Consider the following 57,091-nt stretch of genomic DNA (forward strand, 5'->3'; position numbering starts at 1 on the left):
GCGCGGCGCGGGTCGCCGCGGCGAAGTAGGAGGCCACCGCGTCCGGATCGTAGGTGGCGTGCTCCGCGTCCTCGTCCAACGGCACGCTCCACCAGACCTCCTGCGGCGTCGTGTCGATCTCGGCGCTGCCCCCGAGCTCACGGACCATCCCCAGGACCGCGCGGGTCACCTCGCCCACCGGACGGTCGGGCGTCAGCGAGGCGCGGCGGCTTCGGCCGTCGCTGTGCTCGACCAGCGCCTCGTGGGTCCGAAGGTCGAGCGCCACGACCAACGCCCCTGAGCCGTCGGGCGCGGGCAGCGGCAGCGTCTCCCAGCCCCGCGCCGTCAACCGCAGTGCGGCGTGCTGCAGCTGCGGCTCGGGGGGCGCGAGCGCCACGGCGAGCTTGCCGAGGACCTGCGTGTGACCGTGCAGCGTGTCACACGTCGCGCTCCATTGCTCGTAGTCGAGCGACGGCCACTTGTCACTCATGTCCCGCTCCCTCTGTGGTGTCACCGCCGGGCCCGCCGCCTGGCGGGCCCGCGGCGATACAGCCGCCGGCGGCTACAGCAGGATGCGCCGGTGCCTGGTCGGCTGGGGTGGGATGTGGGCTCTGGCCAGTTCGTGGATGGCGCGCGAGGCCCCTGTCCGCCTGGCCATGACGAAGGCCTCGCGGGCGGCCTGGACGCACCGCTCGCGCTCGTGGGCTTCGGCGTAGGCATGCGCCATCCGGGCCAGCGCGTAGGCGGCGGCGTACGTCGTCGGTCCCTCCGACGACTGCAGTTCCAGGATCTCGATGGCGCCCTGGGCGCGGCCGAGATCGACGAGACAGCCCACGCACAGGGCGTTGTGCGCCTCTACTGAGCAGTCGAAGTGGTACGGCGTGTCGTCTTCCGGTTCCGCGAGGGACTGGGCGGACTCCTCCAGCCGGCGAAGGCAGGTGTCCAGGTCCCCGGCGAGCGCATGGCCCTGCGCCTCGTGATGCCGTGCCAGCGCGTCCATCCGCGGCGGGAGGTGGCCGCGTTCACGGGCGGCCACAGCCATGTCGACGAGGTGATCGGGATTGGCCTCCGCGTCGGCCAGCCCGGCGCGCTGAGCGAGCGTGTAGGCCTCGAGCAGCATGTCGGCCGCTTCGCGAGCATCGCGGATGGCCTCATTCGACCATGCCAGCGCCTCGCCCGGGTCGCCGTTCTCGTGGTGCATGCGGCTGATGAGTTCCGCGTTCTCCGCGGCGAGCAGCAGGAGCGCGTGCCTGACCGGCGGATTGGCGTCGCGGTGGAACTCCTCGATCCCGGCGAAGATCGGCCGGAGGTGGTTGATCTGGTCAGAGGGCCGCAGATCGGCCCGGTTGTAGGCGTCGACGATAGCCCTGAAATAGCCGACCGTGCCGTCGTCGGCCCGCTTGGGCTCCTCGATCGCCCGGCCCGTGCGCTCCTCCTCCTCGGCCGAGAACATGCCCGGCCGCAAGGGAATACCGGTCAGATAGTGCCACAGCGTGGTCCCGGTGGCGTCCCCGACGAACAGCTCCTTCTCGTCCGTGCCGAAGGCTTTGCACAGCAGTTCCGTGTACCTCTCGTCGGGGCGCTGCTCGCCGGACTCCCAGAGCTGGATCATCCGGACGCGCATCCCCTGTGCGGGCAGCCGGTCACGCTCGGTCTCGTCGGCCACCTCGGCCAGCCGTCTGGCCAGCTCTTCCTGACTCCACATCCGCCCGCGCCGCAGAACCTGCAGCCGTGCGGCCCAAACCGGAACATCGATGTCAACCATTGGCGACCCCCCTCGCCCGAGCGACTATCGACCATACTGTGCTTATTGTCCATATTGTCGCTTTTCGTGGCTACCCCGCAGCCCCGAATCGCAACCGCACCGGCGATGACGATCCAGGGCCGCGATTCCCACGCACGTCACGACAAGGTCGCCTTTGGGTAATGCGCCCCCTCACAGCTCGATGGTGTACGTGGTGCGGGTCGCGAGCAGGCGGTTGTCACGGTAGAACCAGCACTTGGCCTTGTAGTGGTCCCCGTTGGTCCCACGGATGTGCGGTGTCAGGAACAGGATCGCGTTGTCCTGGGACTTGCTGTAGATCCCGTGCTCGTGCCACCGAGGGAACGGGTACCCATGACGGTGCAGGGGCCGGCACTTGATCGCGTAGAGGCCGCGCGCGCAGCCGACCGCGCCCGCGCCGATCTGGTAGCTGTGGTTGCTGCGCCGCCAGATGTTGGCGACCATCCGGCAGGCCGAAGCGCTCGAGGCCTGCTCCGCGACGGCGGTGTGGGCGGGCGCGATGGTGGTGGCGCCGGCGGGCGCCGTCACGGTGCCGAGGGTGACCGCTGCGCCCAGGGCGGTCAAGGTGCCGACGACTCGGTTCATGGTGCCTCCTCGTCTTGGGATGCGGATGCTCCGCTCTCGAGGTTCGCGGCGCCCGCCATGCCTTGAACAGGCTCGGACGTTGCGCATTAATGGCTGCAACGACCGCAACAATCCCCGACGCCTGGCGGAGGACGCGGTGGCACGCGGTGGACGTAGAGATCGCCCGATCGATCGGCACTCGGGTCCGTTGGCCGGATTCGTCGACGACCTGCGGCGCCTGCGGGGCGCGATGTCGTTGCAGGAGGTCGGCAGCCGCATGGGATACCACTCCAGCACCGTGTCGAGGCGGCTGAACCCGGACGAGCTGCCTCCCCTGGACTTCGTCAGGGCCTACGTCACGGCCTGCGGAGCCGATCCCGGCCCGTGGGAGGAACGGTGGCGGAAGATCCCTGGCCAGCCTCCCGACAGGCCGGTACGCCACCGGAGGAGACGCTGGGTCGTCATCGGCGCGGTGGCGGCGGTCGCGATCGCGGTCCTGGTGGCCGCGGCGTTACGGCTGTACGGCTCTGCCGCACCCGCCGTCTCGGTCGCGACCACCAGCCCCGCTCCCCCGAAGTCCGGCGCGGGCTTCTCCTGGAAGATCACCCGGATGGTCTCCGGCCTGACCTCACGCACCTGGTCCCAGGCAGCCTCGGGGAACATCGAGATCTGGGCCAACCTGGGCTGCCCGGGGAACGCGATCTCGTACTGGATCGCGCTGCGGCCGCACGGCGAGACGGTCAGGTTCTCGTGCGGATCCTGGCAGCATCACCGGTGGGCGGAGGTCGCGGCCGGAAGCCACCATTTCGAGGTGTGGAAGGAAGGCGACGGCCTGGCCTTGAGCGGTGAAGGGGTGCTCGCCTCCAGCACGCTCATCGTCGAACAGCCCAAGGTCTCCCCCTCGGGCTGAGCCTCAGGTTGCGGTCGCTGTCACGAGGGAGAGCGACAGGTCGGCCACCGGCCGTACGGCGAAGCCTTCCGTCCCCCGGTACACCGACCCGGCGATGTAGCGGGCGGTGTTGGACGCGACGACCCGGCCCTGGCCGTTGATCAGGAAGGCCTGCCCGGGGAGTTCCCGCAGCACGGGCACCACGGCGGTGCCGAACCGGCGCACGAACACGTCGGCGGCGGCCACCCCGATGAAGGCCCCGTCGAGCGTCACCGGGACGGAGAAGGTGAGGCTGTACTCGTCGGTGCACAGGTAGTCGACGTACGGCCCGCAGATGGTGCGTTCCACACCCGACTGGGGACCGGTGTACCACTCCCAGTGGGTGTAGTCGTAGAACGCGCTGCTCGACGGGTCGAGGTCGCGCAGGAGCTGCACCGGCGCCCCCGACGGGTTCTCCTGCCACCACTCCAGATACCAGGGGGCGTCGGTCAGCAGGCCGGGGGCGGCGATGAAGCCGATCCCGACGATGAGCGCGCCGAAGCGGCTGGTCAGCAGCGGGCGCAGCGCGGCCAGGTCGGCCCTGCGCAGGTCGCGCCCGCCCTGCCGGACGGCGCGCGCCTGGGCCAGGGTGGCCTCGCGGACCTCGCGGAGCGCGGCGAAGACCTCCTCCGCGGTGTCGCGCACCCGGGTGACCGCCTCGCCGACGAGATCCTGTCCGGCGGCGGGCGGCTGCGTGTCCAATCTGGTGATCATCGCCTTACTCCTGGAGCCCCAGCCGGAGCTCTATGAGGTGGTCTGTGGCGTCGAGCACGTGCCGCTCGGCGAGGGCTCTGGCCAGGTCGCCGTCGCCCTGCTCGATCGCCTCGGCGATGGCGCGGTGCTGCGCGGCTATCCCATACTGCCCGCCGAGGTCGTCGTGCGAAAGCCACAGCAAGGGTCCGATGTCAGCCTGTAACCGGATCTCCTCCTGGGTGAGCCGGGCCGACTGCGAGGCCGCCGCGACCTCGATGTGGAAGCGCCCGTCCAGCCGCCGCAGCCGCGCGCTCGGCTCCGCCGCCGCCATCTCCTCGAGCGAGCGCCACAGCGGCGCGAGGTCGGAGGGCAGCGACCGCTGGGCGGCGAGCCGTGCCGCCGCCCCGGCTATCGCCGCGTAGTGGTCACCCAGGTCGCGCAGCTCGTCGACGGCGAAGGAGCGCAGTCGCGCGGTGACGTCGAGCTCGGCGGGAACCCGCACGAAGCTGCCTCCGGCGCGGCCCCGCCTGGTCTCGACGAGCCCCTGCTGGCGCAGGGCCATGAGCGCCTCGCGCAACGTCACGGTCGAGACGCCGAACAACCCCGCGAGTTCGCTCTCGCTGGGGAGCTGCTCGCCGTCGGACAGGACGCCGAGTTCGATGGCGTCGGCCAGCCGGCGCACCACCACGTCCACCCTGGCGGTGCTGTCGACCGGCGCGAAGACCGCGAGGCGCGCGACGTTCACGGCCACTCCTCCGGCGCGATCATGCTGCCCCCTGCTCGTTGGTAACCGTCTACACAGTGATACCGGATCGAGTCTTTACATAAAACATTTAACCTCATATGTTTTCCGCCATGCCAGACCAAGGACTGACCACCGACCTCGCCGTCCGCCTGCGCGGGTTGCGGAAGAGCTTCGGCAACGTGCACGCGGTGACGGGGGTGGACCTCGACATCGCTGACGGCGAGTTCTTCGCGATGCTCGGGCCGTCCGGCTCCGGCAAGACCACCGTGCTGCGGATGATCGCGGGTTTCGAGTCACCCAGCGACGGCGCCGTCGAGCTCGGCGGGCGGGACGTCACCCGGCTCGCGCCGTTCGAGCGGGACGTCAACACGGTCTTCCAGGACTACGCCCTGTTCCCGCACATGTCCGTGCAGGAGAACGTCGAGTACGGCCTGCGGGTGAAGCGGGTGGCCAAGCACGAGCGGCGCGAGCGGGCGATGGAGGCGTTGAAGTCCGTCCGCCTGGAGGGCTTCGGCGGGCGCCGCCCCGCCCAGCTGTCCGGCGGACAGCGCCAGCGGGTCGCGCTCGCCCGCGCCCTGGTCAACCGGCCGCGAGTGCTGCTGCTCGACGAGCCGCTCGGCGCGCTCGACCTCAAGCTGCGCGAGGAGATGCAGGTCGAGCTGAAGGCGATCCAGCGCGAGGTCGGCATCACGTTCCTGTTCGTCACCCACGACCAGGAGGAGGCGCTCACCATGAGCGACCGGGTCGCGGTGTTCAACGAGGGCAGGATCGAGCAGGTCGGCACCCCCGCCGAGATCTACGAACGGCCCGCGACGGCGTTCGTGGCCGCCTTCGTCGGCACCTCCAACCTCATCTCGGGCCCGGCCGCGCAGGTCGTGCTCGGCAAGCAGGGCACGTTCAGCGTCCGGCCGGAGAAGCTCAGGGTGGTCGCCGCCGACGGCGGCCAGGGAGCCGACCTCACGCCCGACGAGCACAGCGCCGCGGGCACCGTCTCCGAGGTCGTGTACGCGGGCCCCGCGACCCGGTTCGTCGTCGACCTCGACGCGGGCGGCCGCCTCATCGCCCTCCAGCAGAACCTGGAGGTCTCCTCCATGGACGTGATGGCCATGCGCGGCAACCGGGTGCGGCTGGTCTGGCACCGCCGCCACGAGTTCGCGATCGAAACAGCATGAACCTGAGAAAGAGAGACAGCATGCGGTCCACACTCGTCAAGCGCGCCCTGGTCGCCACGGCGGCGCTGGCGTTCGCCACCGCCTGCGGAGGCGGCACCACGAGCGGCACGGCCAAGGCACCCGGCCAGAGCGGTTTCACCCCGCCCAAGCTGGAGGCGCCGAAGTCGCTCGGCGCCGGCGAGGGCCAGGTCAACCTGGTCGCCTGGGCCGGTTACGCCGAGGACGGCTCCAACGACCCCAAGGTCGACTGGGTGCACCCCTTCGAGAAGGCGACCGGCTGCAAGGTCAACACCAAGACCGCCGGCACCTCGGACGAGATGGTCAACCTGATGAAGACCGGCGAGTACGACGCCGTGTCGGCCTCCGGCGACGCCTCCCTGCGCCTGATCGCCTCCGGCACGGTCGCGCCGGTCAACACCGACCTCGTCCCTAACTACAAGGACGTGTTCGACGGCCTCAAGCTCAAGCCGTGGAACTCCGTCAACGGCGTCGCCTACGGCGTGCCGCACGGCCGGGGCGCGAACCTGCTGATGTGGCGGACCGACAAGGTGACCCAGGCCCCCGACTCGTGGGGCGCGGTCTTCGACCCTGCCTCGCCGTACAAGGGGAAGGTGACCGCCTACGACTCGCCGATCTACATCGCGGACGCGGCCCTGTACCTGATGTCGGCCAAGCCCGAGCTCGGCATCAAGAACCCGTACGCGCTGGACGACAAGCAGTTCCAGGCGGCCGTCGACCTGCTGAAGCAGCAGAAGCAGCTGGTCGGTGAGTACTGGTCCGACTACACCAAGGAGATCCAGTCCTTCAAGAGCGGCGACACGCTCCTCGGCACCACCTGGCAGGTCATCGCCAACCTGGCCAAGTCGGAGAAGGCCCCGGTCGAGGTGACCCTGCCGAAGGAGGGCGCGACCGGCTGGTCGGACACCTGGATGGTGGCGGCCAAGGCACAGCACCCGAACTGCGCGTACAAGTGGCTCGACTGGATCGTCTCCCCGTCGGCGAACGCCCAGGTGGCCGAGTGGTTCGGCGAGGCTCCCGCCAACGCCAAGGCGTGCGCGCAGACCGCGGACAAGACGTTCTGCGACACCTTCCACGCCACGGACGAGAGCTACTTCTCCAAGGTCCACTTCTGGACCACGCCGATCGCCCAGTGCCTCGACGGCCGCACGGACGTCAAGTGCACGGACTATTCGGCATGGACGCGCGCCTGGACCGAGATCAAGGGCTGATCCGGGCCGATGACCACGACTTCGGTTGCCGCCGTCAGGACGGGGCCTCGGCACCGCCTGGCGGCGCTCCTGCACCGGCGCGCGGGCGTGCGGCTCTCGCTGCTGCTGTCCGCGCCGCTCGCCTGGCTGGGGCTGGCCTACCTGGGAGCGCTCGCGGCGCTCTTCGTGACCGCGTTCTGGACGACCGACACCTTCACCGGTGACCTCGTCAGGACCTTCACCTGGGCCAACTTCCAGGACCTGGTCAGCAGCGAGATCTACCGGACGATCACGCTGCGCTCGCTCGGCGTGGCGGTCGCGGTGACCCTCATCGACCTGGTCGTCGCCTTCCCGATGGCGTTCGCGATGGCCAAGCTCGCCTCGCCCAGGGCCCAGCGCTGGCTGGTCATCATGGTGCTCACCCCGCTGTGGGCCTCCTACCTGGTCAAGGCGTACGCCTGGCGGGTGATGCTGTCGTCGGACGGCATCCTGGGCTGGGGATACGGCCTGACCGCCACCATCGCCACGCTGTCCTACCTGTGGCTGCCGTACATGATCCTGCCGATCTACGCGGGCCTCGAGCGGCTGCCGAACTCGCTGCTCGACGCGGCCGGCGACCTCGGCGCGCGGGGCTGGCGGACGTTCCGTACGGTCGTCTGGCCGCTCAGCTTCCCCGCCGTCGTGGCCGGGTCGATCTTCACGTTCTCGCTGTCGCTCGGCGACTACATCACCGTGAAGATCGTCGGGGGCAAGTCCCAGCTCATCGGCAACGTCGTCTACGACAACATCGGCGCCGCCAACAACCTGCCCTTCGCCGCCGCCGTCGCGACCGTACCGGTCGTGATCATGCTGGTCTACCTGGCGGCGGTCCGCCGTACGGGAGCTCTGGAGAACCTGTGAACTTCTCTCGTACGGCTCGCGCCATGCTGTGGGCGGCGCTGGCGGGCGGCCTCGGCGTCATCTACCTGCCCCTGGCCGTCGTCGTGCTCAACTCGTTCAACTCCGACAGGACCTTCGGCTGGCCGCCGCCGAGCTTCACCTTCCGCTGGTGGAGCGCGGCGTGGAGCTCCTCTGGGGTGCGTGACGCGCTGTGGGTCTCGGTGCAGGCCGGGCTCGGCGCGACCACCATCGCGCTGCTGCTCGGGACGATGGCGGCCTTCGCCGTGCAGCGTTACCGGTTCTTCGGCAGGGACCAGGTCTCCCTGCTGATCGTGCTGCCGATCGCGCTGCCGGGCATCGTCACCGGCATCGCGCTCAGCAACACCTTCCACTCCGTGCTGGGCCTGCCGCTCGGCCTGTTCACCGTGATCGTGGGCCACGCCACGTTCTGCGTGGTGACGGTCTACAACAACGTGCTGGCCCGGCTGCGGCGGATGGGGACGAACGTGGAGGAGGCCTCGGCCGACCTGGGGGCGGACACGTTCACCACGTTCCGGCACGTGACGTTCCCGATGATGCGCTCGGCGCTGCTCGCCGGTGGCCTGCTGGCGTTCGCGCTGTCCTTCGACGAGATCATCGTGACGACGTTCACCGCGGGCGCGGGGGTCAGGACCCTGCCCATCTGGATCTTCGAGAACCTGTTCCGCCCCAACCAGGCACCCGTGGTCAACGTGGTCGCGGCGGCGCTGATCCTGCTGTCCGTGGTCCCGATCTACCTGGCCCAGCGACTGTCGGGCGAACCGCGCTGAGCGACGCGCCCGCCGTACAGGAGGTCAGCGGTTGGGGTCGCGAGGGATGACCTGGCCCGTGATGGGCGTGTCCTGGTCGTCGCGGATCACCTCGCCGTGCACGACCTGGCCGTCCGGCTCCGCGCGGCCCTGGAAGGGGTCGGCGAACATGCCGGCGTAGGGCGAGGACGCGGCCAGGCGCCTGACGCGCCGGTCGAAGAACCAGGCGCCCAGGCGGCGCATGAGCGGCCGGGTGAACGGCAGGACGCAGGCGAAGCCGGCGATGTCGGTGAGGAAACCGGGAGTCAGCAGGAGCGCGCCGCCGACCAGGATCAGGCCGCCGTCGGCCAGTTCCCTGTCGGGCATCCGCCCGGACTGCAGCGCCTCCTGCAGCGCCCGCCAAGCCCGGCGGCCCTCACGCCGCACCAGCCACGCCCCGAGCAGGCTGTCGGCGATCAGCAACGCCACTGTGGTCCAGCCGCCGATGACCGAGCCGACCTGGATCAGGACCCAGATCTCCAGCACAGGCACGACGAGGAAGGCCAGGAAGAGCAGCACCCGCATCGTTTCTCATCTCCCACAAGCATGTCTACGCATGGGTCAACGCCCGCGGAGCCCGATGCGTTCCTAATGCCGCCGTAGTCGTCGCGGCAAACCTGTGAGCCCCCACAGGGTGACCCGCCACAGCGCCTCGGACACCACCCGCCCGCTCATCTTGCTGGAGCCGATGGTCCGCTCGACGAAGGTGATCGGTACCTCGGTCACGCGCAGCCCGTCGCGCGCCGTGCGCAGGGTCAGGTCGACCTGGAAGCAGTAGCCCTGCGAATCCACGTCCGACAGCCCGATCTTCTCCAGCGTGGCCGCCCGGTAGGCGCGGAAACCGGCGGTGGCGTCGCGCACGGGCAGCCCGAGCATGAGCCGCACGTAGACGTTGGCGCCGCGGGACAGGAACTCGCGCCTGGCCGGCCAGTCGACCACCTTGCCGCCCGGCACCCAGCGCGAGCCGATGGCCAGGTCGGCGCCGTCGGCGACCGCCTCGAGCAGCTTGGGCAGCTCCTCGGGCTGGTGCGAGCCGTCGGCGTCCATCTCGACCAGCACGTCGTAGCCCTCGGCCAGCCCCCACCGGAACCCGGCGATGTAGGCGGCGCCCAGCCCCTGCTTGCCGGGCCGGTGCAGCACGTGGATGTGGTCGTCGGCGGCGGCCAGCTCGTCGGCGACCGCCCCCGTGCCGTCGGGGCTGTTGTCGTCGGCGACCAGCAGGTGCGCCTCGGGCACGGCGGCGCGGATCCGTTCGGCGATCAACGGCAGGTTGTCGCGCTCGTTGTAGGTCGGAACCACCACGAGTACCCGGCCGGTCGTCTCCATGCTCAGTCAGTCCTCATCCGGTCGTCCCCCACCCCGCCGGCAGGGCGCCGACCGCGCCGCCAGGCGTAACCGGCGGCCACCACACCCAGCAGCGCCAGCGCCCACTCCGGCCACGGGCCCAGCCTGGTGGCGATCGTCGTCTGCGTGCGCACGGGAACCTTGACCACGTTCATGTCGGCGACCCGCTCGCGCGTCTGCCAGGCGACCTTGCCCTCCGGCGTCACGTAGGCCGAGATGCCGGTCGTGGCGGCGGTCACCACGGCGCGGTTGTGCTCGACGGCGCGCAGCTGCGACATGGCCAGCTGCTGCGGCGGCAGGTTCGACAGCGCGTAGCTGGCGTTGTTGGTCTGCACCACCAGCGGCGTGCCCCCGGCCTTCACCGTCTCGCGCACGGTCGCGTCGTAGGCCACCTCGTAGCAGTTCACCGCGCCGATCGTGACCGGCCCCATGCGCAGGTTGCCCGGCTTGTCGCCCGGCACCGACTGCCGGCCGACCAGGTTGGCCCGCTCCCAGAACTTGAGCACGAGGTCCTTGAACGGGGTGTACTCCCCGAAAGGCACGAGGTTCTGCTTGTCGTAGTACGCGCCGGGCCCGGTCTTCGGGTCCCACACCAGGCTGCGGGTGGCGCGGTTGGCGTCGCCGATCGCCACCACGGCGCCGACCAGCGTGGGCACGCCGACCTGCTTGACCGACTGGTCGATCGTGGCGCGCGCGAACTCGTCCCGGTAGGGGTCGATGTCGGTGGAGTTCTCCGGCAGCACGACCAGGTCGGGTGCGATGAACTTGCCATCCTGTACGGCTTGCGCCAGCCGTTCGGTCTCCTTGGCGTGGTTCTTCAGCACGACGGCGGGTTCGTCGCCAAAGGCGTACATGCCCTTGCCCGGCACGTTCCCCTGGACGATGCCCACGTTGACCGTCCTGCTCTCGCCGCCGGGCCTGGGGATGGCCACGGTGAGAACGGGTACGGCCAGCGCCACGGCGACCGGCACCGCCTTCCTGGCGAGCCCCGCCTCCCGCTGGAGCACCGCGCAGGCCAGCAGGGCACCGCACAGCACGACCGCGAAGGAGACCAGCGGCGCCCCGCCCAGCGCGGCGTACTCGGTGAACAGCGACTGGCCCTGGCTGAAGGCCAGCCGCGCCCACGGGAAGCCGCCGATGGGGACCAGGCTGCGCGCCCACTCCATCGCCACCCACAGGCAGGCGAACCACAGCGGCCACCACCGCAGCCTGAACACCAGCGCCGCCAGCGCCGCCATCGCGGCGTAGAACAGGCTCTCGACGCCGACCAGCATGACCCACACGTCGTCGCCGATGGAGCGCACCCAGGCCAGCGTCGGCGTCAGGAACACCACGGCGGCCACGTATCCCAGCCAGGCGGCCCTGCGCGGGCGCGTGCCGTACAGCGAGCCCGCGATCAGCGTGATCCCCAGCGGCGCGCACACCCACCACCCGAGCGGCGGGAAGGCCAGGTAGAGCACCACCCCGCCGACGGCGGCGGCCAGCACCCGCAGCGCGAGCACCCACCGCCCCTGGCCGGGAGATGCGCCGTTCTCGGCAGCGGTGGCGGAGTCCGAGGGCGTGCTTGTGGCGAGTGGGTCGGGGGTGGGCGATAGGCCCGTCTTGTCCTGCACCACGCCGGGGTCTCCTCGCGAGTCGCGCACCGTCTCACGGCAACGCTACCGCCCCGCGGCCCCAGTCCGGACAGGCGACGACCGCCCGCAGGCAAAGATCGCGACACCGGCAGGGTGGCCTCGCGGCTGACGGTAGCCGCGCGACCACCCGGCGCTTGTTGGTGGTCCTCCCACGGGAGCGGGAAGAGGGCCCGGAAACCCTTCGGACCGGACCCGTCTCGTCGGCGGCGAGCGCGGAATTCCGTTGTCTACTGGGCTCCCGGGCCCGTCCCGGGTCCAACCCCCCGCCCGGTTGGGGTGCCCCGACTCGACGGACCGACGGCCCTGCACCTGGCTGTGTGGACAGGACCCGTCTACAAGAAAACGGGCAATGTCACGGACGCAGGATCCGACGATGTCAGAGACGGCCAACCGGCCAAGTCCCGTGCTGGACTGCGCAGCAAACTACCGACTCCAACTCAGATGTCAACCGTGTCCCGATCAGCGGAAACATCAAGTTTCCGCAGGTGGGACATGCGCGACCTATTGGATCAATGCCCATTAGTCGCCATTGAGGGGCACGTGGCGCAACCCATGCAGCGCCGGTGCCAGCGGCCGGGAATGGACCACTCCGAGCCGCTGCGTGGCGCGGGTCAGCGCCACGTAGAGGTCGCTGAGCCCGCGCGGCGACTGCCCGGCGATGAGGTCGGGCTCGGCCACGATCACCGAGTCGAACTCCAGCCCCTTGGCGTCGGTCACGCCCATCACCGCGACCGGCGCGTCCAGCGCGGCGCTCGACACGCCGCGGTCTCCCCCGCCCGCGCCTACCACGACCGTGCCCTCCACCGTCGCGGCGACCCTGGCCCCGAGGTCGGAAAGCAGCGCGTCGGGGACCACGACGGCCACCTTGCCGCCCTCGCCCACCTCGGCCTTGACCAGCTCGGGCAGCGCCTCCAGCGGCGCCTCCCACGGCTCGAACCCGGCCTCGCGCACCGAGGTGGGCGCCTCGAGGGCAGGGTCGATGGACGACAGCACGCGGGCCGCCACCGCCATCAGCTCGACCGGCGTGCGGTAGTTGACGGTCAGCGACGCCTCGCGCCACCGCCCGGCCACGTAGGGGTCCATGACGGCGTGCCAGGAGGGCGCGCCGGCCGCCGAGCCGGTCTGCGCGATGTCGCCGACGATCGTCATCGACCGGGTCGGGATGCGCCGCATCACCGCCCGCCAGGCCATCGCCGACAGCTCCTGCGCCTCGTCCACGATGACGTGCCCGTAGGCCCAGGTGCGGTCGGCCGCGGCACGCTCCGCCGTGGTCAGGTAGGGGCCCTCGCCGCGCTGCCGCTCGGCCAGGCGCTCGGCCTCCATGACGTCCGACAGGCCGGTGAGCTCGAGCACCTCGCGGGCGTAGGCCAGCTCGGCCTCGCGCTGGAGCTCCTCGGACTGCCTGGCGGCGGCCAGCTCCTCCTCCGCCTGCGCGGCGCTGGCCCGCAGCACGTGCTCGTCGATCTCGCCGAGCAGGTCGGCCGCCTCGTCCAGCAGCGGCACGTCCGACTCGGTCCACTCGCCGCGCTCCCGCAGCAGCAACGCGCGCTCCCTGGCCGACAGCAGGTCCCCCGCGGCCGCGCCCAGGCGCTCGGCCGAGCCGTACAGGCCCAGCAGCAGGCCCTGCGGGGTGAGGTAGGGCCACAGGCGGTTGAGCGCGCTCTTGACACCGGGCTCGGTACGCAGGTCCTCGCGCAGGTCGGCCAGCTCGTCGTCGTCGATCAGGCCGCGGCCGAGCTTCTTGGCGGCCTGCCTGGCCAGCGCGTTGAGGATCGAACGGACGAAGACGGCGCGCGCCTGGTTGTGCGGGCGGCGCGCGCGCACGGCCTTGTTCCTTGCCGACTCCAGCATGGCCCGCTCGATGGTGAGGGAGTAGCGGCCGAGCCTGAGCTCGATGGGTTTGCGCGGCACACGCTGCCTGTCGCGTACGGCTCGCGCCAGCACGTCGGCCATCCGCAGGTCACCCTTGACCGCCGCCACCTCGGCCCGCTCGCGGGCGGTGGCCGTCACGCCGGGGAACAGCTCGCCCACGGTGGACAGCAGCACGTCGGTCTCGCCGAGCGAGGGCAGGACCTGCTCGATGTAGCGCAGGAAGGTCAGGTTGGGGCCCAGGATGAGCACGCCGCGGCGCTCGAGCCGCTCGCGGTGGGTGTAGAGCAGGTAGGCGGCCCGGTGCAGGGCGACGACGGTCTTGCCGGTGCCGGGACCGCCCTGCACGACCAGCACGCCGTTGAGGTCGGCCCGGATGACCTTGTCCTGTTCGGCCTGGATGGTGGCGACGATGTCGCGCATGCGGCCCGTGCGCCGCTCGTCCAGGGCGGCGAGCAGCGCGGCCTCGCCGTTGAGGGTGGCGCGGTCGTCGTCGCTGAGAGAGTCCAGGTCGAGCAGGTCGTCGTCGACGCCGACCACATTCCTGCCCTTGGTCTGCAGGTGGCGCCGGCGGGTGACGCCCATCGGCGCGGCCGGGGTGGCCCGGTAGAAGGGCTGGGCAACGGGCGCGCGCCAGTCGATCAGCAGCCGCTCCTGCTCGTCGTCGGTCAGCCCGAGCTTGCCTATGTAGAGGCGGCCCTCGTCGACGTGGTCGAGCCTGCCGAAGGCCAGGCCGCGCTCGACCGCCCACAGGCGGGCCAGCCGGGTGGCGTACATCTCGGCGAAGGTGTCGCGCTCGGACCTGTTCTGCATGGTGCCGATCGCGCCGGTGGCCAGGACCTCCTTCAGCTGGCGCTGGGTACGCTCACGCAGGACGTCGAGCCTGTCGTAGAGGCGGGTGACGTAGTCCTGCTCTTTCGTGAGCTCCGTTTGACGAGTTGCTGTCGGACCATTACTGTGATTAATGGGACACTCCGGGCCATTCTGTCTCTTGTTACGACAAACGACGACATTAGCACGCCTGTTGAGGCACTCCCATCATTCCTTTCCCTGCTTACGGTCACGTATTGGTTTCGCCTCTTGACCGGAGACTCCTCCACTCCGTACGTTCGCATCAAGTTAGGAAACTTTCCTAACTTCGGTCGAAGGAGTCATCGTGAGCAGTCCGGTTCCAGGAACCCCCAGTCTGCTACGCGCGATCAATGATCGCGCGGCGCTGCAGGCACTCCTGGAGCGCGGTCCGCTCACCCGGCCCGAGATCGGTACGCTGACAGGTCTGTCCAAGCCCACAGCATCCCAGTTGCTGTCGCGGTTGCAAGAGGCGGGACTCGTGGTGCTCGACGGCATCCGCGAGGGCCTGCCCGGGCGCACCGCCGAGGTGTACCGGATCAACCCGGCCGCCGCCTACGTGGCCGCGCTGGACGTCACACCCGACCGGATCGAGGCCCGCATCGCCGACATCACCGGCGCGATCGTCGGCGAGCACACGCTGCCCACCTCCCGCAGGCCGGGCGGCGAGCTGGTCGAGCGGCTGCGGGCCGCCATCGAGGGCGCCCAGCCGCCGGACAAGCTGCGCCGCGTCGTCATCGGCGTGCAGGCCGCCATCGACCCCTCCACCGGCCGGCTCGGCTACGCCACCGCCAAGGACATGCCGGGCTGGCACATCGCCGACGTGGTGCCGACGCTGAGCAGCGGCCTGGACGTGCCGGTGGACGTGGAGAACAACGTCAACCTGGTGGCGCTGGCCGAGCAGGCGCACGGCGCCGCCAGGGGCCACCAGGACTTCGTGCTGCTGTGGGCCGATGAGGGCATCGGCTCGGCCATCGTGCTCGGCGGTCGCATGCACAGGGGCGCGACCGGCGGCGCGGGCGAGGTGGGCTACATGCCCACGCCGGGCGCCCCGACCGCCAGGGAAGCCGGCCGGTACGCCAACCACGGCTACCAGGCTCTGACCGGCGGCCCCGCCGTACTCAAGCTGCTGCGCTCCTACGGGGTGCGCGGGCAGGACTTCCGCCAGGCGATCGCGAACGCGGTGCGCGCGGCGGAGGAGGGCACGGGTCACAAGGCCGACGACGCGCGGGCGGGGCTGCGCGACATCGCGGCCAGGGTCGCGGTCGGCCTGGCCGCCATGACCTCGGTGATCGACCCGGGCCTGATCGTGCTGACCGGCGGCGTGGTGCTGTCCGGCGGCGAGACCCTGCGCGAGCTGGTCGAACACGAGCTGCACGCGCTGACCATCGCGCGGCCACAGCTGCGTCTTTCCACTGTCGAAGGCAACCCCGTTCTCGCGGGCGCGCTCGACCTCGCCCTGGACACCGTCCGCGACGAGCTCTTCAGCTCCACGGTCCCCACGCCTTGAAGAGGAGGCACCCCCCGTGCGTTTCGTTCCTTTGGCAGCCGCCGGGATAGCTGTCCTGGCACTGGCCGCCTGTACCGCGGGCAAGGAGGCTGGTCCCTCCCTCGGTTCGCAGCCCAAAGCCTCCAACACGGCGCCTTCGGCGCTGCCCGCCGCCACGATCGAGCTGTGGCACGGCTTCTCCGCCGACTCGGAGGTCAAGGCCTTCACCGACGCCATCGCCGGTTTCAACCAGAAGTACCCGCAGATCAAGGTCAAGATGGTCAAGGGGGTGCAGGACGAGCAGATCACCCAGGCGGTGCGCGGCGGGCACCCGCCGGACGTGGCCTCCTCCTTCACCACCGACTCGGTCGCGACGTGGTGCAAGTCCGGCGTGTTCCAGGACCTCACCCCGGTGATCAAGCAGGACGGGATCGACCTGTCGGTCTTCCCGAAGGTCGTCACCGACTACACCCAGTTCGATGGCAAGCGGTGCGTGATGCCGCTGCTGACCGACGCCTACGGCCTCTACTACAACAAGGCCCTGATGAAGGGCAACCAGCCGCCCAAGACGCTGTCGGAGCTGACCAAGCTGGCCAAGGAGCTGACGGTCAGGAACCCCGACGGCTCGATCAAGGTGGCCGGGTTCATCCCCAGCGGTCAGTACTACGAGAACACCGCCGGTCACTGGAGCGCCATGGTCGGCGCCAAGTGGACCAACCCTGACGGCACCTCGGCCATCGGCTCCGACCCCGCCTGGAAGACGCTGCTGAACTGGCAGAAGGACCTCATCGACTGGTACGGCTACGCCAACCTGGAGAAGTTCCGCAAGTCGCTGGGTGAGGAGTTCTCGGCCAAGAACCCCTTCTACGAGAACAAGGTCGCCATGGCCATCGACGGCGAGTGGCGGGTGGCGATGCTGGCCAACGAGGCGCCGAAGATCGAATACGGCACCGCGCCGATGCCGGTGGCCGACGACAAGCCCGACCTGTACGGCAGCGGCTTCACCGCCGGCACCGTGATCGGCGTGCCGAAGGGCGCCAAGAATCCCGAGGCCGCCTGGGCGCTGGTGAAGTACCTGAGCACCGACACCGGCGCGCTGGTCACGCTGTCGAACGCGATCCGGAACGTGCCGACGACCACGGCCTCGCTGCAGTCGCCTGACCTGAAGAAGGACGAGCACTTCCAGACCTTCCTCGACGTCTTCGCCAACCCGCAGACCTCGACGATCCCCGCCCACGTCAACAGCCCCTTCAACCAGGAGGCGCTGCAGGGCTTCATCACCTCGTGGGAGAAGGGTTCGGTCAAGGACCTGGACGCCGGGCTCAAGGGCGTGGACAAGCTGATCAACGACAAGCTCAAGCTGTCGGGCGGCTGATCCGATGCTCGCGCGCCTGCGGCCGCTGCTGTGGATGGCGCCCTGGCTGGTGGGTTTCTCGGTGTTCTTCGCCTACCCGCTGGTGGCCACCGTCTACTTCTCCTTCTTCAACTACGACCTGTTCACGCTGAAGTTCAACGGCCTGGACAACTGGCGGTACTTCTTCCAGGACGAACGCGCCTGGATCGCCATGAAGAACACCGCCTGGCTGGTGGTGGTCATGGTGCCGGCGACGGTGCTGTTCGCGCTCGGCATCGCCCAGCTGCTGACCAAGCTGAAGGCCGGCGTCGGGTTCTTCAGGACGCTGTTCTACCTGCCCTCGCTCGTGCCGGTCACGGCCGGCACGGTGGCCTTCGTCTACCTGCTGAACCCGTCGACGGGGCCGGTCAACAACCTGCTCGCCAAGATCGGCATCAGCGGGCCCGACTGGTTCGGCGACAAGGACTGGTCCAAGCCCGGTCTGACGCTGCTGGCCATGTGGAGCTGCACCAACCTGATGGTGATCTTCCTGGCCGCGCTGCTCGACGTGCCCAGGCACCTGTACGAGGCGGCCGCCATCGACGGGGCCGGGGCGTGGCGGCAGTTCCGCAGCATCACGCTGCCCACGATCAGGCCGGTGCTGATGTTCACCGCGGTGACCGGGGTGATCTACACCCTGCAGTACTTCACCCAGGCGATGATCGCGGCGCGGGTGGCCTCGGGCGTCACCGACGCCCCCGGCTCCACGTTCACCCCCGGGTATCCGGAGATGTCCACGCTGACGCTGCCGCAGTGGCTGTTCCAGGCGGGCTTCCGCGACTACGCGATGGGGTACGCGAGCGTGCTCGCGCTGGTGCTGTTCGCCGTGTCGATGGTGTTCACGCTGATCCTGCTGCGGCAGTTCCGCGGCTTCGAGGAGGTGAGCTCATGAGCGCGACAATGGTTGCTACGCCGAAGCGCGCCGCGGTCCACGCCTCGAAGGTACGGCGGAGCCGTACCAGGAAGGTGCTGTACTGGATCGCCACGCACGCGCTGGCCGTGGCGCTGGCGATCGCCTTCGTCGGGCCCGTGGTGTTCGTGCTGTTCACCGCCGTGATGAGCGACAACCAGACGCTGACCGACGAGCTGATCCCGCGCACGTGGAACTGGGGCAACTTCGCCGACGTGTTCGTCAAGTCGCCGATCCTGTTGTGGCTGCGCAACACGCTGCTGTACGCGGGGCTCGGCACGCTGTTCACGGTGGTGTCGTCGATCCCGGTGGCCTACGCGATGGCCCGGTTCCGCTTCCGCGGCAGGAAGCTGGCGTTCCTGCTGGTCATCACGATGATGATGCTGCCGCCTCAGGTCATAGCCGTGCCCGTCTACCTGATCTGGGCGCGCTTCGACCTGACCGGGACGCTGTGGCCGCTGATCCTGCCGATGCTGACCGGGGACGCGTTCTCGATCTTCCTGCTGCGGCAGTTCCTGGTCACGATTCCGCGTGACTACACCGACGCCGCCCGCGTCGACGGCTGCACGGACTTCAAGACGCTCATCAGGGTGATCCTGCCGATGGCCAAGCCGGGTATCGCGGCGATCGCGCTGTTCCAGTTCTTCTACTGCTGGAACGACTACTACGGGCCGTTGCTGTACGCCTCCACCAACCTGGACAACTGGACGCTGTCGGTGGGGCTGGCCTCGTTCAAGGCGCTGCACCACGTGCAGTGGAACCTGACCATGGCGGCCACGCTGCTCGTCATGGCACCGGTGATCATCGTTTTCTTCTTCGCCCAGAAGATCTTCATCGAGGGCGTGACGCTGACGGGAGTGAAGGGTTGAAACTCGCCGTGGTCGGGGGCGGCTCGACGTATACGCCGGAGCTGATCGACGGGTTCGCGCGCCTGCGGGACGAGCTGCCCGTCACCGAGATCGCGCTCATAGATCCAGATATTTCACGTCTTGAGCTGGTTGCCGGGATGGCGCGGCGGATGCTGGCCCACGCCGGGCACCCGGCGTCGGTGCAGGCCACCTCCTCGATCGAGGAGGGGGTGGCCGGCGCAACCACCGTGCTGTTCCAGCTGCGCGTGGGCGGGCAGGCCGCCCGCAACGTGGACGAGACGCTGCCGCTGCAGTGCGGCTGCGTGGGCCAGGAGACGACGGGCGCGGGCGGGCTGGCCAAGGCCCTGCGCACCGTGCCGGTCGTGCTGGAGATCGCCGAGGTGGTGCGGCGGCTCGCGCCGCAGGCGTGGATCGTCGACTTCACCAACCCGGTCGGCATCGTCACCCGGGCGCTGCTCGACGCGGGGCACCGCGCCATCGGGCTGTGCAACGTGGCGATCGGCTTCCAGCGCAACTTCGCCGCCGCGCTCGGCGTCGACCCCTCGCACATCACCCTGGGCCACGTCGGGCTCAACCACCTGACCTGGGAGCGGGCCGTCTACCTGGACGGCAAGGACATCCTGCCCGAGGTGCTGGCCTCCGACCGGGCCCAGGAGATCGCCGACAGCATGGGCCTGCGGGTCGAGCTCCTGCGCAGGCTCGGCGTCATCCCCTCCTACTACCTGCGCTACTTCTACGCCCATGACCTGGTCGTGGAGGAGCAGCGCGCCAAGCCGTCGCGGGCGGCCGAGGTGGCGGAGATGGAGGCGCGCCTGCTGGAGATGTACGCCGACCAGGCGGTCGTCACCAAGCCGGACCTGCTGTCCAAGCGGGGCGGCGCCTTCTACTCCGAGGCGGCCGTGGCGCTGATCGCCTCGCTGCTCGGCGACCGGGGCGACACCCAGGTGGTCAACGTGCGCAACGACGGCACGCTGCCCTTCCTCGACGACGACGCCGTGATCGAGGTGCCCGCGCGGGTGGGCGCGGCGGGAGCCGTACCGCTGCCCCAGGAGCCGCTGGGACCGCTGTACTCGGGGCTGATCGCGCACGTGTCGGCCTACGAGACGCTCGCGCTCGAGGCCGCGCTGCACGGCGGGGCCGACAGGGTCCGCGACGCGCTGCTGGCCCATCCGCTCGTCGGCCAGGACGCCATCGCCGAGGAGCTGACCGGGCTGCTGCTCGAGGCCAACCGCGCGCACCTGCCGTGGACGGTGAGGTAGTGGAGCAGATCCTGCTGGCGGTCGACGGCGGCAACAGCAAGACCGACGTCGCGCTGGTGACCACGCGGGGCGAGGTCCTCGCGACGGGCCGCTCCGGCCCGTTCGCCCCGCAGAGCGAGGGCGTCCCCGCGGCCGTGGACGTGGTGGTGCGTGCCGTACGGCAGGCCGTGGCGAACCTGCCCGACGCCGTACGGCAGGCCGAAGCACCCTCGGAAGCCTCAGGAGTGCCCGCTTTCGCGCACGTGGCGGCCTATCTGGCGGGCGCCGACCTGCCGGTCGAGGAGGAGGCGCTGGCGCGCGAGTTCACGGCGCGCGGCTTCGGCGACGACATCGTGGTGCGCAACGACACCTTCGCGCTGCTGCGGTCGGGCGCGTCCGGCCCGTGGGGCGTGGCGGTGGTCTGCGGCGCCGGCATCAACGCGGTCGGCGTGTCCCCCACCGGCCAGGTCGCCCGCTTCCCCGCGCTCGGCCGTCTCAGCGGCGACTGGGGCGGCGGCCTGGGCCTGGGCGAGGAGGCGCTGTGGCACGCCGTGCGCGCCGAGGACGGCCGAGGCCCGGCCACCGCACTGGCCGAGCTGCTCAAGACCCACTTCGGCGCCCCCACCGTCGAGGACGTGGTGCTGCGGCTGCACTTCGGCCACCTGGACGAGGCCGACCTGATGGACCTGGCGCCGGGCGTGCTGGCCACGGCCGCCGCGGGCGACGCCCTGGCCCGCTCGCTGGTCGAGCGGCAGGCCGAGGAGATCACCGTGATGGCCGAGGTGTGCCTGCGCCGCCTGGACCTGCTGGAGACCCCCACGGAGGTGATCCTGGGCGGCGGCGTGCTGGCCGCCAGGGATCCGCTGCTGACCTCGCTGCTGGACACCTCGTTCGCGCAGCGGGCTCCGCGCGCCAAACTGGTGGTCGCGGACCTGCCCCCGGTGGTGGGCGCCGCGCTCAACGGGCTGGAGCACCTGGCCGCGTCCGAGGAGGCCAAATCCCGCCTACGCTCCCACTATGAACATCAAGCACATAAACCCTGACAGCCTCCCCAGGAACCCGGCTTTCGCCCAGGCCGTGTCGGTGCAGAACCCGGGGACGCTGATCTACGTGGGCGGCCAGAACGGCATCGGCGCCGACGGCGAGCTGGTCGGCGCCGATCTGGCCTCCCAGGCCGAGCAGGCGCTCAGGAACGTCCTGGCGGCCCTGGAGGCGGCAGGGGCCAGGCAGGAGAACGTGCTCAAGCTGACGGTGCACGTGGTCCAGGGCCACCCCGTCGAGGAGGCGTTCGGCGCCGCGCAGAAGGTGTGGGGCACGAACGCCACCGCGGTCACCGTCCTGGTGGTCGCGGGCCTGGCCAACCCGGCTTTCCTGATCGAGGTCGACGCGGTGGCCGCGGTCGCGTGATCCCCGTCGCCCGCCCGATCGCCCGCGTCAGGGGGCGCCGAGGATCCCGCTGACCCTGTCGCAGACGTCGGGGGTGTCCAGGCCGCGCACGGTGAGCGTGGTGCGCCGCCGTGCCACGTCGTCGACGGTGACGGCCCACTCGTGGTCGCGGGCGTAGACGACCTGAGCCCAGATGTCGGGGCCGTCGGGGTGGATGCGCTCGCCCAGCGCGGGGTCGTCGCGGATGAGGCGGGCCAGGTCGAGCGCGATCGAGCCGTAGTGGGCGGCCAGGTGGCGCGCGACCAGCGGGTCCATGCGGTGGCCCGGCTCACGGTCGCTCCACAGCCGCAGCGCCACCGCGTCGGGGCTGGCCAGTCCTGGCAGCGGCATCGCGGGCAGTATCGAGGCCAGGTCGTCGCCCAGCGGGCGTCCCGGCAGGTGGGCCAGCGTGTCCAGGACGAGCTTGCCGATGTGCCGGTACGTCGTCCACTTGCCGCCTGCGACCGACAGCATGCCGCCCTTGCCGCGGCTCAGCAGCGTCTCGCGCTTGGCCGCCGCGACCGACCTCGGCCCGCCCGGCAGCACCCGCAGCCCGGCGAAGGCGTAGGTGAGGTCGTCCCGCTTCAACCCCTGTACGGCGTGCCCTGCCTCGTCCAGGATCTGGGCGATGTCGGCGTCCGTGGCGCGCACCTGGGCCGGGTCGCCCTCGTAGGCCTCGTCGGTGGTGCCGAGCAGCAGGTGGTCCTCCCACGGGATGGCGAACGACACCCGGTACTTGTCGATGGGGATCGTCAGCGCCGCCTTCCACGGCTCGCCGCGGCGCATCACCAGGTGGGCGCCCTTGGACAGGCGGATGCTGGGCGCGGCGGCCGGGTCCTCCATCCGGCGCAGGTGGTCCAGCCACGGGCCGGTGGCGTTGAGCACGAGCCGCGCGGCGACCCCGAACTCCGTGCCGTCGCAGCGGTCACGCAGGTCGGCGCCGGTCACCGTACCCGAGGTCAGGCGCAGGCCGACCACCTCGGCGTGGTTGAGCACGACCGCGCCGGCGTCGACGGCGGCGCGGACGGTCATGACCGCGACCCGGCTGTCGTTCATCTGGTGGTCGCCGTAGACCGCGGCCGCGCGCAGGCCCTCGGCGCGCAGCGCGGGCACCTTGGCCAGGGCCTGCTGCGGGGTGATGACGCGGCCCACGCCGTCGCCGAACACCGACAGCGCCGAATACAGGAACACCCCGGCGCCCAGCTTGGCGGCGCCGTGCGGGCCCCCGCGGTAGACCGGCACGACGAAGCTGAGCGGTTTGACCAGGTGCGGGGCGATGTCGGCGGCCAGGGCGCGGCGCTCGCGGTGGTTCTCGGCGACCAGCTTGACGTTGCCGGTCTGCAGGTAGCGCAGGCCGCCGTGGACGAGCTTGGAGGAGGCGCTGGAGGTGGCGCCGGCGAAGTCGCCGGCCTCCACCATGGCCACGCGCAGCCCGGCCTGTGCGGCCATCCAGGCGACCGAGGTGCCGAGGATGCCGCCGCCGATGACGAGCAGGTCGTAGGTGGTCCGCGTCAGCTCCTCGCGCGTGGCGGCCCGGTTGTCGAGGGTGGCGATCGTCATGTGGTGCTCCAGTCGAGGGTGCGTTCGACGGCCTTGCGCCAGTTGGCGTACTCCCTGTCCCTGGCCTCCGTGGTGATCCGCGGACGCCATTCCGCGGCCTTGTGCCAGTTGGCCCGCAACGCGCCTGTGTCGGGCCAGTACCCGGTGGCCAGGCCCGCGGCGTAGGCGGCGCCCAGGCAGGTGGTCTCGGCCACCATCGGGCGCACCACGGGCACGTCGAGCACGTCGGCCAGCGTCTGCATGAGCAGGTTGTTGGCGGTCATGCCGCCGTCGGCGCGCAGCGAGGTCAGCGCGATGCCCGCGTCGGCGTTCATCGCGTCGACGACCTCGCGGGTCTGCCAGGCGGTGGCCTCGAGCACGGCCCGCGCGATGTGCCCCTTGGTGACGAAGCCGGTCAGCCCGGCGATCACTCCTCGCGCGTCGCTGCGCCAATGCGGCGCGAACAGACCGGAGAAGGCCGGCACGAAGTAGCAGCCGCCGTTGTCCTCCACGGTCCTGGCCAGCGTCTCGATCTCGGCCGCGCTGGAGATCAGGCCCAGGTTGTCGCGCAGCCACTGCACCAGCGAGCCGGTGACAGCGATGGCGCCCTCCAGCGCGTAGGTGGCCGGGGCGTCGCCGATCTGGTAGCCGACCGTGGTCAGCAGGCCGTGCTTGGAGGTGACCGGCTCCGCGCCGGTGTTCATCAGCAGGAAGCTGCCGGACCCGTAGGTGCTCTTCGTCTCGCCCGGCGCGAAGCAGGTCTGGCCGAACAGCGCCGCCTGCTGGTCGCCCAGCGCCGCCGCCACCGGCACCTTCTCGAAGTGCCCGTAGATCTCGGCCGACGGCCGGATCTCGGGCAGCATCGCGCGCGGCACGCCGAGCACGTCGAGCAGGTCGTCGTCCCAGGCGAGGGTGTGGATGTTCATCAGCAGGGTGCGGCTGGCGTTGGTGACGTCGGTGACGTGCCGCCCGGTCAGCTTCCAGATCAGCCAGCTGTCCATGGTGCCGAACAGCACCTCGCCCCGCTCGGCCCGCTCGCGCAGCCCGGGCGTCTCCTCAAGCAGCCAGCGGATCTTCGGCCCGGAGAAGTAGGTGGTCAGCGGCAGCCCGGCCTTCTGGCGGAACAGCTGCTCGTGTCCTGCCAGGCCGCGCACGAGGGCGTCGGTGCGGGTGTCCTGCCAGACGATCGCGTTGGTCACCGGCTCGCCGGTGGCCCGGTCCCACAGCACGGTGGTCTCGCGCTGGTTGGTGATGCCGAGCGCGGCGATCTGCCCGAAGTCGTCCACGGCCTGCCGCATGACGTCCTGGACGGCCTGCCAGATCTCGGCGGCGTCGTGCTCGACCCAGCCGGGGCGGGGGAAGATCTGCCGGTGCTCGCGCTGCGCGACGGAGACGATCCGACCTGCCTGATCGAAGACCATGCACCGGCTGGACGTGGTGCCCTGGTCGATGGCGGCGACGTACTGCGGCACGGGGGTGTCCTCACTTCACGCGGTTCGGGATTCCCGAACATAGCTGGTCTGTCAAGAGCGGGATAGGTCGCGGGTGATGGCTCTGGCCGCGTCGCGGACGAAGGAGACCACGTCGATGCGCGGCTCCCCGTCCGTGGTCAGGCGTTCGACGGCGCCGCGCACGCCGATGGCGCCCACGGTGACGGCGCGGCGGTCGCGGATCGGGGCGGCGATGGAGACCTCGCCCTCCACCAGCTCCTCCACGTCGGCGGCCCATCCCCTGCCGCGCACCAGCTCCAGCTCCTTGGCCAGGTCGTCGGCGGTGACCAGGGTGCGGGGGGTGTGCGCGGGCAGCGGGCGGGGCTCGGCCTCGCCGTACGGGTCGTAGGCGAGCAGGACCTTGCCCAGGGCGCTGGCGTGGGCCGGCAGCAGCGTGCCGACCTGCAGGACCTGCATGCTGTCGTCGGGGCGGAAGACGTGGTGGACGACCAGCACCTCGCCCTCGTGCAGGGTGCCGATCCACACGCTCTCCCTGCTGCGGCCGGCCAGCGCGTCGGCCCAGTTGAGCGAGCGGGTGCGCAGCTCGTTGACGTCGAGGTAGCTGCTGCCCAGGTGCAGCAGCGTGCCGCCGAGCCGGTACTTGCCGGTGATCTCGTCCTGCTCGACGAAGCCGACGTGGACCAGCGTGCGCAGGATGCCGTGCAGGGTGCCCTTGGGCAGCCCCATGGCCCTGGCCAGCTCGGCCACCCCCAGCTCGCGCGGCCCCGAGGCGAGCAGGCGCAGGATGCCCGCGGCCCGCTCCACCGACTGGATCGTCTCTCCCACGCCGCCCACTGTAGCGTCGTTCGACAATCCCGAACACCCTTGGCCCGCCGGTAATGTGCCGGAAATGATCGGCTTAAAGCTGGTACGGCGGGCGCTGCCCCTGATCCTGCTCGCGGGGGCCGCCACGTCGAGCGCGGCGCGGTACGGGGACAGCAAGGTGGTCATGTGCAGCTTCGGCGGAGGCGGCGACACGATCTCCATCGACTGTGGGGACCCGAAGGTCGAGGCCGCGATGCGGGCCAGGATTCTCACTCCCGACCAGGCCAGGGCAGCCGGATGCAGACCCCTGACGGTTGAGTCCGAGAACGGCACGGAGACGCCCGACCTCCAGCCCTCGTTCGAGCCGACCCCGACCCCTCCGGTCTCCCCGCGCGTTCTGGACACGGCGGTAGCCGGGCGGGTGAACGCCGCCTGGGACCGGATCGACCGCTGGCTGGGCGCCCACGCCTCGGCCACCCTGCGCAAACTGCGCTTCCCCGCCACCGGCACGGATCTGGACGGGCTGGAGGAGTATCGGGGGGCCAGGCTGCCCGACGACCTGTACGCCTCGCTGCTGCGCCATGACGGCGCCGACGGCAACTTCGGTGCCGGGCTCCAGCTGCCGTCCGACGTCGGCCTGGCCGGCGTGCAACACATCTGGACGTTGACCGAGTACCGGTGCATGGACCTCGTCATGGGCGGCTGGACGGAGGAGGCCGATCCCGACCACGCCAGCCTGATCCCCGTCGGCTCCACCGGCAACGGCACGGACCTGTTCATCGACCAGCGCACCGGCCAGGTGGGCGAGCACGCCTACGGCAAGGCGCTCAGCTTCGACGGCCCGATGGGCTGGTCCTCGTACACGGCCCTGCTGGAGGCCGTGGCCGACTCGCTGGAGCGCGGGGCGAAGCTGCGCGACTGGTATCCGGTCGTGCAGGGCTGCGAACTGCGCTGGGCCACGGCGCCCGCTCCCCTGCCCGGCGGCTGCGCCGGTGGGCCGCGCCCGACTCTCACTCCGACCCCGACGCCCACCCCCACCGAGACGAAGCTGACCGCCGGGCAGGCCCGCGCCATGGGCTGCCGTCCCGGCCACCGCGCCCCGGTGGTGCGGACGCCGGGCCGTACCGTGACCTCGCAGGTGGCGGCCGAGTGGCGGCGCATCGAGCGGTGGCTGGCCCGCGAGGCGCCCAAAACCTACCGCTCGCTGCCCGGCCCCGCCCGCGCCGTGGACATCGCCCGGGTCGAGGCGGCCATGGGCGCCCGCTTCCCCGACGACCTGCGCGCCTCGCTGCTGCGCCACGACGGCGGCGGCGAGTTCGGCCCCGAGCCCTTCTACGCGTACATGCCCGTCAAGGCGATGCACGCCGACTGGAAGATGCTCTGCGACATCATCATCGACGGCGGTGACGACAGCGGGTCCTGGTGGGACGGGCACCTGATCCCGTTCGCCGACTCGGGCGACGGCGGCAACCTGTTCCTGGATCCGCGCACCGGCAAGACCGGCGAGTACTACAACGAGGACGGCCTGACGACCGACGGCGACGTGGCCTGGCCCTCCTACCTGGCGCTGCTGCGCGACACGGCCGCCGCGCTGGAGAGCGGCAGGCCGCTGCGCGGCTGGCGCGCCACGGTCTCTAAAGGTCGCCTGGACTGGAAAGAGGCTCCTCGCTGAGCGAGGGCGGGCGGTGCTCGTACGGCGTGCTCAGCACGACCGTGGTCCGGGTGGACACGTTGGCCGACTCCCGGATCTGCTGCAGCAGCTCCTCCAGCGCGACCGGCGAGGCCACCCGCACCTTGAGGATGTAGCTCTCGTCGCCGGCCACGCTGTGGCAGGCCTCGATGGAGCTCAGGTGCGCCAGACGGTCGGGGGCGTCGTCGGGCGCGGCCGGGTCGATCGGCTTGATCGACACGAACGCGGTCATCGGCAGCCCGACCGCGTCGTGGTCGATGATGGCGGCGTAGCCGCGCAGGACGCCGCGCTTCTCCAGGCGGCGCACCCGCTGGTGCACCGCGGAGACCGACAGGCCCGTCTCCTTGGCCAGGTCGGTGAAGCTCATCCGGCCGTCCTCGGCCAGCAGCGTGACGATCCGGCGGTCGATCTCCTCCATCGGTCAAAAATAGCCGGTCATGGTCACGACATGGTCCCGACCGGCTGGGCCCCCATCCGCATGGCGTGCTCCACGAGCGTGATGAGGACCTCCCTGCCCGAGTCGCGCCTGCGGGCGTCGCAGAGCACGATCGGGACCTCGGGATCCAGCTCCAGCGCCTTGCGCACCTCACCGACGGTGAACGGGCGGGCGCCGTCGAAGCAGTTCAGCGCGACCACGAACGGCGTCTCGCGGCGCTCGAAGTAGTCGATGGAGGGGAAGCAGTCGGCCAGCCGGCGGGTGTCGGCCAGCACGATCGCGCCGAGCGCGCCCATGGCCAGCTCGTCCCACACGAACCAGAAGCGCTCCTGGCCGGGCGTGCCGAACAGGTACAGCATGTAGTCGTCGCGGATGGTGATCCGGCCGAAATCCATGACGACCGTGGTCGTCGGCTTGCCCTCGACGCCGTACAGGTCGTCGATGTGGACGCCCGCGTGCGTGAGCGCCTCCTCAGTGCGCAGGGGGCGGGTCTCCGACACGGCTCCGACCATGGTGGTCTTCCCCGCGCCGAACCCCCCGGCGACCAAAATCTTGATCGCGGTCGGCAACCGCCAGCGATCAGAGCGACCGAAGTCCATCGAGCACCGCCCTGTTCCCTTCGCGGTCGTGCCCGTAAGCCGTGCCGCGCGTGCACAATCCGCCTTGAGGAGCCACGGTCAGTGGAACATGTCAAGGCGCAGAGAAAAGGTCAATCCACCTACCTGGCAACGAGACACCCTAGCAACGCCACAAATTCCACTCAAGCCGCAATCCATCTCAGGAAGCAATATGTCATAGTTTGTCACGCGTAGCACCCTTATTCGCCCAGCTCTCACCGGATTGTCAAGGCTTCTGTCAACCCTTCGGCACGGTCCGTTACATCTAGCCCGAAATCCCGTGGTACCCGGCGTTGAAGCCGATCTGACGGCGCAGGTAGGCGGCCGTCCGCGGGCTGCCCTCCCCTATCGGCGCGAGCAGGTCGCCCGCCTCGCGCGCCAGCCTGGCCATCGTCTCGCCCACCTCCGCCCGGCTGACGCCCAGCATGAGCACGTTGAGATCGCCCCAGCTCACCGCCCGCCGGTAGGTGGCGATGTCGGCCAGCAGGTGCAGGTAGCGCTGCACGTGCGCGCTGGCCTCGCGCAGCTCGGCCAGGTGCCGGCGCGCCCAGAAGTCACCGGCGTAGATCCAGTGCGAGACGTCCACGAAGCACGTCCCGCGGCTGTCGGCGTTGTCCAGGTAACGGGCGAACGACGGCACCGCCCGGGTGTCGCGCCAGGACCAGGCGCGCGTCATGGCCTCCATCATCCTGGCCAGCTGGTCGCGCCACAGCGGGCGCAGCGCCTCGAACTCCCTGACCGTGGCCAGCTCGTCGCGCAGGTCGGCCAGGAACCGGGTCACGGCCGCGTGCGGGGTGGCACCGTCGGCCACGGCCAGGCACTCCTCGGCCAGCGCCACCACGGTGCGCCGCCCGGTGGAGGTGCGGTCGACCATCCGCCCGACGGCCAGCACCCACAGCGCCGCCCGGTTGGCCACCCGCAGGCGCTGGGCCGTCGCCCACGGGGCACTGAAGGCGCCCGTGAGCGACAGCGTGGTGTAGAGCTCGGCGTCGAAGGCGCCCGGGGGGAACAGCTCGCCGTACATCTGGGCACATTGCCGCAGATCCCTGCCGCACTCGGCGGCCAGCGCGCACGTGCTGCCGAGTTCGAACGCCTCGGTCAGCTCGTCGTCCGGCATCCTAGGGCCGCTCGATCGGCTCGCGGACCATGGGCGACGCCCCCAAGTAACCCGAATAATCCAGCTATTGCCGAATTCTCACATGATCACGTGGGTCCGATCAAGATCCCAGTCAGCCCGTTGACCGTCACTCCTTGGCCAGCGCCCGGCTGATCACCAGGCGCTGGATCTGGTTGGTGCCCTCGACGATCTGCAGCACCTTGGCCTCGCGCATGTAACGCTCCACGGGGAAGTCCTCGACGTAGCCGTAGCCGCCGAGCACCTGCACCGCGTCGGTCGTCACCCTCATGCACACGTCGGTGGCGAACAGCTTGGCCATCGCCGCCCGCGTGCCGTACGGCCTGCCCGCGTCCCGCAGCCGCGCCGCGTCCAGGTAGAGCGCCCGCGCCGCGGCGATCTGGGTGGCCATGTCGGCCAGCATGAACCCGATGCCCTGGAAGTCGACGATCCTGCTGCCGAACTGGCGCCGCTCGCGGGCGTAGGAGCTAGCCGCGTCGAGGGCCGCCTGCGCCACGCCGACCGCGCACGCGGCGATGCCGAGCCGCCCGCCGTCCAGCGCGGCCATGGCGATCCTGAAGCCCTCGCCCTCGGACCCGACCAAAGCGTGCGGCGCAAGCCGTACGCCGTCGAAGCGGACCTGGGCCGTCGGCGAGGAGCGCATGCCCATCTTGTGCTCCGGCATGCCGAACGACAGCCCCTCCAGGCCCGCGGGCACGTGGAAGCAGGAGATGCCGCGCGCGCCCGCCTCGCCGGTGCGGGCCATCAGCAGGTAGTAGTCGGCCACGCCGCCATGGGTGATCCACGCCTTGACGCCGTCGACGGCGTACCCGTCGGGGCCGGCCACGGCCTTGGTGGTCAGCGCGGCCGCGTCCGAGCCGGACTGCGGCTCCGACAGGCAGTAGGCGCCGAGCAGGTCGCCGCCCAGCATGCCGGGCAGCAGCTCCTCGCGCTGCTCCGGCGAGCCGAAGGCGGCCACGGGGAAGCACGACAGCGTGTGCACCGACACCCCGAGGCCGACGGCCAGCCAGCCGGCCGCCAGCTCCTCCACCACCTGCAGGTAGACCTCCTGCGGCTGGGCGGCGCCGCCGTACTCCTCGGAGTACGGCAGGCCGAGCAGCCCGGCGGCGCCCAGGGTCGTGAAGACCTCACGCGGGAACCGCCCGGCCGCCTCGTCGGCCGCGGCCCGGGGCGCGACCTCCTTGGCGACCAGCTCGCGGGTCAGGTCGATCAGGTCGTGCGCCTCGGGGGTGGGCAGGGCACGCTCAACAGTCATCGAGAGAAACTCCTCATGAGAGTGTGGGTGCCCACGATTCTGCCTAAACGATCACCAATGTTCGAGGGGTGACGTTCAGGCGCTCACCGCCGTTTTCAGTGCACACGACGATGTCCTCGATACGGGCACCGTGCTGTCCAGGGTAGATGCCCGGCTCGACGGAGAAGGCGAAGCCCGGCTCCATCAGCTCGGTATTGCCCTTGACGATGTAGGGCTCCTCGTGCGTCTCGATGCCGATACCGTGCCCGGTGCGGTGCACGAAGTACTCGCCGTAACCGGCCTCGGTGATGATGTCGCGCGCCACCGCGTCGATCGACTCGCACGTCACGCCGGGCCGCACCGCCTCGCACGCCGCCTCCTGGGCGCGCCGCAGCACCTCGAAGTAGGCCGCGTAGTCGGCCGGCGGCTCACCGATGCAGTAGTTGCGGGTGGAGTCGGAGCAGTAGCCGCTGTGCATCTGGCCGCCGATGTCCACCACGACGGGCTCGCCCGCCTGGATCACCCGGTCGGAGACCTCGGCGTGCGGGCTGGCGCCGTTCGGGCCGGAGGCCACGATGACGAAGTCGACCGTGGCGTGCCCCGCCCGCAGGATCGCGTCGTGGATGTCGCGGCCCACCTCGCGCTCGGTGCGGCCGGGACGCAGGAACTCCGGCACCTGCCGGTGCACCGCGTCGATCGCCTCCCCCGCCTCCCGCAACGCCGCCACCTCGGCCGGCGACTTGCGCATCCGCAGCTCGCGCAGCACGCTGCCGGCCAGCACCTGCTCGGCGCCCGGCATCGCGTCGCGGAAGCGCAGCGAGGCCATCGCCCACATCCGGTCGGCCAGCCCCACCTTGCTCACCTGGCCCAGCCGCTTGGCCGCGATGGCGTAAGGGTCGTCCGTCTCGTCCCAAGCCACGAACTCCAGCCCGAGGCGCGAGGCGGGCGAGGCCTGCGCGGCCGGCAGCTCCAGCCTGGGCACCATCATGTAGGCATCGCCCGAGGCGGGCACCACCAGGCACGTCAGCCGCTCGAGCGGCAGGGCCTCGTAGCCGCTCACATAACGAAGATCGGGCCCGGGCGTCAGCAGCAGCGCGTCGAGCCCCGCCTTGGCGGCGGCCTCCTGGGCGGCGGCCAACCGGGTCACGGGGTAAAGGTCAGAGGACGTCACGGGCACAAATCTACTCGCAAGCCCGCTACCTAAAATCCGCGAAAAGGACTCACAACACCCAAGATATCGCTACACTCCGCTCAAGGTCGATCACTTAGTGTGTGGTGATTATCCCGATCCATCTGTATGTGAGAGTGAGTATGGTCGACGTCGTGGGCGGCCATCAGCCACCCCTCCCAACACCGCCGATGAGCGCCGCCGAGCTCGTCCAGCACCTGACCGAACAGCAGACCGCCGAACGCGACTGCGAGCTGCTCGCGGTGCGCCTGGCCCACGCCGAACGCCTGGGCAACATGGGCTGGGCCGAGTGGAACCTGCACACCGGCGAGGCCGTCTGGTCCGACCACGTCTACGTCATCTTCGGCCGTGCCCGCGCCGACGGGCCCGTCAGCCTGCCCGACCTGGCCGCCTACGTCGAGCCCGCCGACCTCGGCGCCCTCGACCAGCTGCTGTGGACCGTCGTCCAGGGCGTCGAACCCGTCCAGGCCGAGTTCCGCATCCGCCGCGGCGGCGAGACCCGCAACCTGCGCATCGTGCTCGAACCGCTGATGGTGCCCGGCGGGCCCACCGGCGTGCACGGCGTCATCCAGGACATCACCGGCCGCCGCCGCGCCGAGCGCATCATGTCCGAGTCGCGCCGCCAGCTGCTCGAGGCCCGCGAGAAGGCCGCCGAGGAGCGCACCGTCATGCTGGCCCTGCGCGAGGCCATCCTGCCCGCGCCCGCCGGCTGCCTCGACCTGCCCCAGACCCGCATCGCCGTGCGCTACGTGCCCGCCGAGAAGACCGCCAACCTGGGCGGCGACTGGTTCGAGGCGGCCGCGCTGCCCGACGGCAAGGTGCTGCTGGCCATCGGCGACGTCTCCGGCCACGGCCTGGCCGCCATCGCCCACATGGCCCAGCTGCGGCACGCCCTCGTCGGGCTCACCATGACCGGCGGGCCCGCCAACCAGCTGCTGGTGTGGCTCAACGAGCTGGTCATGCACCGGCTGCACGAGACCACCTGCACCGCCGTGATCGGCTACCTCGACCCGGCCACGCTCGTGTTCACCTGGGGGCAGGCGGGCAACCTCGCGCCCATCCTGGTCCGCGACGGCAAGTCCAGCCAGCTGCCGCAGCCGCGCGGCGTCATCCTCGGCGCCACCTGCGAGCAGCCCTACCATCTGGCCAGCATCGAACTGCGGGAGGGCGACCTGCTGCTGCTGTTCACCGACGGCCTGGTGGAACGCCGCACCCGCGACATCGACGAGGGCCTCGACCTGGCGCTCGCCGCCGCCCGCGACCTCACGGGGTCCGACCTGGACGCCGGCCTCGACCGCCTCCTCACCGACATCGGCGGCCCCAACCCCGAGGACGACGCCTGCCTCCTGGCCGTCAACGTCCGCCCCTGACGGTCCGCCGTCGCAGAGCCCTCGTCATCGGCATCTGGCCCCGCCACCGCCCTCCAGTACGGCAAGCCCCCACCCCCGCCACCCACCGCACTCCGGCCGCCCCCCGTCCAGGGAGACGCTCCTCCAGCGACGCCACACCCCACCGCCACGCCCCCACCAAACCCGGCCACCACGGCCCCCAGTACCCGCCGTAACGTCACATTCCGAACTCGCCACGGGAACCCTCGCCCACACACCCCAATCCCGGGCGCCCTTTCCCCGCGCCGGGTCGGCGAGACGATGCGCGGCGCTCGACCGCGCGCTGTACGGCGGGCAACCGGGGAGCACACGCCAGAGCGGGATACCCGGGGCCGTGGAGCCCAGGCCACAGGAACCCGCCACCGCCCACACATCCCCGCCCCGGGCGCCCTCCCTCGCGCCGGGTCGGCGGGACGTGGTAGGGCGGTCGACGGCGCGCTGCACGGCGGGTCACTGGGGAGCGCGCGCTACGAACCGGATACCTGGGGCCATGGAGCCCGGGCCACGGGAACCCGCCACCGCCCACACATCCCCGACCCGGGCACCCTTCCCCGCGCCGGTCGGCGAGACGCGGTACAGCGGTCAGCGGCGCGCTGTACGCAGGCAACCGAGGAGCGCACGCCAGAGCGGGATACCCGGGGCCGTGGAGCCCGGGCCACGGGAACCCGCCATCGCCCACGCATCCCCGCCCCGGGCGCCCTTCCCCGCGCCGGGTCGGCGGGACGTGGTGCGGCGGTAGGCGGCGCGCTGGACGGCGGGTCACCGGGGAGCGCGCGCTTCGGGCGCCGGATAGCCGGGGCCGTGGCTCCCGGGGCTTGGCGCGCGTAACGGCGGGAGGCGGAGCGGCGGCTGGCGCGTGTCGTGCGGCGGGGACCGGGGGCCGTGGTGCCTGGGTTCGGTGGGGGCGTGGCGGCGGGGTGTGGCGTCACTGGAGGAGCGTCTCCCTGGACGGGGCTCAGCCGGAGTGCGGTGGGTGGCGGGGACGGGGGCTTGCCGTACTGAAGCGTCTTGACGTGCTCTAAGGCCGGGAGAAGGGAAGACGTCGGGGTGGCGTGGGAGTATGGCCGGGTGTTGATGATTCTCGATACGCCGTCGCTGTATTTCAGGGCGTTCTATGGTGTGCCGGAGTCGATGACCGCGCCCGATGGGATGCCGATCAACGCGGTGCGCGGGCTCATCGACATGATCGCCACGCTGGTCCGCAAGTACCGGCCCGACGAGCTGGTCGCGACGATGGACGCCGACTGGCGGCCGAAGTTCAGGGTCGAGGCGATCCCGACCTACAAGGCGCACCGGGTCGCCTACGGCAACACCGAGGTGGTGCCCGACACGCTGGTGCCGCAGATCCCGGTGATCGAGCAGGTGCTCGACGCCGTGGGCATCGCCAGGATGGAGTCGGCGGGCTACGAGGCCGACGACGTGATCGGCACGCTCACCCACCGGGCGGGCGGCGCGGTGGACATCGTGACCGGCGACCGCGACCTGTTCCAGCTGGTCGACGACTCCCGGCCGGTCCGCGTGCTCTACACGGCGCGCGGGATCCGCAACCTGCAGGTCGTGGACGAGGCGTTCGTGACCGCCAAGTACGGCATTCCCGGCCGCGCCTACGCCGACTTCGCGACGCTGCGCGGCGACCCGAGCGACGGGTTGCCCGGCGTGTCCGGGGTGGGCGAGAAGACGGCCGCGTCGCTGATCACCCGGTTCGGGTCGCTGGAGGCGCTGCTCGCCGCGCTGGACGAGGGCGTCACCGACGGCTTCCCCGCCGGTGCCCGCACCAAGCTGGCCGCCGCCCGCGACTACCTGCGCGTCGCGCCCACGGTGGTGGAGGTCGCCCCCGACGCCCCACTCCCTGACGCCGACATCACCCTGCCCGCCAAGCCGCGCGACCCCGAGACCCTGGTACGGCTGGCCGACCGCTACGACCTGGACAGCCCCCTCAACCGCCTCCTCGACGTCCTCCCCAAGTAGACCTCGAGCCCGCGCCCCGACGCCCACATGCGTACCGGAAGGCCGCTCCCGTCCCAGACGACGCTCGGCAGCCCGCACCCGTCACGGCGTCAGGGTGTGCGTGCAGGGAGGGCCGGGCCGACGGGGTGCCCGCGCCTCCTGGGCGTGCGCTCGGAGCGCGAGGCGTCCTGCTCAGAGTGCCCCGCTGGGATGCGTCGCGTTCGCAGGCATGACGATCGGCGGCTGGCTCGCATCGCACCCATGCGCGGCCGCTACAGCGGGCGCGGGGCGGCGCGGCAATGCAGACAGGCTGAGCGCGCGCTGCGAGGACGCACCGTGCCTGTGGGCGTGACGATCGGCGGCTCGCGTGGCACCCAAGCTCGGACGCCGCCATAACGTCAGCGGGCGCGGGCGTCGCTTGGCTGGCGGGTGAGCGCGCTGCGGGGGGTGCGTAGCGTTCGCGGCGTAACGGTCGGGGCTCGCGGGGCACGTAAGCGCGCCCGCCGCGACGACGTCAACGTGCCCGGGCGCGCAAGGCCAACCGCCTGAGGGCGCTGATGGGGCGCGTTTGCGTACGCGGACGTGACGATCGGCGGCTCGCATCGTACCCACGCGGGCCGCCGCAGCGGGGGCGGGTGCGGCAAGGCCGGCGGGTGAGAGCGCTGATGGGGTGCGGCGCGTTCGTGGCGTCGCGGTCGGGGGCTTGTGGGGCGACTGAGTGCGGTCGTTGCCGTGGCATCTGTGTGTCCGGGCCGACCTTGGGCGGCTGGGGTAGATGTCGTGTTTGGGGTTGGGGTGGGTGGGGTGGGGAGGGGTGGCGATAGGTTTGATCGGGTGACGACCAAGATTCGGGTCCCTGGTGGTGTTCCGGCGCGGCTGGATGATGGGTTCGAGCGGATCCGGCGGGAGCAGAAGCTGCCTGAGGACTTCCCGGAGGCCGTGTTGGCGGAGGCGGCGCAGGTCGCCGAGGCGCCGCGGGAGCCGAGGGATCTGTCGGAGCTGCCGTTCGTCACCATTGATCCGCCAGGCTCGATGGATCTGGATCAGGCCGTTCATCTGGAGCGGCTGCGTGGCGGATACCGGGTCTGGTACGCCATCGCGGATGTCGCGGCTTTTGTACGGCCGGGCGGTGCGATAGACGCCGAGGCGCTGGCCCGTGGTGAGACCGTCTACATGCCCGACGGCAAAATGCCCCTGCACCCGAAGGTGCTGTCGGAGGGCGCGGCCAGCCTGCTGCCCGGCGCCGTACGCCCGGCCGCGGTGTGGCGGATCGACCTGGACGCCGAGGGCCGCACCGTGGGCTCCGACGTGCACCGGGCGCTGGTGCGCAGCAGGGAGCGGCTCGACTACGAATACGTGCAGGCGGCCGTCGACACCGGCACCGCCGACGGCACGCTGGGCCTGCTGGCCGAGATCGGGCGGCTGCGGCTGGAGTTGGAGCGCGCCCGCGGCGGCGTCACTCTGCCCACGCCCGAGCAGGAGGTCGTGCCGGACTCAGGCACCGTCAGACACGCGCCGGAATCAGGCCAGGACTCGGGCACGATCCACCTGCCCGACGCGGGTGCGGCCAACGGCGCCGGCTATCGGCTGGAGTATCGAGTGCCGGTGCCGGCCGAGGCGTGGAACGCGCAGATCTCGCTGCTGACCGGGATGGCGGCCGCCTCGATGATGCTGGACGCCGAGATCGGGGTGCTGCGGGTGCTGCCGCCGCCGCGGCCGAGTGAGCTGGCCAAGGTACGCCGGGTGGCCGCCGCGCTGGAGGTGCCCTGGCCCGACGGCGCCTCCTACGGCGCGGTGGTGCACGACCTGGATCCGAAGAATCCTCGGCACGCGGCGTTCCTGCACGAGTCGAAGGTGCTGCTGCGGGGCGCCGGTTACGTGGCCTTCAACGGCGAGCCTCCCCCGCTGGCCGACCACGCCGCGGTGGCCGCGCCGTACGCGCACGTGACGGCGCCGCTGCGGCGCCTGGTCGACCGGTACGCCACGGAGGTGTGCCTGGCCATCGCCGCGGGCGAGCCGGTGCCCGAGGCCGTGGAGGCGGTGCTGCCGGGCCTGCCGGACATCATGTCGTCCTCGGGGCGCCGCGCGGGGGCGGTCGAGCGTGCCTGTGTGGACCTGGTGGAGGCGTTCCTGCTGCGCGAGCGGATCGGGCAGGCGTTCGAGGCCATGGTCATCGACACCGACGACAAGGGCGACGGCGGCCAGGTCCAGGTCACCGATCCCGCTGTCATCGCCCGCTGCGACGGCCGCCTCCCGCTCGGCGAGCGCATCACCGTCCGCCTCACCCAAGCCGACCCCGCCACCCGCGAAGTCCGCTTCAGCCTGGCCTGAAACCCCAGCCCGAAAGCCACACCATGAAAGGCCAACTGGAAGTCTGGGCTGGAAATGGCGGAGCCGCGCATTGGGCGCGGCTCCTGGGGATGTGGGGTCAGGACTTCTTGAGCGGGCTCCAGCCGGCGCCCACGCCCATCAGGTGCAGGGCGAGGCAGAGCAGGCCCGCGGTGCCGAGGGTGGCGACCGTGACCACGCCGCCGACGGCGAGGCCGGCGATCTCGAAGATGAGCGCGAGGACGAACAGCAGGGCGGCTAGCAGGGCGAACATCTCAACCTCCGCGGGTGGGGCTTCCGCCATGGGGATTTCCGCTGCCCGACCTCGGAAAACTGTCCAGAAAGTTACGTTGCGTGAACCTCTGACGACAGGACCTTGACCGGTCGGTCAGTTTGTACGGCGAGCGGACTGCAACGCCGTGACCGCGGACAACCGCCGGGCCCATGGCGCCCGGATACCGCAACGCCGTGACCGCGGGCGACCGCCGGCCCGCGGCGCCCGGATACCGCAACGCCGTGACCGCGGGCGGCCGGTGGGCCCGCGGTGCCCGGATTCGGGAGCGCCGTGGCGGCGGGCGGCCGTCACCGACTCGCCGGAAGCGCCGGTCGCGGGCCCTCGGCGCACGACGGCGGGCGGCCGGTGGCGGCGGCCCGCCGTACAGCAGGAAGGTCAGGAGAGGGAGGAGTAGGCCACGACGCCGCGGCGCATGGAGTCGATGGCCTTGTTGGCGTTCTGCTTGACCTTGCTGCCCTTGGGAGCGGCCGTGGCCAGCTGCCCGAGCAGGTCCATCAGCTGCTTGATCCAGCGCACGAAGTCGCCCGCCGCCAACTCGTTGCCGTTGATGCCGTCCATCAGCACCGCGTCCAGGCTGTGGCCCTTGGTCCAGCGGTAGGCGGCCCAGGCGAAGCCCAGGTCGACCTCGCGGATCGTGGACAACCCGTGGTCGGACTCGATGGCCTCCAGCTCGCCCCACAGCCGCACCATGCGCGTGAGCGCGTCCTGCGCCCGCCCGGCCGGGATCTTCGGGCGGCGGGCGTCGTCGGCGGCGCGGGACTCGAAGACCAGAGAGGACACGCACGCGGCCAGCTCGGCCGGGTCGAGCTCCTCCCACATGCCGCTGCGCAGGCACTCGGCGGTCAGCAGGTCCAGCTCGGTGTACAGGCGGCCCAGGCGGCGGCCCTCGTCGGTGACGGTCTCGTCGTGCAGGTAGCCCAGTTGCTCGAGCACCGAGCAGATCCGGTCGAACGTGCGCGAGATGACGTGCGAGCGCCCCTCGACCCGGCGGCGCAGCCCCTCGGTCTCGCGCAGCAGCTTGTAGTAGCGCTCGGCCCAGCGGGCGTGGTCCTCGCGCTCGTCGCAGCCGTGGCAGGGGTGCTGGCGGATCTGCCGGCGCAGCTCGTTGATCTCGTCGTCCTCCACCGTGTGGTCGCGGGCCCTGGCGGGCTTGCCCAGGTCACGGTCGCCGATCTTGGCCAGCAGCGTGGAGACGAGGTTGGCGCGCTCCTTGGGCGAGCGGCCGTTGAAGTTCTTCGGGATGCGCACGGTCTCGATCGGCTCGACCGGCACGGGGAAGTCGGCCGGGTCCAGCTTCTTGATCTGCTTGCCGATCGTCAGCACCAGCGGGCTGGGCCCCTGGCCGCGCGGGTTGCGCCCGGGATCGAGCACGATGGCCAGCCCGGCCCGCCGGCCGCCCGGCACGCGGATCACGTCGCCGGGCTTCAGCGCCTCGAGCGAGCGTACGGCTGCCGCGCGGCGGGCGGCGCCGCGCTGCTTGGACAGCTCGGCCTCCCTGTCGGACAGGCGGCGGCGCAGCCCGGAGTACTCGGTGAAGTCGCCCAGGTGGCAGGTCATCGACTCCTGGTAGCCGGCCAGCGCCTCCTCCTGCTTGCGCAGCTGCTTGGCCAGCCCGACCACGGCCCTGTCGGCCTGGAACTGGGCGAAGGAGGCCTCGAGCAGGGTCTTGGCGCGCTCCCTGCCGAACTGGCCGACCAGGTTGACGGCCATGTTGTAGGAGGGCTGGAAGGACGAGCGCAGCGGATAGGTGCGGGTGCCGGCCAGGCCCGCCACCGACAGCGGGTCCATGCCGGGCTGCCACAGGACGACCGCGTGGCCCTCCACGTCGATGCCGCGCCGCCCGGCCCGGCCGGTGAGCTGGGTGTACTCCCCCGGCGTCAGGTCGGCGTGCATCTCGCCGTTCCACTTGTCCAGCTTCTCGATCACCACGCTGCGGGCGGGCATGTTGATGCCCAGGGCGAGGGTCTCGGTGGCGAACACGGCCTTGACCAGGCCGAGGGTGAACAGCTCCTCCACGACCTCCTTGAAGGCGGGCAGCATGCCCGCGTGGTGGGCGGCCAGGCCGCGCTCCAGGCAGTCGCGCCACTCCAGGTAGCCCAGCACGGCCAGGTCCTCGTCCGGCAGGTGGGCGGTGCGCGCGTCGACGATCTGGCGGATCTCGTGCTGCTCCCGCTCGGTGGTCAGCCGGATCCCCGCGTACAGGCACGCCATGACGGCCGCGTCGCAGCCCGCCCTGGAGAAGATGAACGTGATGGCCGGCAGCAGGCCCTCGGTGTCCAGCTTCTCGATCACCGCGGCGCGGTCGGGCGGGCGGGAGCGTGACGGCCTGCCGTACCCTCTCCTGCCCTTGCCGGCGGTCAGGCGCTCGGCGTCGCGGGTGACGCGCATCAGGGTGGGGTTGATGCGCGGGGTGAGGTCGTCGTTGACGAACATGTCGTAGACGCGGTTGCCGATCAGCATGTGCTGCCACAGCGGCACCGGGCGGTGCTCGTCGACGATGACCGTGGTGTCGCCGCGGACCTCGCCGAGCCACTCGCCGAACTCCTCGGCGTTGCTGACCGTGGCCGACAGCGCGGCCAGGCGGACCGACTCGGGCAGGTGGATGATGACCTCTTCCCAGACCGCGCCGCGGAAGCGGTCGGCCAGGTAGTGGACCTCGTCCATGACCACGAACCCGAGCCCGGCCAGCGTGCCCGACCCGGCGTAGAGCATGTTGCGCAGCACCTCGGTGGTCATGACCACGATCGGGGCCTCGCCGTTGACGCTGTTGTCGCCGGTCAGCAGGCCCACCTTGGCCGTGCCGTACCGTTTGACCAGGTCGTTGTACTTCTGGTTGGACAACGCCTTGATCGGGGTCGTGTAGAAGCACTTCATGCCCTGCTCCAGGGCGAGGTGGACGGCGAACTCGCCGACGACCGTCTTGCCCGAGCCGGTGGGGGCGGCCACCAGGACCCCGTCGCCGGCCTCCAGCGCCCTGCAGGCGTCGATCTGGAAGTCGTCGAGCGCGAAGTCGTAGAGCCCCCGGAACGATCTGAAGGCGGCCCCGTCGTCCCCGTACTTCTCACGGAAGGCCGCGTAGCGTTCCGCTGGCGTTGTCATAGTCGTCAGCCTACCGAAATCGCCATTCCGGTCAGTCCAGGGGCGGGGGCGCCTTTACAAAGTAGATCTCACACGATGACCCGCAGCGCGCCCGGCCGCACCTCGCAGGTGACAGGGACGGGCCCGATGCGCTCACCGTCGGCGTAGACGATCACGTCCGGTGCCTCCAGGCGGACGCTGCGCACCCTGCGCTGCGACACCGCCGGGTGCACCACGTGGGCGCCGCGGTAGACGCTGGGGAACACGCGCAGGAACTCCCCCTTGCCGACCGCCGACAGGATCACCACGTCGAGCAGCCCGTCGTCGGGGCGGGCGTCGGGGCACACGCGCATGCCGGCGCCGTAGGAGCGGGTGTTGCCGACGGCCACCAGCATGGCCTCCTTCTCGATCACCTCGTCGTCGTCGAGGGTGATGCGGAAGGGGATCGGCCGGAAGGAACTCAGCTCCTGCACGGTCGCCACCAAGTACTTGCCCATGCCCGGCGGCCAGGTGAGCCGGTTGGCCCGCTCGTTGACCCGGGAGTCGAACCCGCAGCACACCACGCCGGCGAACAGCTCGTCGGCCTCTCCTGCGCGGATGCGGGCCACGTCGATCACCCGGGTCTTCATCCGCAGCACGGACCTGGCGGCGGCCAGCGGGTCCTTGTGCGGGATGCCGAGCGCGTCGGCGATGTCGTTGCCGGTGCCTGCCGGGATGATGCCGAGCGGCACGTCGGTGCCCGCCACCGCCTGGACGGCCAGGTGGACCAGGCCGTCGCCGCCGAAGGCGACCAGCGCGTCGGGGCGCTCGGCGACAGCCGTACAGGCCTGCTCGAGGGCGTCGGCGGCGGACAGGCCGGCGAGCACGCTCACGTCGGCGCCGCCCGCGTGCAGGCGGCGCACGACGGGTTCGAGCAGGCGAACGGACCTGCCACCGCGGGCGGCGGGGTTGACCAGCAATGCGATTTGGGGGGCCACGCCCGGAATGTATCGCCTAACGGTCGCGCTCGGTATCCTCCGGCAGCGAAGAGGCCTCGTTGTCGGCGGGATCCTCGTCGAGGTTCAGCGGGGACGCCTCGTCATCGGACAGGCCGGCGAACTCGCTCTCGGGTTGCCGCTTCTCCCGCAGGTACATGAACCCTTCGGCGGCCAGGAACAGCACCACCATGGGCACGGCCAGCGCGGACATGGTGAACGGGTCGCCGCTGGGCGTGATGACGGCCGCGAAGACGAACATCAGGAAGATCGCCATCCGGCGATGCTTGGCCACGAGCGAGCGCGGCAGGACGCCGATCAGGTTGAGGAAGACCATCAGCAGCGGCAGCTCGAACGACACCCCGAAGATCATCAACATGACCAGGACGTAGTCGAGGTAGTCGTCGATCTGGATGGTCGCCACCGCGTCGGCGGGCGCGAAGCCGAGCAGCACCGCCAGGCTGGTGCCCATGAAGAAGTAGGCGAGCACGGCGCCGCAGGCGAACAGCGGGATCGCCAGGCTGAGGAAGCCGAAGGTGTAGCGTCGCTCGCTGCGGTAGAGGGCGGGGGCCACGAACGCCCAGATCTGGTAGAGCCAGACCGGCGAGGCGACCACCATGCCGACCATGAACGAGACCTTCAACGTGATGAAGAAGGACTGGAAGATGCCGCCGTAGGTGAGGGCGCACTTCCCGTTGAGCTGGTGCGACTGCGGGATGGCGCAGTAGGGCGCCTTCAGCGCCGCCCACACCCAGTCGAAGACCAGCCAGCCGACGGCAGTGCCGACAGCCAGGGCCAGCAGTGAGATGACGACACGCTTGCGCAGCTCACGGAGGTGATCCATGAGCGGCATGCGGCCCTCGTCGTCGACCGGGGACTGGCCCTTCTTGCCCGGCCGCTTCAGCAGCGCCATCGTTCCGCGGTCAGGACTTCTTCTCAGCTGCGGCCTGAGCGCGCAGCTTGGCGGCCTGCTCCTCAAGCTGCCTGGCCTGCTCCTCCGCGCTCAGCACGGGAGCGGTGGGCGGCAGCTCCACGGGCTGGACCGGTGCCGCCTGGGCGGTCGTCTGCTGCGTCACGACCGGCTCCTCATCGTCGTCGCGCAGCTTCGAAGTCTCCGCCTTGAACACGCGCATCGACCTGCCGACACCCCGGGCAAGGTCCGGAAGCTTTTTCGCGCCGAACAGCAATACGAGCACGACCAGGATCAGAATGATCTCCGGAGCTTGCAGGTTCATGAGGCTTCCTTAGGCAGAGCGAGGTGCTGTCTCAAGCCCGATCGTACGCTGCCGGAGGTGCGCTCTCACCACCCCCGTCGCGCAATCTTGCTCCACGGGGTTCGATCTGGGCCCGAGCTTCGGCGATTTCCCTGTTCAGGGTACGCGCAGCGGCGATGACTCGAAAGCCCGCGACCACGAGCGCGGCCACCCCTGCGATGCTCAGGGCGACCGACACGAGGATCCACGTCATGTCTGCCGAGAGTACAGGGCCAGGGCGCGACCGGCCTCCTCGCGCACGTGCTCGGCCATGGCCGGCGGCGAGACGACCCGCCCGGTGTCGCCGAGCCGCAGCGCCAGCTTGAGCACGAAGTCCTGGTCGCGGGCGCGCAGCGTGACCCGCAGCCGCCCCTCCCCCAGCTCGGTGACCTCCTCGCACGGGTAGTACTCGGCCACCCAGCGTCCCGCGGCGGTGACCTCGAGCTCGACCAGCTCGTCGGTGGGCGAGGGGCGGAAGACGCCCTTGGTGAGGTCCATCGGCTCGGCCTCGGCCGGCGGGTCGGCGCGCACGTCGAGCACCTCGACGCCGAGCATCCTGTCGAGCCGGAACAGCCGCATCGCCTCGGCCCGGTAGCACCAGCCCTCCAGGTAGGTGCGCCCGTCGACCATGACCAGCCGCATCGGGTCGACCTCGCGCGGCGTCACCTCGTCGCGCCCCGGCACGTAGTAGCGCATCGACAGGCGCCGCTTGGCGGTCAGCGCCTCCCGCACCCGCGGCAGCGCGTCGGGTGAGGCGTCCACGTCGACGGCGACCTGGCTGCTGACCGCGGCGGCGCCCTCGCCGGCGGCCCGCTCCAGCTTGGCCACCACCCGGGGCAGCGCGTCGCCCTGCGCCTCGGCCAGCTCGGGCATCGCGGCCAGCATGCGCAGCGCCACCAGCAGGGCGCTGGCCTCGTCGATGCCCAGGCGCAGCGGCCTGGCGATGGTGTCGGCGTTGTCGATGATGATCTCGCCGCCGTCCCAGGAGACGTCGATCAGGTCGCCGGGGGTGTGGCCGGGCAGCCCGCACATCCACACCAGTTGCAGGTCGTCGATGAGCTGCTTCTCGCTCAGCCCGAACACCTCGGCCACCTCGCCGACCTGCGCCCCCGGGTGGGACATCAGGTACGGCACGAGCGCAAGCAACCGTGGCAGCCTGTCCGCGGACCCGCTCATGCGGCCTCCTTCGTCGGCCGCATGAGCGGACCACTGCTGTGTCCATTGGTTCGCTCGACAAGCTCGCTCACGTCAAAGCCCCCTTCAGCCGCCCGATGACCGCCTCGCGGGCGTCCGGCGGGCTCACCACCTCCACGTCGGCCCCCAGGCTCGCCATCCAGCCCGCCAGCCGTTCGGGGTCGGAGAAGACCAGCTCCGCCTCGTCCCAGCCGTCCTGCCCCGGGGTGACCGAGCCGGCCAGCTGTCTCAGCCCCTCGCACGTGCCCTGCCGTACGCGGATGGTGGCGACCCTCTCCTCCATCGGCTCGTCCGGGAAGGCGATCATGCCGCGCAGGTCCACCCCCGCAGGCACCTCGACCGCGCCCGGCTTGCCGAGCGTGGCCACGTCGCCCATGACGCGGCTGACCCGGAAGGCGCGCGGCGCCTGCCTGTCGCGGTCGAACCCGGCCAGGTACCACCTGCCGCGGCGGCTGACCACGCCCCAGGGCTCGACGGTGCGGGTGCGCACGTTCTCGCTTCCTGCGCTGCGGTAGTCGAAGCGCACCACCCGGCGGTCGCGCACCGCCTCCCACAGCGCGGGGAAGGCGGGGTCGCGGGTGTCGACGCGCAGCTCGAGCGCGCCCACGTCCTGATGGGTCTCGATGCCGCCCGCGCGCAGCTTCAGCAGCGCGCCGGAGGCCGCCTCGGCCAGGCTGGCCCGCTGCCACACCTGCGCCGCCAGCCCGAGCACGGCCGCCTCGTCGGCCTCCAGGGTGATCTCGGGCAGCTCGTAGGACTGGCGCTCGATGCGGTAGCCGGGCTCGTCCTCCCACGGGTCGCGCACCACGTCGATGGGGATGCCGATCTCGCGCAGCTCGTTCTTGTCGCGCTCGAACATCCGCTGGAAGGCCTCGTCGCCGTCGCGGTCGTAGCCGGGCACGGCCTGCCTGATCTGCTCGGCCGACAGCGGGCGGCGCGTCGCAAGCAGGCAGATCACGAGATTCAGCAACCGCTCGGTCTTACGGCGCGACATCTGCCTCTCCTTCTCCGATTCGACGCTACCCTGCCCTGGTGATCAGATGGCGCAAGGGCGAGGTGCTGAGGATCCGCCGCGAGTGGCCGGGAGCGGTGGAGCTTGACGTCGCCGTCCCCGAGGGGGAGTGCAGGGCGCTGGCCTACCCTCCCCTGGTCGGCCACCCGCAGCCCGGCGACGAGGTGCTGCTCAACACGACGGCACTCGCGATGGGTCTCGGTACGGGAGGTTACGCCATGGTGGTGGCGGTGCCGAACCGTTTGCCGGAAGATCCCACCGGTCCCGGCCACCTGGTCAAGGCCCGCTACACGCCGCTGCAGGCGACGGTGCAGGGCGCCGACGAGCAGGACTCGCCCCATCACGAGCTGCTGCGCGAGGCCGACTCGGTCGACGGGATGCCGGTGATCGTGGCCGACCTGCACTCGGCGCTGCCGCCGATCCTGTGCGGGCTTTACGAGGCCAGGCCGCAGGCCAAGGTCGCCTACGTGATGCTGGACGGCGGGGCGCTGCCCGCGTGGTTCTCCATGGCCTGCGCGCGGCTGCGCGAGATCGGCTGGCTGGCCGGGGTCGTCACGGTGGGCCAGGCGTTCGGCGGCGACGTCGAGGCGGTCACCACCCACACCGGGCTGCTCGCCGCCAGGCACGTGCTCGAGGCCGACCTGGCCGTCGTCACGCAGGGGCCCGGCAATCTGGGCACGGGCACCCGGTGGGGCTTCTCCGGGGTGTCGGCGGGCGAGGCGGTCAACGCGGCCGCGGTGCTGTCCGGCAGGCCGGTGGCGGCCCTGCGGATCAGCGAGGGCGACAAGCGGGAGCGGCACATCGGCGTCTCGCACCATTCACTGACGGCCTACGGCCGGGTGGCGCTGTCGCCCGCCCAGGTGGTGGTGCCGGAGCTGCCGGGCGAGTTCGGGGAGCGGGTGCGCGTCCAGGCCGAGCCGCTCGCCGTACGGCATGAGCTGGTGCGGGTGCCGGTCGAGGGGTTGCACGAGGCGCTGCGCGCCGCGCCCGTGCGGCTGTCGACGATGGGGCGGGGGCTGGAGGAGGACCTGGCCTACTTCCTGGGCTCGGCGGCGGCGGGCAGGTTCGCGGCCTCGCTGCTGTCGTAGAAGTCCTTGAAGGTGAACGCCGCCGGGCTCGGCCCGTGTGACTTGAGGTGTTCGAGCCGCTCCATGGCCTCCGCCAGGGTCGGGATGTAGCCCTCGGGGACCCACCACATCACCATGTACGGCTCGGCCATGCGCAGGAACCACTCCCTGCGGCGGCGCAGCACGCCCAGGTGGGCGCTGCGGTAGGCGTAGTTCCACACGGTCTCGAGCGACTCCCACACCGAGAAGTTGACCAGCAGGTGGTCGCCGTAGTCGTGGATGACGGTCGCCGTCGGGTCCTGTTCGCTCTCCTTCAGCCGCCAGACGAAGCCGGGCGACTCGTCGGCGATGGCGTTGACGGGCTCGAGCAGGGCGACGAACTCGGCGAGCTCAGGGCTGTCGATGGGGGCGCGCATGTGGGCGACGTTGAGCTGGGCTAGATGCATGACGCTCAGAGAACCATCCCTCCTCGCTCTATGTCAATCCTCGTTTGTTTTAGAGTTCTGGGCGAACGAGACGCAGCACTCCCCCGGTCTCGGGTCCAGCTCGGCCCCGTCAGGGTCATCGCCGATGCCCTCGAGCATGCCCTGGCACAGGGCCAGGTTGACCCCGCACACCAGTATCGGCTCGTCCTCGGCCAGCACGTGGAAGGGGCAGTTGCGCATGCGCAGCCGCCCGCCCTCCTGGTAGGGCTGGTAGCCGCGCTCGCGCAGTATCCGCTCCAGCGGACCGCCGACCTTCCGGCCGATGCGTTCGCCCGCCGCCCTGGCGGCCTTCTCGGCCTGCTCCTCGCCGCCCAGCAGGTCGACCGTCTCGGCCAGGACCCTGGCCAGCGTCGCGTAGTCGCGCGGCGGCAGGCTCACGGACCGCTCCTGCGCCGCCCGCCTGTACACCTTCGCGGGCCTGCCGCTGCCCGGCCCCTTCTTCTCCTGCGGGCGGAACGCGCTGTCCAGCAGGCCCGCCTCGACCAGCCTGTCGAGGTGGTGCGCGGCCAGCGTCCTGGACACACCCGCCGCCTCGGCCGCCTCACCCCTGCCGACCTCACCGCGCTGAGCCACGACGAACTCATACAGCCGCCGCCGCACGGGATCCTGCAGCTGCCCCACCCTTTCGAGGTCATCCACGCGTTCTATTTTCCCTGCTGTACGGCGAGCCACCGCCACCGGCCGCCCGCCGTTCTTCGGCTCAGGGCCTGTGACCGGCGCTTCCGGCGAGTCGGCGCCCCTTGCTCACCGCCACGACGCTTCGTCATCCAGGCACCCCGGCCGTCCTACCCCGCCGTAGCAGGGCGCCGACCTCCGCCGCACACCTGCCCACCGACCCGGCGCCCGGCGCCCTGTGCGGCGGGCAACCCGACACCATGGCGCGCGGGTTCCTGGCGCCGTGGCGGCGGGAAGGGGCGTCGACTCGCCGGAAGCGCCGGTCGCGGGCCCTCAGCCGGAGTGCGGCGGGCGGCCGTTGGCGGTGGCTCGCCGTACAGCAATATCTCGCCGTATGGCCATAGCACGCCGTACAACCACAGCTCGCCGTACAGACACGGCAGGGAAGCGGGTCAGTAGGCGGCGATGATGTCGATGAGGAAGACGAGGGTGTCGGAGGGGCGGATGCCGTGGGTGGGGGCGCCGGTGGGGCCGTAGGCGTAGGCGGGTGGGGCGGTCATGAGGACGCGGCTGCCGACGGGGACGCCGGTGAGGGCGCGGTCCCAGGCCTTGATGACGCTGCCGTCGCCGATCTTGAAGGCCTTGGGCTGGCCCGTCGCCCAGGTGGAGTCGAAGACGCGCCGGCTCGCCCAGGTGGCGCCCTGGTACTGCACCACCAGCAGCTGCCCGGCGTGGGTTCGCGGCCCCGAACCCCTGGCGATGACCTTGGCGTGGAAGGCGACGGGGGCGGGCCCGGCCGGCAGCAGGAGGCGCGGCCGCTTGCCGCCGCTGACGCGGATGCCGCCGAGCCTGCCGCCGAGGCCGCCCGCCGAGACGCCTTTGGGGTAGGCGCCGAGGATGTCGATGACGTAGAACAGGTCGTCGTCGGGGCCGATGCCCTGCGGCGGGTTGGCGCCGAAGCCCTGCGCCGGCGGGATCGAGGCGATGACGCGGCTGCCGACCCGGCGTCCTTGCAGCGCTCTGTCCAGCCCCGGCAGCAGCTGCCCGACGGGGAAGGCGGCGGGCGTGCCGCGGTTGAAGCTGGAGTCGACCAGGCGGTTCTCCTTGCCGTCCCAGACGTGCGCGGTGTACTGGACGATGGCCACGTCGTCCTTGCCGAGCTGCGCGCCCTTGCCCGCGGCAAGCTGGTCGATCTGCAGCTCGGCCGACGGCTTGCCGGCGGGGAAGACGATGGAGGGCTTGCCGCCGAACGCGCCGCCCACCTTCAGATCGGGGTCGCCACCCCCTGTCGCCGTGCACGCCGCGACGAGCGGCACCAGCAGCAGCGCGGCCAAGCGGCGCATCGGCATGCCTCCCCAGCGAGCATCACGGCCCAGAGGCCGTGATGCTACCGGGTCATGTCAGTAGGCGGCCAGGACATCGACCACGAACACCAGGGTGCTGTTGGCCGGGATGCCCTGCTGCTCCTGCGCTCCGTAGCCCAGCTCCGGCGGGATGCTCATCACCACGCGGCTGCCGACGGGCACCCCTGCCAGGCCCTTCTGCCAGCCCTGGACGACCTGGTTGAGCGGGAACGTGGCCGGCTGCCCCTTGGTCCAGCTGGAGTCGAACTCCTTGTCGGTGCCCCAGATCTTGCCCGTGTAGTGGGCGACGATCGTGTTGGTCGGCTGGACCTTGTCACCCTTGCCCTTGATGACGGTCTTGACCACGAGGTCCTTGGGCGCCTTCTCGTCGGTCTTCGTGGTGAGCACGGGCGCCTTGTCGCCGCCCGGGTTGACCACCTTGACGCCCTTGATGCTGTCGCCGGTCTCCTTGCCGGTGGCGGCCGCCAGCGGCGTGGGCGCGGCCTTGACCACGTCGATCACGAACACCTTGGTCGGCTGCGGCTGCTGCCCCTGCTGCGCCTGCCCGGTGTCGTTGGCCAGTACGGCGAGCAGCCTGCCACCGTGCTTGATCTGGGCGAAGCCGTCCTGGAGCACCTTGGGGATCTGCTGGTCGACCGGGATGGTCTCCGGCTGCTTGGTGTCGTAGGAGGAGCCCTGCAACGCGTTCTGCTTGCCGTCCCAGTTGTAGACGGTCAGGTTCACGATCAGCTTGTCGCCGGTCTTGACCGCCGGGCCGGTGCCGGGCTCGATGACCTCCACCGAAGACTTGGTGGCCGGCGCTCCGGAGGGGAAGGTCACCGTGGGCTTGGCGCCCACGGCTCCGGTGACCTTCAGCTTGCCTGTCGCCGCCGCCGGGCTCGCGGGGTTGCCGTTGGCTCCGGCGTCGGACGAGCCGCACGCGGCGGCGAAGAAGATCAATGGCACGGCGGCCAGAGCGGCCATAGCGCGGCGCATGGGGTTTCCCTCGGAAAGACGGCAGATTCGCGTCACCCTATCCGACTTTCGAGTAGGCCCGAGGTAAACGGCCCCCCTACATTCCGGCTATGAGTTTGTCCACTCTCTCGTCCACGCTCCTGAACGGGTCCTTGCACAGAACGGTGCGCTGAGCCTGGTCGTTCAGCTTGAGGTGAACCCAGTCGACGGTGAAGTCGCGCCTCTTCTCCTGGGCCTTGCGGATGAACTCGCCGCGCAGGCGCGCCCTGGTCGTCTGCGGCGGCACCGACTTGGCCTCGAAGATCTTCAGGTCGGAGGCCACCCGCTCCACCGAGCCGCGCTTCTGCAGCAGGTAGAACAGGCCGCGCTTGCGGTGCACGTCGTGGTAGGCCAGGTCGAGCTGGGCCACCCGAGGCGACGACAGCGGCAGGTCGTACTTCTTGCGGTAGCGCTCGATCAGCTGGTATTTGGTCACCCAGTCGATCTCGCGGGAGACCAGGTCGAGGTTGCCGGTGTCGACCGCGTGCAGGGTGCGCTCCCACAGCTCGAGCACCCGGTGGGCGATCGGGTCGCCGCCGCGCCGGTCGACGAAGTCCTTGGCCTTGGACAGGTACTCCTGCTGGATCTCCAGCGACGAGGCCTCCCTGCCGTTGGCCAGGCGCACCCGGCGGCGACCCGTCATGTCGTGCGACACCTCGCGGATGGCCCTGATCGGGTTCTCCAGGCTCAGGTCGCGCATCACGGTGCCCGCCTCGATCATGCGCAGCACCAGGTCGGTCGCGCCGACCTTGAGCAGCATCGTGGTCTCGCTCATGTTGGAGTCGCCCACGATCACGTGCAGGCGGCGGAAGCGCTCGGCGTCGGCGTGCGGCTCGTCGCGGGTGTTGATGATCGGCCTGGACCTGGTCGTGGCGGACGAGACGCCCTCCCAGATGTGCTCGGCCCGCTGCGAGACGCAGTAGACGGCGCCGCGCGGCGTCTGCAGCACCTTGCCGGCGCCGCAGATGATCTGCCGCGTCACCAGGAACGGGATCAGCACGTCGGCCAGCCGCCCGAACTCGCCGTGCCGGCCGACCAGGTAGTTCTCGTGGCAGCCGTAGGAGTTGCCGGCCGAGTCGGTGTTGTTCTTGAACAGGTAGATGTCGCCGGCGATGCCCTCTTCGCGCAGCCGCTTCTCGGCGTCCACGAGCAGGCCTTCGAGGATGCGCTCTCCGGCCTTGTCGTGGGTGACCAGCTCGACGACGTTGTCACACTCGGGGGTTGCGTACTCAGGATGGCTGCCCACGTCCAGGTACAGACGTGCGCCGTTGCGGAGGAAGACGTTGCTCGATCGGCCCCAGGACACGACCCGCCGGAACAGGTAGCGGGCGACCTCGTCCGGGGACAGCCTGCGCTGTCCACGGAACGTGCAGGTCACGCCGTACTCGTTCTCCAGCCCGAAGATGCGACGATCCATCACCTCACACTATGCCCACCCGCCGACAAGCGGGAGAGATCTTTCCCGCGTGTTTTCCGGCGGACAGCGGCGTTACGGCGTGTAGATCTCCTGCAGCTGAACGATCTGTCCCTTGTAGACCGTGATGAGCGCGGCCTGCTGGTAGGACTTGGCTCGCTTGATCAGGGCCGCGCGCGAGCACTTCTTGGCGCCCAGGCCCGTGTCGCGGTCGACCGTCATGTACGACGGGGAGGCCTTGCAGCCGTAGGCCGACAGGAACGTCACGTCCTTGGCGATGGGCGAGGCGTAGGCCATCACGTCGCCCTCGGGCGGGCCCTCGAAGTGGCCCTCGTCCTGCGTGCCCTTCTTCCACCTGATCGGGGTGTACTCGACGGTGCCGCCGCTGACGTGGGTGATCCAGCCGCGCAGGATCCCGTTGTGGCGCGAGGAGATGTGCTTGGTGAAGTCGTGCGCCGGGTCCTTCTGGAAGCTCGTCCCGAAGATCTTCGGCGCCTTGTACTTGGGATAGGTGGCCGCGTCCGCGGCGACGCCTCCGGCCAGGATCACGGCCGCGGCCGCGCCGCCCGCGATGAGGGAACGCTTGAGAATCTGCACGATTCCTACGATCCCTCATCGCCTGCGGCGGTTCGCGACGATCACCGTGACTTGGGTCACATGGCGCCGTTACGGCGGGACGCGTCGTCGCCGCAGGACCGTCTCCCTGGACAGGGCCCGGCCGGAGTGCGGCGAGTGGCGGTGGGTGCGGCCTCGCCGTACAAGATCTTGTACGGCGAGGCCGTCAGGGGTCAGGAGCTGCCGTCGTCGATGTCACCCGAGGGCGCGGTCGGCGGCTCGTCGTCGGCCGGGGGCTCCTCGACGGGCGGCGGCGGGGCCGCCTCGGCGAGCAGGCGCTCCAGGCGCGCGCCCGTCAGGCGCAGGAACTTGCGGTGCTCGCGGTTGCGGTCGAGCACCGCCACCTCAAGCTGCGCCACCGGCGTCCGCTCGCCGCCCGGCTCGGTGAGCGCGGTCAGCGCCACCTCAAGCGCGTCGGCCAGCGGCATGCCCTCGTGGTAACGCTCCTTGAGGCGCGTGGCGACCGCGTCGGCCTGGCCGCCCATCGCGGCGAAGCCGTGCTCGTCGAAGACCGACCCGTCGAAGGTCAGCCGGTAGATCGCGTCGCCTTCAGGCGCGTCGCCCACCTCGGCCACCACGACCTCCACCTCGAGCGACTTGATCGACTCGGTGAAGATGCGGCCCAGGTTGGAGGCGTACAGGTTGGCCAGGCCGCGGCCGGTCACGTCGGAGCGGTCGTAGGTGTAGCCGTTGATGTCGGCGTAGCGGATGCCGCCCAGGCGCAGCTCTTCGAACTCGTTGTAGCGCCCGACCGCGGCGAACCCGATCCGGTCGTAGATCTCGCTGATCTTGTGCAGCGCCCGCGACGGGTTCGGGGCGACGAACAGGATGCCGTCCTCGTACTGAAGCACGACGACGGAGCGGCCGCGCGCGATGCCCTTGCGCGCGTAGTCCGCCTTGTCCCGCATGATCTGCTCAGGGGACGCATATCCAAAAGGCATGGACACCGGAAGATGGTCCTTTCTAGCGCAGCGGGGCGATCGGGCCGTCAGGCGAGATCAGGCGTTCCTCGAGCATCCGGTCGACGTACTCGGCCACCCGGTCGTCCGACAGACGTTGGTAGCCGTCGGCGTCGATCACCGACACGATGGGCCAGATCTTGCGCGTCACGTCGGGGCCGCCCGTCGCCGAGTCGTCGTCGGCCGCGTCGTACAGCGCCTGGATGAGGATCATCGTCATGTCGTCGGCGTTCGCGTCGTCGCGGTACAGCTTCTTCAGCGACCCGCGCGCGAAGATCGAGCCCGAGCCGATGCAGTCGAAGCGTTCCCGCTCGTACGGCCCGCCCGCCACGTCGTAGCTGAAGATGCGGCCCTCGTCCTTGTCGGGGTCGTAGGCGGCGAACAGCGGCACCACGACCAGGCCCTGCATGGCCATGCCGAGGTTGCCGCGGATCATCGTCGCCAGCCGGTTGGCCTTGCCTGCCACCGACAGCGTCCGACCCTCCATCTTCTCGTAGTGCTCCAGCTCCACCCGGTAGAGCCGGGCCATCTCGATGCCGGTGCTCGCGGTGCCGGCGATGCCCATGCACGAGTAGTCGTCGGCGCGGAACACCTTCTCCACGTCACGCTGCGAGATGATGTTGCCCGAGGTGGCCCGCCGGTCACCGGCCATGATCACGCCGCCGGCGAACGTCGCCGCGACGATCGTCGTGGCGTGCGGAACCTGGTCGCCGATGGGCGTGGCCAGCGCCGTGTCACGGTGCGGCAGCAAATCGGGCGCATGTGTCCCGACAAACTCGGTGAACGAGGAACTCCCGGTGTTCTGGAAAAAGTTTGTCACCAAGCCGGCGGGCAGATCCCTGTGCGATGCCACGCGACTCCCTCCCAAGCGTCACTACTCCTAGGGCGACCCTACTCATGTTCACTTGATGCTTGCACTTCCCTCGATCAGCTCACGGCGAACCGGTTCACCAGATCGTTTCTTTACGCCCGGCAGCACCCGTGCGATTGTCGGTATGTCTGCACGTCCTGAACAGGAGGCCGACATGCGGCGAGCCCTCATCGCCTTGTTCACCGCCCTCGCGCTCACCTCCTGCGGCTCGGGCACCCCCGCACAGGAGTCGACCACGCTGCGCATCGCCGCCAACGCCATCTCGGGCGGCAAGAACTCCGAGTCAGCCGACTGGATCAAGAAGTACGTCATCCCGGAGTTCGAGAAGAGCCATCCCAACGTGCACGTGCTGTTCGACGCGAGCGGCGTCGACGACGAGCAGTACAAGACCAGGATCGCGCTCGACCTGAAGTCCAGGCGGGGCGCCGACGTCATCGACATCGACGGCATCTGGGTGGGCGAGTTCGCCCAGGCGGGCTACATCAAGCCGCTGGCGGAGGTGGGCGGGCCCGCCGTCGACAGCTGGGAGGGCTGGTCCCAGATCCCGCAGGCCGTACAGGGGCTGGGCATCTTCGACGGCAAGAAGTACGGCATGCCGCAGGGCACCGACGGCCGCGTCCTGTTCTACAACAAGACCCTGTTCAAGAAGGCAGGCCTGCCCGAGACGTGGCAGCCGAGGAGCTGGCAGGAGATCATCGACGCCGGCACCAAGCTGAAGGCGTCGGGCGTCCCCGTGCCGATCCAGATCAACGCCGGCACCGCCATGGGCGAGGCCACCACCATGCAGGGCGTACTGCCCTTGCTGACCGGCGCCGGCGCCGAGATCTACTCCGGCGGCAAGTGGACGGGCGCCTCACAGGCGATGAAGGACGTGCTCGGCTTCTACCAGCAGATCTACGGCGGCAGCGGCCTCGGCGACCCCAGGCTGCAGCAGGAGGCCAAGGGCCGCGACAAGTCCTTCGCCGAGTTCGCCTCCGGCAAGATCGGCATCCTGGCCGAGAGCGACTACTTCTGGCGCTCGGTCATCGAGCCCAAGGCCGGCGTCGCGCCCATGCAGGACCGCGACACCGTCGTCGGCTACGCCAAGATCCCCGCCAAGCAGCCCGGCGCCGGGATCCGCGGCCAGGACTTCGTCAGCATGTCCGGCGGCGCCGTGCGGGTGCTCAACCCGTTCTCCCAGAACCCCAAGCTGGCCTGGGACCTGCTGGCGTTCATGCACTCGGCCGCCGCCACCAAGTCGCAGCTGAACGGGCAGGCCCGCATCAGCTCCCGCACCGACGTCAACAACGAGGTCCTCGGCGTCGACCCGATGCTGAAGTTCGTGGCCGACCAGGTGCTGCCCATCACCGCCTACCGACCAGGCCTGGCCGTCTACCCGCAGGTGTCCACCGCCCTGCAGGAGGCCACCGCCGAGGTCGTCAGCGGCAAGAGCCCCGACCAGGCGGCCGCCGCCTACCAGACCAAGCTGGAGGGACTGGTCGGTGGCGCGGCCAACGTCAGCGGTTGACGCCGCCGGGCTGGGCAGGACGCGGGCCGCCGCCTTCGTCCTGCCCGCCCTGGTGCTCATCGGCGTCTTCCTCGTCATCCCGGGCATCTGGACGATCTACCTCGGGCTCACCGACTACCGCCTGACCGGGCTGGCCGCGGCCAACCCGTCCTTCGTCGGCGTGGACAACTACGCCAGTGCGCTGACCGATCCGCGCTTCCTCAGCTCGCTGTGGCTGACCGTCGTCTACGTCGGCGGCTCGGCCGTCATCGGCCAGGCCGGGCTCGGCTTCGCCCTGGCCTGGCTGCTGCGCGAACGCCGCGGCTGGTTCAAGAGCGCCGTCGAGGGCGTGATCCTGCTGTCGTGGATCCTGCCCAGCACCGTCGTGGGCTTCCTGTGGTACGCGCTGCTCGACTCCGACGACGGCACCGTCAACGCCGTGTTCCCCGGGCTGGACATGCTGATCGAGCATCCGCTGCTGTCGATCGTCGTCTTCAACGTCTGGCGCGGCACCGCCTTCTCGATGATGCTCTACGCCGCGGCGCTGCAGAACGTGCCGCCCTCCCACCTGGAGACCGCCCGCCTGGCCGGCGCGAGCACCCCGCAGCAGCTGCGCGACGTCGTCTTCCCCTTCATCAGGCGGCACGTGCTGACCAACCTGCTGCTCATCAGCCTGTGGACGTTCAACGACTTCACACCGTTCGTGCTGACCGCCGGCGGCCCCGAGAACCGCTCGGAGATCCTGCCCGTCTACGTCTACGACATCGCGCTCAAGGCCGGCGGCGGGCAGCTCGGGCTGGGCGCCGCCATCTCCTTCCTCATCCTGCTCATCAACCTCGTCTTCGCCCTGGCCTACCTGCGGCTGCTGCGCGGACAGCGGGGCCGCACATGATCCGGCACACCCTCGGCCGTCTGGCCTCCACCGCCGTCCTGGCCCTCGTGCTCGGGCTGGCCGCGCTGCCCATGCTGTGGCTGGCCACCGCCCCCTTCGACGACAGCCCCGGCATGTCGCTGTCGGTGCCTGAGTTCACGATGCGCAACTTCGCCGCCATCCTCGACAACCCCTACGCGCTCAGCTCCATCCGCAACTCCCTCATCCAGGCGGGCGGCGCGGCCGCGCTGGTCGTCGTGCTCGCCTCGCTGGCCGCCTACGCCCTGTCCCGCGTCCGCGTGCCAGGCCGCGACGTGCTGCTCTACGTGCTCCTGCTGCTGTCGTCCGTCGTGACGGGCACCGCGGCGATGGTGCCGATCTTCGAGCTGGCCACCCGGCTCGACCTGATCGACACCCATCTCGGCGTGATCCTCGTCGTCTCCAGCGGCCTGCTGCCCGCCGCGATCTTCATCCTCAAGGACTTCATGGACGAGACGCCGACCAGCTACGAGGAGTCGGCCCGCGTCTTCGGCGCCTCGCCGCTGCAGATCCTGCTGCACATCGCGGTGCCCCTGGTACGGCCCGGCCTGGCCACGATCGCGGTCTGGTCGCTGGCCAGCGTGTGGGGCGGGTTCCTGTTCCAGTTCATCCTGCTGCGCGACCCGGACAAACTGCCCGGCTCGGTCATCATCTACACCCTCTACACCGAGGGCGGCGCGCCCAAGCTCGACCTCATCTCGACGTTCTCGCTGCTGTACTCGCTGCCGGTGGTGCTGATGTACGTGTTCGTCTCCAGGCGGTACGGCTTCCGCTTCCACGGAGGGATCAAGGCATGACCGAGCTCATCGACATCATGGGGCCGACGGAGGAACTCCCATGATCGCGCTCGACGGCCTGACGAAGGTGTTTCCCGGTGGGGTCCGCGCGCTCGACGGGATCTCCCTCACGATCGGCGACGGAGAGTTCTTCGCGCTGCTGGGCCCGTCGGG

General features: G+C 70.7%; 53 protein-coding genes (2 of these 53 cut by a window edge). 21 read left to right on the forward strand and 32 right to left on the reverse strand.

Annotation, left to right across the window (positions count from 1 at the left end):
• From KIK09_RS36240 to KIK09_RS36250, 3 genes are all read right to left on the reverse strand, one after another.
• Positions 1-469 carry the 5' portion of a DUF5996 family protein gene (locus KIK09_RS36240; protein ID WP_214323959.1) on the reverse strand. The gene continues 452 nt to the left of window position 1, outside the view, so the window shows 469 of its 921 coding nt (coding positions 1-469); the start codon lies at positions 467-469; its stop codon lies off the left edge, out of view.
• Between the two features lie 72 nt (positions 470-541).
• A complete protein-coding gene (locus tag KIK09_RS36245) occupies positions 542-1,744 on the reverse strand; it encodes a helix-turn-helix domain-containing protein (protein ID WP_214323960.1) in 1,203 nt (400 codons plus the stop codon).
• 171 nt (positions 1,745-1,915) lie between these two features.
• A complete protein-coding gene (locus KIK09_RS36250; protein ID WP_214323961.1) occupies positions 1,916-2,347 on the reverse strand; it encodes a hypothetical protein in 432 nt (143 codons plus the stop codon).
• 187 nt (positions 2,348-2,534) lie between these two features.
• Between KIK09_RS36250 and KIK09_RS36255 the strand changes: the two genes are divergently transcribed.
• On the forward strand, positions 2,535-3,236 hold the full coding sequence (locus KIK09_RS36255) for a helix-turn-helix domain-containing protein (RefSeq protein ID WP_214323962.1): 702 nt from the start codon (positions 2,535-2,537) through the stop codon (positions 3,234-3,236).
• 3 nt (positions 3,237-3,239) lie between these two features.
• On the opposite strand, the gene KIK09_RS36260 is transcribed toward KIK09_RS36255, so the two are convergent.
• Both KIK09_RS36260 and KIK09_RS36265 read right to left on the reverse strand, forming a co-directional pair.
• Entirely contained in the window at positions 3,240-3,968 is a 729-nt protein-coding gene (locus KIK09_RS36260) for a cache domain-containing protein (protein WP_214323963.1), read from the reverse strand.
• Positions 3,969-3,972: 4 nt separating this feature from the next.
• Entirely contained in the window at positions 3,973-4,692 is a 720-nt protein-coding gene (locus tag KIK09_RS36265; RefSeq protein WP_214323964.1) for a FadR/GntR family transcriptional regulator, read from the reverse strand.
• A gap of 110 nt (positions 4,693-4,802) precedes the next feature.
• Between KIK09_RS36265 and KIK09_RS36270 the strand changes: the two genes are divergently transcribed.
• From KIK09_RS36270 to KIK09_RS36285, 4 genes are read left to right on the forward strand one after another with little or no spacing between them, the layout of a single operon-like run.
• Positions 4,803-5,864: an ABC transporter ATP-binding protein gene (locus tag KIK09_RS36270; protein WP_250574287.1), complete on the forward strand. Its 1,062-nt coding sequence runs from the start codon at positions 4,803-4,805 to the stop codon at positions 5,862-5,864.
• 20 nt (positions 5,865-5,884) lie between these two features.
• Positions 5,885-7,093, forward strand: coding sequence for an ABC transporter substrate-binding protein (locus KIK09_RS36275; protein WP_214323966.1), 1,209 nt, complete (start codon positions 5,885-5,887; stop codon positions 7,091-7,093).
• Positions 7,094-7,102: 9 nt separating this feature from the next.
• The gene (locus KIK09_RS36280) at positions 7,103-7,972 is read left to right on the forward strand and encodes an ABC transporter permease (RefSeq protein ID WP_214323967.1); all 870 of its coding nucleotides are present in this window, start codon (positions 7,103-7,105) and stop codon (positions 7,970-7,972) included.
• Positions 7,969-8,760, forward strand: a complete 792-nt coding sequence (locus KIK09_RS36285) for an ABC transporter permease (protein WP_214323968.1) — start codon at positions 7,969-7,971, stop codon at positions 8,758-8,760. The genes KIK09_RS36280 and KIK09_RS36285 overlap by 4 nt, the downstream gene beginning before the upstream one ends.
• A gap of 24 nt (positions 8,761-8,784) precedes the next feature.
• On the opposite strand, the gene KIK09_RS36290 is transcribed toward KIK09_RS36285, so the two are convergent.
• The 4 genes from KIK09_RS36290 to KIK09_RS36305 form a co-directional block, all read right to left on the reverse strand.
• A complete protein-coding gene (locus KIK09_RS36290; RefSeq protein WP_214323969.1) occupies positions 8,785-9,303 on the reverse strand; it encodes an FxsA family protein in 519 nt (172 codons plus the stop codon).
• Between the two features lie 63 nt (positions 9,304-9,366).
• Positions 9,367-10,104 carry a polyprenol monophosphomannose synthase gene (locus KIK09_RS36295; protein ID WP_214323970.1) on the reverse strand — a complete coding sequence of 246 codons (738 nt, stop codon included), beginning with the start codon at positions 10,102-10,104 and terminating at the stop codon, positions 9,367-9,369.
• Positions 10,105-10,106: 2 nt separating this feature from the next.
• Entirely contained in the window at positions 10,107-11,765 is a 1,659-nt protein-coding gene (gene lnt / locus KIK09_RS36300) for an apolipoprotein N-acyltransferase (RefSeq protein WP_308164512.1), read from the reverse strand.
• A 510-nt stretch (positions 11,766-12,275) separates the two neighbouring features.
• Positions 12,276-14,591, reverse strand: a complete 2,316-nt coding sequence (locus tag KIK09_RS36305) for an ATP-binding domain-containing protein (protein ID WP_214324202.1) — start codon at positions 14,589-14,591, stop codon at positions 12,276-12,278.
• A gap of 190 nt (positions 14,592-14,781) precedes the next feature.
• Between KIK09_RS36305 and KIK09_RS36310 the strand changes: the two genes are divergently transcribed.
• Genes KIK09_RS36310 through KIK09_RS36340 form a run of 7 tightly spaced genes read left to right on the forward strand, consistent with a single transcriptional unit; the run spans position 14,782 to position 21,780 of the window.
• The gene (locus KIK09_RS36310; protein ID WP_214323971.1) at positions 14,782-15,984 is read left to right on the forward strand and encodes an ROK family transcriptional regulator; all 1,203 of its coding nucleotides are present in this window, start codon (positions 14,782-14,784) and stop codon (positions 15,982-15,984) included.
• 16 nt (positions 15,985-16,000) lie between these two features.
• Positions 16,001-17,338 carry an ABC transporter substrate-binding protein gene (locus KIK09_RS36315; RefSeq protein ID WP_214323972.1) on the forward strand — a complete coding sequence of 446 codons (1,338 nt, stop codon included), beginning with the start codon at positions 16,001-16,003 and terminating at the stop codon, positions 17,336-17,338.
• 4 nt (positions 17,339-17,342) lie between these two features.
• Positions 17,343-18,248: a carbohydrate ABC transporter permease gene (locus KIK09_RS36320; RefSeq protein ID WP_214323973.1), complete on the forward strand. Its 906-nt coding sequence runs from the start codon at positions 17,343-17,345 to the stop codon at positions 18,246-18,248.
• Entirely contained in the window at positions 18,245-19,135 is an 891-nt protein-coding gene (locus tag KIK09_RS36325; protein WP_214323974.1) for a carbohydrate ABC transporter permease, read from the forward strand. Before KIK09_RS36320 ends, KIK09_RS36325 begins: the two co-directional genes overlap by 4 nt.
• Positions 19,132-20,394, forward strand: coding sequence for a 6-phospho-beta-glucosidase (locus KIK09_RS36330; RefSeq protein ID WP_214323975.1), 1,263 nt, complete (start codon positions 19,132-19,134; stop codon positions 20,392-20,394). The genes KIK09_RS36325 and KIK09_RS36330 overlap by 4 nt, the downstream gene beginning before the upstream one ends.
• Positions 20,394-21,416 carry an N-acetylglucosamine kinase gene (locus tag KIK09_RS36335; RefSeq protein WP_308164513.1) on the forward strand — a complete coding sequence of 341 codons (1,023 nt, stop codon included), beginning with the start codon at positions 20,394-20,396 and terminating at the stop codon, positions 21,414-21,416. The genes KIK09_RS36330 and KIK09_RS36335 overlap by 1 nt, the downstream gene beginning before the upstream one ends.
• Entirely contained in the window at positions 21,391-21,780 is a 390-nt protein-coding gene (locus KIK09_RS36340) for a RidA family protein (RefSeq protein ID WP_214323977.1), read from the forward strand. The genes KIK09_RS36335 and KIK09_RS36340 overlap by 26 nt, the downstream gene beginning before the upstream one ends.
• A 27-nt stretch (positions 21,781-21,807) precedes the next feature.
• Here KIK09_RS36340 and KIK09_RS36345 read toward each other — a convergent pair whose 3' ends face one another.
• From KIK09_RS36345 to KIK09_RS36355, 3 genes are read right to left on the reverse strand one after another with little or no spacing between them, the layout of a single operon-like run.
• On the reverse strand, positions 21,808-23,358 hold the full coding sequence (locus KIK09_RS36345) for a glycerol-3-phosphate dehydrogenase/oxidase (protein ID WP_214323978.1): 1,551 nt from the start codon (positions 23,356-23,358) through the stop codon (positions 21,808-21,810).
• A complete protein-coding gene (gene glpK, locus KIK09_RS36350; RefSeq protein WP_308164514.1) occupies positions 23,355-24,809 on the reverse strand; it encodes a glycerol kinase GlpK in 1,455 nt (484 codons plus the stop codon). Before glpK ends, KIK09_RS36345 begins: the two co-directional genes overlap by 4 nt.
• Before the next feature lie 51 nt (positions 24,810-24,860).
• Positions 24,861-25,613, reverse strand: a complete 753-nt coding sequence (locus tag KIK09_RS36355) for an IclR family transcriptional regulator (RefSeq protein WP_214323979.1) — start codon at positions 25,611-25,613, stop codon at positions 24,861-24,863.
• Between the two features lie 64 nt (positions 25,614-25,677).
• Between KIK09_RS36355 and KIK09_RS36360 the strand changes: the two genes are divergently transcribed.
• Positions 25,678-27,264, forward strand: coding sequence for an SMI1/KNR4 family protein (locus KIK09_RS36360; RefSeq protein ID WP_214323980.1), 1,587 nt, complete (start codon positions 25,678-25,680; stop codon positions 27,262-27,264).
• Here KIK09_RS36360 and KIK09_RS36365 read toward each other — a convergent pair.
• From KIK09_RS36365 to KIK09_RS36385, 5 genes are all read right to left on the reverse strand, one after another.
• Positions 27,227-27,700, reverse strand: a complete 474-nt coding sequence (locus KIK09_RS36365; protein ID WP_214323981.1) for an Lrp/AsnC family transcriptional regulator — start codon at positions 27,698-27,700, stop codon at positions 27,227-27,229. The genes KIK09_RS36360 and KIK09_RS36365 overlap by 38 nt on opposite strands.
• Before the next feature lie 23 nt (positions 27,701-27,723).
• Positions 27,724-28,317, reverse strand: coding sequence for a GTP-binding protein (locus KIK09_RS36370; RefSeq protein ID WP_214323982.1), 594 nt, complete (start codon positions 28,315-28,317; stop codon positions 27,724-27,726).
• A gap of 283 nt (positions 28,318-28,600) precedes the next feature.
• Complete coding sequence (locus KIK09_RS36375) at positions 28,601-29,452, reverse strand: terpene synthase family protein (RefSeq protein WP_214323983.1); 852 nt, start codon at positions 29,450-29,452, stop codon at positions 28,601-28,603.
• 127 nt (positions 29,453-29,579) lie between these two features.
• Positions 29,580-30,725 (reverse strand): acyl-CoA dehydrogenase family protein, encoded by a 1,146-nt coding sequence (locus KIK09_RS36380; RefSeq protein ID WP_214323984.1) that lies wholly within the window; start codon positions 30,723-30,725, stop codon positions 29,580-29,582.
• 43 nt (positions 30,726-30,768) lie between these two features.
• The gene (locus KIK09_RS36385; RefSeq protein ID WP_214323985.1) at positions 30,769-31,875 is read right to left on the reverse strand and encodes a M24 family metallopeptidase; all 1,107 of its coding nucleotides are present in this window, start codon (positions 31,873-31,875) and stop codon (positions 30,769-30,771) included.
• Positions 31,876-32,015: 140 nt separating this feature from the next.
• On the opposite strand from KIK09_RS36385, the gene KIK09_RS36390 reads away from it, so the two are divergent.
• From KIK09_RS36390 to KIK09_RS36400, 3 genes are all read left to right on the forward strand, one after another.
• Complete coding sequence (locus KIK09_RS36390; protein ID WP_214323986.1) at positions 32,016-33,263, forward strand: PP2C family protein-serine/threonine phosphatase; 1,248 nt, start codon at positions 32,016-32,018, stop codon at positions 33,261-33,263.
• Between the two features lie 1,092 nt (positions 33,264-34,355).
• The gene (locus tag KIK09_RS36395) at positions 34,356-35,249 is read left to right on the forward strand and encodes a 5'-3' exonuclease (RefSeq protein ID WP_214324204.1); all 894 of its coding nucleotides are present in this window, start codon (positions 34,356-34,358) and stop codon (positions 35,247-35,249) included.
• An 813-nt stretch (positions 35,250-36,062) separates the two neighbouring features.
• Entirely contained in the window at positions 36,063-37,559 is a 1,497-nt protein-coding gene (locus KIK09_RS36400) for an RNB domain-containing ribonuclease (protein ID WP_214323987.1), read from the forward strand.
• A gap of 97 nt (positions 37,560-37,656) precedes the next feature.
• Here KIK09_RS36400 and KIK09_RS36405 read toward each other — a convergent pair whose 3' ends face one another.
• The 7 genes from KIK09_RS36405 to KIK09_RS36435 form a co-directional block, all read right to left on the reverse strand.
• Positions 37,657-37,830: a hypothetical protein gene (locus KIK09_RS36405; RefSeq protein ID WP_214323988.1), complete on the reverse strand. Its 174-nt coding sequence runs from the start codon at positions 37,828-37,830 to the stop codon at positions 37,657-37,659.
• 396 nt (positions 37,831-38,226) lie between these two features.
• Complete coding sequence (locus KIK09_RS36410; RefSeq protein WP_214323989.1) at positions 38,227-40,950, reverse strand: DEAD/DEAH box helicase; 2,724 nt, start codon at positions 40,948-40,950, stop codon at positions 38,227-38,229.
• 68 nt (positions 40,951-41,018) lie between these two features.
• On the reverse strand, positions 41,019-41,906 hold the full coding sequence (locus KIK09_RS36415; protein ID WP_214323990.1) for a YegS/Rv2252/BmrU family lipid kinase: 888 nt from the start codon (positions 41,904-41,906) through the stop codon (positions 41,019-41,021).
• Positions 41,907-41,922: 16 nt separating this feature from the next.
• Positions 41,923-42,816 (reverse strand): twin-arginine translocase subunit TatC, encoded by an 894-nt coding sequence (tatC, locus tag KIK09_RS36420; RefSeq protein ID WP_214323991.1) that lies wholly within the window; start codon positions 42,814-42,816, stop codon positions 41,923-41,925.
• 10 nt (positions 42,817-42,826) lie between these two features.
• The gene (tatA, locus tag KIK09_RS36425; protein WP_214323992.1) at positions 42,827-43,138 is read right to left on the reverse strand and encodes a Sec-independent protein translocase subunit TatA; all 312 of its coding nucleotides are present in this window, start codon (positions 43,136-43,138) and stop codon (positions 42,827-42,829) included.
• A 228-nt stretch (positions 43,139-43,366) separates the two neighbouring features.
• Positions 43,367-44,332 (reverse strand): helix-turn-helix transcriptional regulator, encoded by a 966-nt coding sequence (locus tag KIK09_RS36430; RefSeq protein ID WP_214323993.1) that lies wholly within the window; start codon positions 44,330-44,332, stop codon positions 43,367-43,369.
• A 67-nt stretch (positions 44,333-44,399) separates the two neighbouring features.
• Complete coding sequence (locus KIK09_RS36435) at positions 44,400-45,344, reverse strand: helix-turn-helix transcriptional regulator (RefSeq protein WP_214323994.1); 945 nt, start codon at positions 45,342-45,344, stop codon at positions 44,400-44,402.
• A gap of 38 nt (positions 45,345-45,382) precedes the next feature.
• Here KIK09_RS36435 and KIK09_RS36440 point away from each other — a divergent pair, with 38 nt between their 5' ends.
• Positions 45,383-46,450, forward strand: a complete 1,068-nt coding sequence (locus KIK09_RS36440) for a DUF3866 family protein (protein ID WP_214323995.1) — start codon at positions 45,383-45,385, stop codon at positions 46,448-46,450.
• Here the strand turns inward: KIK09_RS36440 and KIK09_RS36445 are convergent.
• From KIK09_RS36445 to prcB, 8 genes are all read right to left on the reverse strand, one after another.
• Entirely contained in the window at positions 46,396-46,875 is a 480-nt protein-coding gene (locus KIK09_RS36445; RefSeq protein WP_214323996.1) for a DUF3291 domain-containing protein, read from the reverse strand. The two genes, KIK09_RS36440 and KIK09_RS36445, sit on opposite strands and share 55 nt — an antisense overlap.
• A 33-nt stretch (positions 46,876-46,908) precedes the next feature.
• A complete protein-coding gene (locus tag KIK09_RS36450; RefSeq protein ID WP_214323997.1) occupies positions 46,909-47,553 on the reverse strand; it encodes a helix-turn-helix transcriptional regulator in 645 nt (214 codons plus the stop codon).
• A gap of 428 nt (positions 47,554-47,981) precedes the next feature.
• A complete protein-coding gene (locus KIK09_RS36455; protein WP_214323998.1) occupies positions 47,982-48,872 on the reverse strand; it encodes an FKBP-type peptidyl-prolyl cis-trans isomerase in 891 nt (296 codons plus the stop codon).
• Between the two features lie 57 nt (positions 48,873-48,929).
• Positions 48,930-49,868 (reverse strand): FKBP-type peptidyl-prolyl cis-trans isomerase, encoded by a 939-nt coding sequence (locus KIK09_RS36460; RefSeq protein WP_214323999.1) that lies wholly within the window; start codon positions 49,866-49,868, stop codon positions 48,930-48,932.
• Positions 49,869-49,944: 76 nt separating this feature from the next.
• Positions 49,945-51,303, reverse strand: a complete 1,359-nt coding sequence (gene pafA / locus KIK09_RS36465) for a Pup--protein ligase (protein WP_214324000.1) — start codon at positions 51,301-51,303, stop codon at positions 49,945-49,947.
• 72 nt (positions 51,304-51,375) lie between these two features.
• Positions 51,376-51,897 (reverse strand): hypothetical protein, encoded by a 522-nt coding sequence (locus KIK09_RS36470; protein ID WP_308164516.1) that lies wholly within the window; start codon positions 51,895-51,897, stop codon positions 51,376-51,378.
• Between the two features lie 191 nt (positions 51,898-52,088).
• The gene (gene prcA / locus KIK09_RS36475; protein WP_214324206.1) at positions 52,089-52,856 is read right to left on the reverse strand and encodes a proteasome subunit alpha; all 768 of its coding nucleotides are present in this window, start codon (positions 52,854-52,856) and stop codon (positions 52,089-52,091) included.
• Between the two features lie 22 nt (positions 52,857-52,878).
• On the reverse strand, positions 52,879-53,727 hold the full coding sequence (prcB, locus tag KIK09_RS36480) for a proteasome subunit beta (protein ID WP_214324001.1): 849 nt from the start codon (positions 53,725-53,727) through the stop codon (positions 52,879-52,881).
• A gap of 172 nt (positions 53,728-53,899) precedes the next feature.
• On the opposite strand from prcB, the gene KIK09_RS36485 reads away from it, so the two are divergent.
• The 4 genes in view from KIK09_RS36485 to KIK09_RS36500 are tightly spaced (at most 40 nt apart) and all read left to right on the forward strand, a layout consistent with a single transcriptional unit that may run on beyond the window.
• Positions 53,900-55,252 (forward strand): extracellular solute-binding protein, encoded by a 1,353-nt coding sequence (locus tag KIK09_RS36485; protein ID WP_214324002.1) that lies wholly within the window; start codon positions 53,900-53,902, stop codon positions 55,250-55,252.
• On the forward strand, positions 55,227-56,123 hold the full coding sequence (locus KIK09_RS36490; RefSeq protein WP_214324003.1) for a carbohydrate ABC transporter permease: 897 nt from the start codon (positions 55,227-55,229) through the stop codon (positions 56,121-56,123). The genes KIK09_RS36485 and KIK09_RS36490 overlap by 26 nt, the downstream gene beginning before the upstream one ends.
• Positions 56,120-56,938 carry a carbohydrate ABC transporter permease gene (locus KIK09_RS36495; RefSeq protein WP_214324004.1) on the forward strand — a complete coding sequence of 273 codons (819 nt, stop codon included), beginning with the start codon at positions 56,120-56,122 and terminating at the stop codon, positions 56,936-56,938. Before KIK09_RS36490 ends, KIK09_RS36495 begins: the two co-directional genes overlap by 4 nt.
• A gap of 40 nt (positions 56,939-56,978) precedes the next feature.
• Positions 56,979-57,091: the 5' end (the start) of an ABC transporter ATP-binding protein gene (locus tag KIK09_RS36500; protein WP_214324005.1), read on the forward strand. The gene runs 931 nt beyond the window's last position; the window shows 113 of its 1,044 coding nt (coding positions 1-113); it begins with the start codon at positions 56,979-56,981; its stop codon lies off the right edge, out of view.

The sequence above is a fragment of the Nonomuraea sediminis genome, from assembly GCF_018531495.1.
Lineage (GTDB): Bacteria > Actinomycetota > Actinomycetes > Streptosporangiales > Streptosporangiaceae > Nonomuraea > Nonomuraea sediminis.

Excerpts from the sequence above, each read along its gene's own strand:
- KIK09_RS36245 (WP_214323960.1), bottom strand. The coding sequence starts at position 1,744 with ATGGTTGACATCGATGTTCCGGTTTGGGCCGCACGGCTGCAGGTTCTG.
- KIK09_RS36250 (WP_214323961.1), bottom strand. The coding sequence starts at position 2,347 with ATGAACCGAGTCGTCGGCACCTTGACCGCCCTGGGCGCAGCGGTCACC.
- KIK09_RS36260 (WP_214323963.1), bottom strand. The coding sequence starts at position 3,968 with ATGATCACCAGATTGGACACGCAGCCGCCCGCCGCCGGACAGGATCTC.
- KIK09_RS36270 (WP_250574287.1), top strand. The coding sequence starts at position 4,803 with ATGCCAGACCAAGGACTGACCACCGACCTCGCCGTCCGCCTGCGCGGG.
- KIK09_RS36275 (WP_214323966.1), top strand. The coding sequence starts at position 5,885 with ATGCGGTCCACACTCGTCAAGCGCGCCCTGGTCGCCACGGCGGCGCTG.
- KIK09_RS36280 (WP_214323967.1), top strand. The coding sequence starts at position 7,103 with ATGACCACGACTTCGGTTGCCGCCGTCAGGACGGGGCCTCGGCACCGC.
- KIK09_RS36290 (WP_214323969.1), bottom strand. The coding sequence starts at position 9,303 with ATGCGGGTGCTGCTCTTCCTGGCCTTCCTCGTCGTGCCTGTGCTGGAG.
- KIK09_RS36295 (WP_214323970.1), bottom strand. The coding sequence starts at position 10,104 with ATGGAGACGACCGGCCGGGTACTCGTGGTGGTTCCGACCTACAACGAG.
- KIK09_RS36320 (WP_214323973.1), top strand. The coding sequence starts at position 17,343 with ATGCTCGCGCGCCTGCGGCCGCTGCTGTGGATGGCGCCCTGGCTGGTG.
- KIK09_RS36325 (WP_214323974.1), top strand. The coding sequence starts at position 18,245 with ATGAGCGCGACAATGGTTGCTACGCCGAAGCGCGCCGCGGTCCACGCC.
- KIK09_RS36340 (WP_214323977.1), top strand. The coding sequence starts at position 21,391 with ATGAACATCAAGCACATAAACCCTGACAGCCTCCCCAGGAACCCGGCT.
- KIK09_RS36345 (WP_214323978.1), bottom strand. The coding sequence starts at position 23,358 with ATGACGATCGCCACCCTCGACAACCGGGCCGCCACGCGCGAGGAGCTG.
- KIK09_RS36360 (WP_214323980.1), top strand. The coding sequence starts at position 25,678 with ATGATCGGCTTAAAGCTGGTACGGCGGGCGCTGCCCCTGATCCTGCTC.
- KIK09_RS36365 (WP_214323981.1), bottom strand. The coding sequence starts at position 27,700 with ATGGAGGAGATCGACCGCCGGATCGTCACGCTGCTGGCCGAGGACGGC.
- KIK09_RS36370 (WP_214323982.1), bottom strand. The coding sequence starts at position 28,317 with ATGGACTTCGGTCGCTCTGATCGCTGGCGGTTGCCGACCGCGATCAAG.
- KIK09_RS36375 (WP_214323983.1), bottom strand. The coding sequence starts at position 29,452 with ATGCCGGACGACGAGCTGACCGAGGCGTTCGAACTCGGCAGCACGTGC.
- KIK09_RS36380 (WP_214323984.1), bottom strand. The coding sequence starts at position 30,725 with ATGACTGTTGAGCGTGCCCTGCCCACCCCCGAGGCGCACGACCTGATC.
- KIK09_RS36390 (WP_214323986.1), top strand. The coding sequence starts at position 32,016 with ATGGTCGACGTCGTGGGCGGCCATCAGCCACCCCTCCCAACACCGCCG.
- KIK09_RS36395 (WP_214324204.1), top strand. The coding sequence starts at position 34,356 with ATGATTCTCGATACGCCGTCGCTGTATTTCAGGGCGTTCTATGGTGTG.
- KIK09_RS36405 (WP_214323988.1), bottom strand. The coding sequence starts at position 37,830 with ATGTTCGCCCTGCTAGCCGCCCTGCTGTTCGTCCTCGCGCTCATCTTC.
- KIK09_RS36410 (WP_214323989.1), bottom strand. The coding sequence starts at position 40,950 with ATGACAACGCCAGCGGAACGCTACGCGGCCTTCCGTGAGAAGTACGGG.
- tatC (WP_214323991.1), bottom strand. The coding sequence starts at position 42,816 with ATGGCGCTGCTGAAGCGGCCGGGCAAGAAGGGCCAGTCCCCGGTCGAC.
- tatA (WP_214323992.1), bottom strand. The coding sequence starts at position 43,138 with ATGAACCTGCAAGCTCCGGAGATCATTCTGATCCTGGTCGTGCTCGTA.
- KIK09_RS36430 (WP_214323993.1), bottom strand. The coding sequence starts at position 44,332 with ATGAGCGGGTCCGCGGACAGGCTGCCACGGTTGCTTGCGCTCGTGCCG.
- KIK09_RS36435 (WP_214323994.1), bottom strand. The coding sequence starts at position 45,344 with ATGTCGCGCCGTAAGACCGAGCGGTTGCTGAATCTCGTGATCTGCCTG.
- KIK09_RS36445 (WP_214323996.1), bottom strand. The coding sequence starts at position 46,875 with ATGCATCTAGCCCAGCTCAACGTCGCCCACATGCGCGCCCCCATCGAC.
- KIK09_RS36455 (WP_214323998.1), bottom strand. The coding sequence starts at position 48,872 with ATGCGCCGCTTGGCCGCGCTGCTGCTGGTGCCGCTCGTCGCGGCGTGC.
- KIK09_RS36460 (WP_214323999.1), bottom strand. The coding sequence starts at position 49,868 with ATGCGCCGCGCTATGGCCGCTCTGGCCGCCGTGCCATTGATCTTCTTC.
- pafA (WP_214324000.1), bottom strand. The coding sequence starts at position 51,303 with ATGGATCGTCGCATCTTCGGGCTGGAGAACGAGTACGGCGTGACCTGC.
- prcA (WP_214324206.1), bottom strand. The coding sequence starts at position 52,856 with ATGCCTTTTGGATATGCGTCCCCTGAGCAGATCATGCGGGACAAGGCG.
- KIK09_RS36485 (WP_214324002.1), top strand. The coding sequence starts at position 53,900 with ATGCGGCGAGCCCTCATCGCCTTGTTCACCGCCCTCGCGCTCACCTCC.
- KIK09_RS36495 (WP_214324004.1), top strand. The coding sequence starts at position 56,120 with ATGATCCGGCACACCCTCGGCCGTCTGGCCTCCACCGCCGTCCTGGCC.